General features: G+C 30.5%; 54 protein-coding genes and 1 pseudogene (1 of these 55 only partly in view). 43 read left to right on the plus strand and 12 right to left on the minus strand.

Annotated elements, in window-relative coordinates; all coding sequences use genetic code 11:
* The first annotated feature begins 111 nt into the window (after window positions 1–111).
* Entirely contained in the window at window positions 112–264 is a 153-nt protein-coding gene (locus EYR00_RS03345) for a hypothetical protein (protein ID WP_003538698.1), read from the plus strand.
* Window positions 265–488: 224 nt separating this feature from the next.
* Here EYR00_RS03345 and EYR00_RS03350 read toward each other — a convergent pair whose 3' ends face one another.
* From EYR00_RS03350 to EYR00_RS03360, 3 genes are all read right to left on the minus strand, one after another.
* Window positions 489–1,109: a hypothetical protein gene (locus EYR00_RS03350; protein WP_003538697.1), complete on the minus strand. Its 621-nt coding sequence runs from the start codon at window positions 1,107–1,109 to the stop codon at window positions 489–491.
* Window positions 1,097–1,609 carry a flavodoxin family protein gene (locus EYR00_RS03355; RefSeq protein ID WP_003538696.1) on the minus strand — a complete coding sequence of 171 codons (513 nt, stop codon included), beginning with the start codon at window positions 1,607–1,609 and terminating at the stop codon, window positions 1,097–1,099. The genes EYR00_RS03350 and EYR00_RS03355 overlap by 13 nt, the downstream gene beginning before the upstream one ends.
* 838 nt (window positions 1,610–2,447) lie before the next feature.
* On the minus strand, window positions 2,448–3,443 hold the full coding sequence (locus EYR00_RS03360; protein WP_008792154.1) for an NADH:flavin oxidoreductase: 996 nt from the start codon (window positions 3,441–3,443) through the stop codon (window positions 2,448–2,450).
* 285 nt (window positions 3,444–3,728) lie between these two features.
* On the opposite strand from EYR00_RS03360, the gene EYR00_RS15755 reads away from it, so the two are divergent.
* The 6 genes from EYR00_RS15755 (at window position 3,729) to EYR00_RS03390 (ending at window position 8,198) form a co-directional block, all read left to right on the plus strand.
* Window positions 3,729–3,794 (plus strand): hypothetical protein, encoded by a 66-nt coding sequence (locus tag EYR00_RS15755; protein WP_230328614.1) that lies wholly within the window; start codon window positions 3,729–3,731, stop codon window positions 3,792–3,794.
* 526 nt (window positions 3,795–4,320) lie between these two features.
* Complete coding sequence (locus EYR00_RS03370; RefSeq protein ID WP_003538694.1) at window positions 4,321–4,854, plus strand: GNAT family N-acetyltransferase; 534 nt, start codon at window positions 4,321–4,323, stop codon at window positions 4,852–4,854.
* A 141-nt stretch (window positions 4,855–4,995) separates the two neighbouring features.
* A complete protein-coding gene (locus EYR00_RS03375; RefSeq protein WP_003538693.1) occupies window positions 4,996–5,607 on the plus strand; it encodes a TetR/AcrR family transcriptional regulator in 612 nt (203 codons plus the stop codon).
* A complete protein-coding gene (locus EYR00_RS03380; protein WP_003538691.1) occupies window positions 5,604–6,497 on the plus strand; it encodes an ABC transporter ATP-binding protein in 894 nt (297 codons plus the stop codon). The genes EYR00_RS03375 and EYR00_RS03380 overlap by 4 nt, the downstream gene beginning before the upstream one ends.
* Window positions 6,487–7,287: an ABC transporter permease subunit gene (locus EYR00_RS03385; RefSeq protein WP_003538689.1), complete on the plus strand. Its 801-nt coding sequence runs from the start codon at window positions 6,487–6,489 to the stop codon at window positions 7,285–7,287. The genes EYR00_RS03380 and EYR00_RS03385 overlap by 11 nt, the downstream gene beginning before the upstream one ends.
* 101 nt (window positions 7,288–7,388) lie before the next feature.
* Window positions 7,389–8,198, plus strand: a complete 810-nt coding sequence (locus EYR00_RS03390; RefSeq protein WP_003538688.1) for a MurR/RpiR family transcriptional regulator — start codon at window positions 7,389–7,391, stop codon at window positions 8,196–8,198.
* A 53-nt stretch (window positions 8,199–8,251) separates the two neighbouring features.
* Here the strand turns inward: EYR00_RS03390 and EYR00_RS03395 are convergent, their stop codons facing one another.
* Complete coding sequence (locus tag EYR00_RS03395; protein ID WP_040434409.1) at window positions 8,252–9,703, minus strand: alpha/beta hydrolase; 1,452 nt, start codon at window positions 9,701–9,703, stop codon at window positions 8,252–8,254.
* A 211-nt stretch (window positions 9,704–9,914) separates the two neighbouring features.
* On the opposite strand from EYR00_RS03395, the gene EYR00_RS03400 reads away from it, so the two are divergent.
* From EYR00_RS03400 to EYR00_RS03480, 17 genes and pseudogenes are all read left to right on the plus strand, one after another.
* The gene (locus tag EYR00_RS03400) at window positions 9,915–11,753 is read left to right on the plus strand and encodes a putative bifunctional diguanylate cyclase/phosphodiesterase (protein ID WP_003538684.1); all 1,839 of its coding nucleotides are present in this window, start codon (window positions 9,915–9,917) and stop codon (window positions 11,751–11,753) included.
* Between the two features lie 190 nt (window positions 11,754–11,943).
* The gene (locus EYR00_RS03405) at window positions 11,944–13,278 is read left to right on the plus strand and encodes an FtsX-like permease family protein (RefSeq protein WP_003538681.1); all 1,335 of its coding nucleotides are present in this window, start codon (window positions 11,944–11,946) and stop codon (window positions 13,276–13,278) included.
* The gene (locus EYR00_RS03410) at window positions 13,250–14,632 is read left to right on the plus strand and encodes an ABC transporter ATP-binding protein (RefSeq protein WP_009299557.1); all 1,383 of its coding nucleotides are present in this window, start codon (window positions 13,250–13,252) and stop codon (window positions 14,630–14,632) included. Before EYR00_RS03405 ends, EYR00_RS03410 begins: the two co-directional genes overlap by 29 nt.
* Before the next feature lie 175 nt (window positions 14,633–14,807).
* Entirely contained in the window at window positions 14,808–15,188 is a 381-nt protein-coding gene (locus tag EYR00_RS03415) for a hypothetical protein (RefSeq protein ID WP_009008744.1), read from the plus strand.
* 131 nt (window positions 15,189–15,319) lie between these two features.
* A complete protein-coding gene (locus EYR00_RS03420) occupies window positions 15,320–16,738 on the plus strand; it encodes an amidophosphoribosyltransferase (protein WP_003538675.1) in 1,419 nt (472 codons plus the stop codon).
* 25 nt (window positions 16,739–16,763) lie between these two features.
* Window positions 16,764–17,549 (plus strand): AraC family transcriptional regulator, encoded by a 786-nt coding sequence (locus EYR00_RS03425; RefSeq protein ID WP_009299559.1) that lies wholly within the window; start codon window positions 16,764–16,766, stop codon window positions 17,547–17,549.
* A 77-nt stretch (window positions 17,550–17,626) separates the two neighbouring features.
* Window positions 17,627–19,270 carry a glycoside hydrolase family 13 protein gene (locus EYR00_RS03430; RefSeq protein WP_003538671.1) on the plus strand — a complete coding sequence of 548 codons (1,644 nt, stop codon included), beginning with the start codon at window positions 17,627–17,629 and terminating at the stop codon, window positions 19,268–19,270.
* Between the two features lie 67 nt (window positions 19,271–19,337).
* Window positions 19,338–19,706, plus strand: a complete 369-nt coding sequence (gene crcB / locus EYR00_RS03435) for a fluoride efflux transporter CrcB (protein ID WP_003538669.1) — start codon at window positions 19,338–19,340, stop codon at window positions 19,704–19,706.
* A gap of 27 nt (window positions 19,707–19,733) precedes the next feature.
* Entirely contained in the window at window positions 19,734–20,588 is an 855-nt protein-coding gene (locus EYR00_RS03440) for a MurR/RpiR family transcriptional regulator (protein ID WP_003538667.1), read from the plus strand.
* A gap of 149 nt (window positions 20,589–20,737) precedes the next feature.
* Window positions 20,738–21,520 (plus strand): MurR/RpiR family transcriptional regulator, encoded by a 783-nt coding sequence (locus EYR00_RS03445; RefSeq protein ID WP_003538664.1) that lies wholly within the window; start codon window positions 20,738–20,740, stop codon window positions 21,518–21,520.
* 331 nt (window positions 21,521–21,851) lie between these two features.
* Complete coding sequence (trpS, locus tag EYR00_RS03450) at window positions 21,852–22,925, plus strand: tryptophan--tRNA ligase (protein ID WP_003538662.1); 1,074 nt, start codon at window positions 21,852–21,854, stop codon at window positions 22,923–22,925.
* Window positions 22,926–23,019: 94 nt separating this feature from the next.
* Window positions 23,020–24,083: pseudogene (gene eutH, locus EYR00_RS03455) on the plus strand (ethanolamine utilization protein EutH).
* Window positions 24,067–24,693 carry an HD domain-containing protein gene (locus EYR00_RS03460; RefSeq protein ID WP_003538657.1) on the plus strand — a complete coding sequence of 209 codons (627 nt, stop codon included), beginning with the start codon at window positions 24,067–24,069 and terminating at the stop codon, window positions 24,691–24,693. The pseudogene eutH and the gene EYR00_RS03460 overlap by 17 nt, the downstream one beginning before the upstream one ends.
* Before the next feature lie 18 nt (window positions 24,694–24,711).
* Entirely contained in the window at window positions 24,712–25,401 is a 690-nt protein-coding gene (locus tag EYR00_RS03465) for an HD-GYP domain-containing protein (protein ID WP_003538655.1), read from the plus strand.
* A 100-nt stretch (window positions 25,402–25,501) separates the two neighbouring features.
* Window positions 25,502–26,137: a YczE/YyaS/YitT family protein gene (locus tag EYR00_RS03470; RefSeq protein ID WP_003538654.1), complete on the plus strand. Its 636-nt coding sequence runs from the start codon at window positions 25,502–25,504 to the stop codon at window positions 26,135–26,137.
* Between the two features lie 98 nt (window positions 26,138–26,235).
* Window positions 26,236–27,777, plus strand: a complete 1,542-nt coding sequence (locus EYR00_RS03475) for a plasmid pRiA4b ORF-3 family protein (protein ID WP_003538652.1) — start codon at window positions 26,236–26,238, stop codon at window positions 27,775–27,777.
* A gap of 103 nt (window positions 27,778–27,880) precedes the next feature.
* Window positions 27,881–29,077, plus strand: coding sequence for an FprA family A-type flavoprotein (locus EYR00_RS03480; protein ID WP_035110694.1), 1,197 nt, complete (start codon window positions 27,881–27,883; stop codon window positions 29,075–29,077).
* 78 nt (window positions 29,078–29,155) lie between these two features.
* Here the strand turns inward: EYR00_RS03480 and EYR00_RS03485 are convergent, their stop codons facing one another.
* Entirely contained in the window at window positions 29,156–29,713 is a 558-nt protein-coding gene (locus EYR00_RS03485) for a DUF3793 family protein (protein WP_003538648.1), read from the minus strand.
* A 248-nt stretch (window positions 29,714–29,961) separates the two neighbouring features.
* Between EYR00_RS03485 and pfkB the strand changes: the two genes are divergently transcribed.
* The 6 genes from pfkB to EYR00_RS03515 all read left to right on the plus strand — a co-directional run bounded on the left by pfkB (window position 29,962) and on the right by EYR00_RS03515 (window position 36,357).
* Window positions 29,962–30,873, plus strand: coding sequence for a 1-phosphofructokinase (gene pfkB, locus EYR00_RS03490; RefSeq protein WP_003538645.1), 912 nt, complete (start codon window positions 29,962–29,964; stop codon window positions 30,871–30,873).
* Window positions 30,873–32,759, plus strand: coding sequence for a PTS fructose transporter subunit IIABC (locus tag EYR00_RS03495; protein ID WP_003538643.1), 1,887 nt, complete (start codon window positions 30,873–30,875; stop codon window positions 32,757–32,759). The genes pfkB and EYR00_RS03495 overlap by 1 nt, the downstream gene beginning before the upstream one ends.
* A gap of 1 nt (window position 32,760) precedes the next feature.
* A complete protein-coding gene (locus EYR00_RS03500) occupies window positions 32,761–33,531 on the plus strand; it encodes an HAD-IIB family hydrolase (RefSeq protein ID WP_009008764.1) in 771 nt (256 codons plus the stop codon).
* A 464-nt stretch (window positions 33,532–33,995) separates the two neighbouring features.
* Window positions 33,996–34,784 carry a PHP domain-containing protein gene (locus EYR00_RS03505; protein ID WP_003538631.1) on the plus strand — a complete coding sequence of 263 codons (789 nt, stop codon included), beginning with the start codon at window positions 33,996–33,998 and terminating at the stop codon, window positions 34,782–34,784.
* A gap of 202 nt (window positions 34,785–34,986) precedes the next feature.
* Window positions 34,987–35,592 carry a recombinase family protein gene (locus tag EYR00_RS03510; protein WP_003538629.1) on the plus strand — a complete coding sequence of 202 codons (606 nt, stop codon included), beginning with the start codon at window positions 34,987–34,989 and terminating at the stop codon, window positions 35,590–35,592.
* Window positions 35,593–35,886: 294 nt separating this feature from the next.
* Window positions 35,887–36,357 carry a hypothetical protein gene (locus EYR00_RS03515; RefSeq protein ID WP_009299573.1) on the plus strand — a complete coding sequence of 157 codons (471 nt, stop codon included), beginning with the start codon at window positions 35,887–35,889 and terminating at the stop codon, window positions 36,355–36,357.
* 88 nt (window positions 36,358–36,445) lie between these two features.
* Here EYR00_RS03515 and EYR00_RS03520 read toward each other — a convergent pair whose 3' ends face one another.
* Window positions 36,446–38,074, minus strand: coding sequence for a VanW family protein (locus EYR00_RS03520; RefSeq protein WP_003538625.1), 1,629 nt, complete (start codon window positions 38,072–38,074; stop codon window positions 36,446–36,448).
* A 254-nt stretch (window positions 38,075–38,328) separates the two neighbouring features.
* Between EYR00_RS03520 and serC the strand changes: the two genes are divergently transcribed.
* The 7 genes from serC to EYR00_RS03550 all read left to right on the plus strand — a co-directional run bounded on the left by serC (window position 38,329) and on the right by EYR00_RS03550 (window position 46,538).
* Window positions 38,329–39,414, plus strand: coding sequence for a 3-phosphoserine/phosphohydroxythreonine transaminase (gene serC, locus EYR00_RS03525; RefSeq protein ID WP_040434408.1), 1,086 nt, complete (start codon window positions 38,329–38,331; stop codon window positions 39,412–39,414).
* Between the two features lie 10 nt (window positions 39,415–39,424).
* Window positions 39,425–40,588: a phosphoglycerate dehydrogenase gene (locus EYR00_RS03530; protein ID WP_003538622.1), complete on the plus strand. Its 1,164-nt coding sequence runs from the start codon at window positions 39,425–39,427 to the stop codon at window positions 40,586–40,588.
* A gap of 141 nt (window positions 40,589–40,729) precedes the next feature.
* Window positions 40,730–42,154, plus strand: coding sequence for a polysaccharide deacetylase family protein (locus tag EYR00_RS03535; RefSeq protein WP_003538620.1), 1,425 nt, complete (start codon window positions 40,730–40,732; stop codon window positions 42,152–42,154).
* 161 nt (window positions 42,155–42,315) lie between these two features.
* A complete protein-coding gene (locus tag EYR00_RS03540) occupies window positions 42,316–42,900 on the plus strand; it encodes a PRD domain-containing protein (RefSeq protein WP_232254038.1) in 585 nt (194 codons plus the stop codon).
* Between the two features lie 14 nt (window positions 42,901–42,914).
* Window positions 42,915–43,130: a PRD domain-containing protein gene (locus tag EYR00_RS15760; protein ID WP_232254037.1), complete on the plus strand. Its 216-nt coding sequence runs from the start codon at window positions 42,915–42,917 to the stop codon at window positions 43,128–43,130.
* A gap of 91 nt (window positions 43,131–43,221) precedes the next feature.
* Window positions 43,222–45,054, plus strand: a complete 1,833-nt coding sequence (locus EYR00_RS03545; RefSeq protein WP_003538613.1) for a beta-glucoside-specific PTS transporter subunit IIABC — start codon at window positions 43,222–43,224, stop codon at window positions 45,052–45,054.
* A 41-nt stretch (window positions 45,055–45,095) separates the two neighbouring features.
* Window positions 45,096–46,538: a glycoside hydrolase family 1 protein gene (locus EYR00_RS03550; protein ID WP_003538611.1), complete on the plus strand. Its 1,443-nt coding sequence runs from the start codon at window positions 45,096–45,098 to the stop codon at window positions 46,536–46,538.
* 41 nt (window positions 46,539–46,579) lie between these two features.
* Here the strand turns inward: EYR00_RS03550 and EYR00_RS03555 are convergent, their stop codons facing one another.
* Both EYR00_RS03555 and EYR00_RS03560 read right to left on the minus strand, forming a co-directional pair.
* On the minus strand, window positions 46,580–47,383 hold the full coding sequence (locus EYR00_RS03555) for a polysaccharide deacetylase family protein (protein ID WP_008792113.1): 804 nt from the start codon (window positions 47,381–47,383) through the stop codon (window positions 46,580–46,582).
* 107 nt (window positions 47,384–47,490) lie between these two features.
* Window positions 47,491–48,678, minus strand: coding sequence for an MFS transporter (locus EYR00_RS03560; RefSeq protein WP_003538607.1), 1,188 nt, complete (start codon window positions 48,676–48,678; stop codon window positions 47,491–47,493).
* A gap of 147 nt (window positions 48,679–48,825) precedes the next feature.
* Between EYR00_RS03560 and EYR00_RS03565 the strand changes: the two genes are divergently transcribed.
* Window positions 48,826–49,590, plus strand: coding sequence for a ChbG/HpnK family deacetylase (locus EYR00_RS03565; RefSeq protein ID WP_003538605.1), 765 nt, complete (start codon window positions 48,826–48,828; stop codon window positions 49,588–49,590).
* A gap of 363 nt (window positions 49,591–49,953) precedes the next feature.
* Window positions 49,954–51,336: an MATE family efflux transporter gene (locus EYR00_RS03570; protein WP_003538604.1), complete on the plus strand. Its 1,383-nt coding sequence runs from the start codon at window positions 49,954–49,956 to the stop codon at window positions 51,334–51,336.
* Between the two features lie 30 nt (window positions 51,337–51,366).
* Here the strand turns inward: EYR00_RS03570 and EYR00_RS03575 are convergent, their stop codons facing one another.
* The 3 genes from EYR00_RS03575 to EYR00_RS03585 are packed head-to-tail and all read right to left on the minus strand — an operon-like array spanning window position 51,367 to window position 54,460.
* A complete protein-coding gene (locus EYR00_RS03575; protein ID WP_008792111.1) occupies window positions 51,367–51,891 on the minus strand; it encodes a biotin transporter BioY in 525 nt (174 codons plus the stop codon).
* 40 nt (window positions 51,892–51,931) lie between these two features.
* The gene (locus EYR00_RS03580) at window positions 51,932–53,209 is read right to left on the minus strand and encodes a patatin-like phospholipase family protein (protein WP_003538600.1); all 1,278 of its coding nucleotides are present in this window, start codon (window positions 53,207–53,209) and stop codon (window positions 51,932–51,934) included.
* 60 nt (window positions 53,210–53,269) lie between these two features.
* Window positions 53,270–54,460, minus strand: a complete 1,191-nt coding sequence (locus tag EYR00_RS03585) for an aminotransferase-like domain-containing protein (protein WP_008792110.1) — start codon at window positions 54,458–54,460, stop codon at window positions 53,270–53,272.
* Window positions 54,461–54,618: 158 nt separating this feature from the next.
* Between EYR00_RS03585 and EYR00_RS03590 the strand changes: the two genes are divergently transcribed.
* The 4 genes from EYR00_RS03590 (at window position 54,619) to EYR00_RS03605 (ending at window position 57,527) form a co-directional block, all read left to right on the plus strand.
* A complete protein-coding gene (locus EYR00_RS03590; RefSeq protein WP_003538595.1) occupies window positions 54,619–54,993 on the plus strand; it encodes a RidA family protein in 375 nt (124 codons plus the stop codon).
* A 143-nt stretch (window positions 54,994–55,136) separates the two neighbouring features.
* A complete protein-coding gene (locus EYR00_RS03595; RefSeq protein ID WP_003538593.1) occupies window positions 55,137–55,808 on the plus strand; it encodes a response regulator transcription factor in 672 nt (223 codons plus the stop codon).
* Entirely contained in the window at window positions 55,796–56,989 is a 1,194-nt protein-coding gene (locus EYR00_RS03600) for a HAMP domain-containing sensor histidine kinase (RefSeq protein ID WP_003538591.1), read from the plus strand. Before EYR00_RS03595 ends, EYR00_RS03600 begins: the two co-directional genes overlap by 13 nt.
* A gap of 376 nt (window positions 56,990–57,365) precedes the next feature.
* A complete protein-coding gene (locus EYR00_RS03605; protein WP_003538588.1) occupies window positions 57,366–57,527 on the plus strand; it encodes a hypothetical protein in 162 nt (53 codons plus the stop codon).
* 34 nt (window positions 57,528–57,561) lie between these two features.
* Here the strand turns inward: EYR00_RS03605 and EYR00_RS03610 are convergent, their stop codons facing one another.
* Window positions 57,562–57,671, minus strand: the 3' portion of a protein-coding gene (locus EYR00_RS03610; protein ID WP_003538586.1) for an undecaprenyl-diphosphate phosphatase. It continues 733 nt past the right edge of the window; 110 of the gene's 843 nt are visible here — the last part of the coding sequence; its start codon lies off the right edge, out of view — the gene reads right to left on this strand; its stop codon occupies window positions 57,562–57,564.

Below are 57,671 nucleotides of genomic sequence, written 5' to 3' on the forward strand. Positions count from 1 at the left end.
ATTGTAGCAATATGAGTTTTGTAGGCATACATAATACAAAAAAACAATATAGAGGATTGTATAGGATTAATACTTACTGCAAATATAAGCTATATTGAGTTCTTTTCTTTAATGCATAAAGCTATTAAAAAGAATATTACTGAGTATAATGATGGAATATATAATTTTATTGTTGATTTAATAGATGAAAATAATGATTATTTTGTACAAAAAGTTCAAATAGATGCTAAGGATGATGCTCCGAGATTTTCAAATAAAGATTAGCTAATAGAAAATGGGACTAAAATTCTAAAACAGAAGATATTGAAATTAGTTGGGCTGTTTGGACTTGATGTAAAATATAATCTAGTTGAGCTCTCGATAAACACTCTAAACTTCTATCCAAAAACACAATATATGAATAATTGCTAGTATAAAAGAACATGGAGCGCAGCTTCATCAAAACTAACTACATTTAAAATCATAAGAGCTCCTTTTTGATATAGCTGTTAAACTAAGGTATTGTCATCCTCTATACTCATTGTATCCATTTGTTCTTTTGTGATACCATTTCTGTTTCCATATTTAATCCAATATTTTGTTGATGCTTTAATAAATAATTTTGGGGTGAGCGGCATTGTTATATGGAGTGTTTTATAGTTTTTTGATAGGATTGAATTTGCTAATTTCTTTACTTTTCTTGTTACAAATATTTTGAAAGGGGTTTTTAGGATTGCTTCTCCACTACCAATTTTTAAAACAGATCCAAACTCACAATTTGTTTTCTTACAAAACAGCTCTATCATTTTAACTGCTAAATCATTTTGTGTATATTCTAAAAATCCACAATTTATTATTACTGAAATTACTGGTTTTTTATCTGGTAAGTTGTTTTCAAGACTTTTAAGAAAATTTAAAAGTGTAGCAGGAATCCCGTCAGCATATAATGGAAAAACCAGTAACATATCGGAGAAATCATTCATTTTAGAACATAATTTATCATGATTTTGCTTTGTTATATTGTAATATTCAATGTCTTTATTATATTTTTTTGAAAAAATGTCTGCATAACATTTAGAATTTGATTTAGGTGCTCGCGGACTTCCGTTTAATATCACTATTCGCTCCATTTTATCATCTCCGTTTTCACAGTTTTTTCTAGGTTTTGTTCATTTGTAAATAATATTTTATAGTGTTTAAAATTCATGTTTTTAGCATTTCTTTCAACCAGAGCTTTAAATATCTCTTTTTCTTCAGTGTCTATTTCTCCATAGGCAATAATTGTAGCATTTTTCAATTCTACACTTCTTTGAACATGATGTGTTTCTCCGTTTAGTATTCTAATAAATGCCTTTTGAATCGGAATTGCACGTTCAAGCATTGTCTTCATAGGGGTATCATAACCACCATATAATATTTTACTGATATAAATTAAATTATCACTCTTGGCAATGTACGGATATACTTTTGTTGCATCGTCACGTATAACACATTTCCCCGGTGTCTTAGTCCAACAGCCAAAGCATCCAGTGCAGTTAGCTATATTTAATGATGATAGATCTATAAATTTTGTATTAGAATGATCTGATACGTCAAGATTTAGATATTTATCACTTAATATTAATTTCATTTTTACCTCCTTTTAAAAAATACTATAGCAATTGATAAAAATATATCCCATTATATTATTATGTCCCAAATATACTGAATAATTTTCCAAAATTAAAATAGTAAACTTACATTACAATTTAAACTTTTTCAGTACTTATTATAGCATGGTATTTATTTCTTGTCTTTTTTGATTATTTAGAAATTATATAGTGAAAATAATATCAAAAAATCGTAATTATAGCGATAGTGGTAACATTACTCTTTGAGATAATTATAGAAAAAATAACTACCTTACTCACAAAAGAAAAAGATAGTTATTATATTAATCCCAAAATCCAAGAAATAATTGTTTATCAGCTGTATCGCTATTCATATACACTGTAATCTATATTTTAAATAAGATTAAATATCAAAATATATACTTAAAAATACATTATTTTTATTATCTTATAAATCTTATGGCATGTGATTTCAAACAAGTAATCAATTCCCCATTATATTCAAAGCCCCATATAAAAGGTATGTATCTTCTCCTTTATAATTTTTCTAATATATTAATGAATAATGTTTTTCTTAGGTACATACAAATTTATCTGTTTTTAATTGTAATAAATTTTATAATTTCAAAATACATTTTAAATTAATAATAAATATGATATGGTAAAGAAGAATTACCATCTTAAAAATGGTTTTAAATATAAGTTTTAGGCAATTTTTCCTAACTTCTTGGAAACTTTTCTTACTTTCTTTTTAAATTTTTTAGAGGTCATTGCCGCATTTCCGGAGATAGTATTCATCTCCGAATTTATTGTATCGTAATTCAACAAATACTTGTATTATAGATACCAGTATTTGCATTATTTTTGTTCCATTGCATTTTTTGCCCAACTATCATCTTTTAGAATAGCTCTACCAACACCAATTAAATCTGCTTTGTTTAATTGCAGTAGTTTTTCAGCATCCATGGCATTAGTTATTCCACCTGTCAAAATAACTGGAATAGAAACTTTTTCCATAATATGCTCTGTCATATCTGAAAAATATCCTGGCTCTTTATTCCATGGAATCATATAGCGATTTATTCCACCAGTTATATCAAGGATATCTACACCATAACTTTCAAGCATTTGAGAGGCTTTAATGGAATCTTCAATTGTTGAGCCGCCAGCCATATAATCACACCCACCTAAGCGTAAAGCAATTGGGAAGTCTTCTCCAACTTCACTTCGAACTGCTTCAATAACTTCCTTATGAATTCTCAATCGACCTTCAAGTGTTGTACCAGTATATTCATCTGTTCTATGATTGGTTATTGGCGAATAGAACTGATTTAAAAGATATGCATGTGCAGAATGAATTTCTACCCCATCAAAACCTGCTAACTTTACGCGTCTGGCTGCATCAGCAAATCTTTTTACTATATATTGAATCTGTTCTTTACTCAATTCTTCTGGTATTTCGATATTGGATTCTTTCATTGTTATTGGTATTGTATTACTTGCACTAACAGTAGGTAATCCTGTTCCTCTTGCCATTGAACCGGCATGATTTATTTGAGCAAACGCCTTGCTTCCATTGTTATGAATTATATTTACCAATTGCTTTAATCCTTTTATATCGCTATCCTTTGCTACTGACATTTGTTTAGGATTGGCCATTCCTTGAATATCAATGTAACTGTGTTCAGTAATGACTAATCCAATATATCCACCTTTTGTTTTCTTATCATAATAATCAAGAATTCTTTGACTTACTTCACCATCATTAGCACTTGATGTTGCCATTGGGGGCATTACTAATCTGTTTTTTAACGTCAATCCGTTGATTGAAATTGATTTATCTAAATTTCTCATCATCATTACTCCTTTTTTCTTTTTATTAAGTGTAATATAGCACTACCTTAACAAAAATAACAGTATGCACTTTTAGGTAAGATACTATCTAAAAGGAGAGTTTAAAATGGAAGAAAAAATAAGTATAGATGTAAACAAATGGAGCAGTTAATTCAAAACCATCTTGAATATACAATGTCAATTATAGGTGGCAAATAGAAGATGAATATTTTATTTTAGCTTTGGAAAACTGAATTAATGCGATATAGTGAATTAAAACGTCCATTGGGGACTATATCACACAAAATGTTAAGTACACAATTAAAAGAACTCGAGGCTGATTATTTCATTATAAGAAAAGAATATCCTTAAATTTCTCCAAAAGTAGAATACTATCTTTCAAAGCGGGGGAGTCTTTAATGCCTGTTTTGCAGGAAATATGATATTGGGGTGATATGTATATAAATGATTTAATAAATAAGTATTTTAAATAGCTAAAAACTGGACTCTTTGTTAGAATACTTTTGAGGTAAATCTATATGATAGCTAGCAGTTCTATTAAGAAAGGAAAGTGATATGAGCTTTGTAGGCATGAAGGGCTGATTGCTTTTTTTCATTTAACTGGTACAGTTTTTATTCTAGTATCACATTTCTTGAAAACCAACATAGAAAGTATCGAAAAGAGAAATAATTATTTATAATAGTTAAAAATAAAGATATTTACATTACATTTATGAATATCCAAAAACAGTTGAAATAAAAAAGAGGTATAACCCCTCTAGAATAAATTTATTCTATTTAGTTACAGCCTATTTTTATATTATTAATAATATAAAAATAAGAATTAAGCAGCTTAAAGTAAAATAGATGGTATTATATAAGTAAAAGGGGTGAAAATATGGAAATAATTAAGTTAACATCTAATTTAACCTATTATCGTCAGCAGGCAGCTACATTATTGATTGAAGCATTTCCATATGCATATAAAGATTGTGCCGAGCTAGAAATAACAAAATGTTTATCGACAAATAGAATAATGCTGGGGGCAGTTGAAAATGATATATTGATGGGGTTGGTTGGGGCTATTCCCCAGTATGGAATCACTGCTTGGGAATTGCATCCTTTGGCGGTTTCTAAAAAGTGGCAAGGTCAAGGTATTGGTACAAAGCTTTGTACAGCATTAGAAAATGAGCTTAAGAATTGTGGCTGCTGTACCATTTATTTAGGCAGTGATGATGAATTTGATAAAACAACATTGGCTAATACTAATTTATTTGATGATCTATATTCAAAGATAAAAAATATTAGGAATCTTGAACGACATCCCTATGAGTTTTATCAAAAGATAGGATATCAAATAGTTGGGGTGATTCCTGATGCCAATGGTTTAGGAAAACCAGATATTTGGTTAGCTAAGAGTTTAGTAAGATAGGATGATGAAAAGATCAAAATATTTCATTTTGGTCTTTATTTTTTGGACTATTAAGATTGCATAAAGATTGATACGAGGGGTTGTTGAAACGAGTCAATTTGCTATAATTTAATTAATCAAGTCAGTCAAAGGGGTGATAAAATGAACCAAAAATTCTTTGAATTAAACGAAGAAAAAAGACTGGCCATTATTAATGCAGGGTTAGAAGTATTTAGTAAAAATGATTATAAACATGCATTAACCGATGATATTGCAGCCAAAGCGGGAATATCAAAGGGACTATTGTTTTATTATTTTCACAATAAACTAGAGTTGTATCAGTACTTAGCACAATATAGCGCTAGACTAGTGATGAAGTTATTTGAAAAAATGAATATTATAGATGGTAAAGATTTTTTTGATGCAATTAAATTAGCAGTGTTAGGCAAAATGGAAATGATGTCTAAATATCCATATATTTATGGCTTTTCACTGCGCTATTACCAAAATCGTAAGGAAATAGTAGGAAATAGTTATGAACAATTATATGCAGAGGTAATAGCATCATATAATTTAATTAAACGTGCTGATATTAGTAAGTTTAAAGCAGGAGTTGATCCTGAAGAAGTTTGGAACATAATTTATTGGATGTCGCAAGGATATATGGATAGATATCAGGATTTAGAAAATGTTAATATGAAAGAGATTCAAGATGAGTATTTTAGATATTTGGATATTATAAAAGAGAATTTCTATCGGGAGGAATTTATATGAGTGTTGTTGAGATTAATGGTTTAACAAAAGATTATGGTAATGATAAAGGAATATTTGATGTCTCTTTTAAAATCGAAAAAGGTGAAGTTTTTGGCTTTTTAGGACCTAATGGTGCTGGAAAAACTACAACAATTAGACATTTGTTAGGGTTTATTATTCCTAAAGAAGGAACCTGTTTAATTGAAGGGATGGATTGTAGTAAGAAAATTGCAGAGATTCAAAAGAAGATTGGTTATATTCCAGGAGAAATTAATTTAATGGAGGAGGTTACTGGAATTCAGTTTATTAAATTTATGGCTGAGTATCGGGGAATGAAGGATTTGGGGCGTGCTGAAGAAATAATTGAACGCTTTGATCTTGATCCTCATGTAAAAATCAAAAAGATGTCAAAAGGGATGAAACAAAAGATAGGTTTGGTAGTAGCTTTTATGCATGATCCAGCTGTTTTTATTTTAGATGAGCCAACTAGTGGACTTGATCCTTTAATGCAAAGTGAGTTTATTAATTTAATTATTGAAGAAAAGAAGCGTGGTAAGACTATTTTGATGTCCTCACATATGTTTGAAGAAGTAGAGAAAACATGTGATCGGGTAGGAATTATTCGTCAAGGACGAATGGTGAGTATTGAGGATATTGACACATTAAAGAAATCGAAACAAAAGATATATATAATAACATTTAAAAATCATCAAGATGCTTACAAATTTCAAAAAGAATCTTTTACAATTAGAAATGCTGATGATAATGTTGTTGAGGTTGTAATAAAGCATGAAATTAATGAATTGATCAGTTGTTTAAATAACTACGAATTAATGAATTTTGATATTGCACACCAAAGTTTAGAAGAAATTTTTATGCAATTTTATGGAGGAAATCAACATGTTCAATAAAGCGCTATTTAAATTAGAATGGAAATCTAATTATAAGATACTAGTTATTTTTTGTTTGATTTTGACAATGTATACAACGATCATGTTAGCAATGTATGATCCTAAGCTAGGAACAGCGCTAGAAACATTTGCTAAAAGTATGCCTGAAATAATGGCAATGGTAGGAATGAGTGGTACCCCGACAACACTGATTGATTTTCTCTCTACTTATTTATATGGTTTAATCATGATTGTTTTTCCTTTGATTTTTGGAATTTTACTAGCATTACGTTTAGTTGTTCGAAAAGTTGATAATGGTGTGATGAGTTATTTATTATGTAGTGGCGTTGAGAGTAGATCTGTGTGGTTTACACAAATGCTGGTTATCATAACAAACTTATTTGTTTTAATTGCTTTTTGTACAGGTTTAGGGCTTGGATGTAGTGCTTTGATGTTTCCTGGTGATTTGGATATTGGAGCTTATTTGGTTTTAAATTTAGGAGTTTTCATTTTACAGTTAACATTAACAGGAATTTGTTATATGTGTTCTTGTATTTTTAATGAGTACCGCTTAGCATCGTTATTTGGAGCGGGAATCCCGATAGTTTTTATTATGATTCAAATGCTTTCGAATATGCAAGGAAGTATGGAAGGACTTAAATTTGCAACATTATTAACTTTATTTGATCCTCAAAAATTGATTAACGGTAATAATGAAGGTTATTTAATGTTAGGAGGATTACTTGTAGTAATGATTGTTTGTTATGGGGGAGGTGGAATAATTTTTGACCGTAAAAGTATGTCTTTATAAAAATAACCGGTCCCGGTTATTTTTATGTGTCTAGACATTTAAAGAGAATTCCTTTTAATTAAGATATTTAATTGATATAATATAAAAAATGGAGGGAATTTATGAAGAGACACGAGCAGTTGGGATTTAATTTTTTTAGATATTGTAATGAAAATCTTTCTAATACTAATGAATACAATATTGCTAGAATTATCATTGAACATATTGGTGATATTAAAACCGTTTCATTAGAGCAGATTGCTCAAGAAGCAAATATTTCTATTGCTTCGGTTAGTCGCTTTGTTCAAAAGATAGGATACAGTTCTTTCCAGGATTTTAAAGATGGTTTAGACTATTTTATTCGTAATTTAAATATGGTAAGAACGGTATCTAATATGCAGCAGTTTATGCGTACATCATTGGATAATTTAGCTGATTCTTTATATGTTGAAGCTATCAGCAATCTTCGTCAGACAAAACTTAATTTGGACATGGAAAAACTTGTTGCTATAACCAAATTATTGCTTAATAGCCGTAGTGTTACATTTATTGGTGATACTCATGAAATGATTGACTTTTATACTGTGCAGTTAGATTTGGTGGCGAATGAAGTTCCTGCATATTTATTTGATTTACAGGAATTTCAAGATATTCATAGTGATTTTTTTAAAGATGGAGATACTTTGGTTTTGTTAAATGTGTCCAATGATTTTTATAGTGAAATTCAAAAACGAGTAGTAGAGAAAGCGAGTCAGAAGAATTTAAAACTTGTTGTTTTTGCTCAAGATGATTTAGCTGAGCAGAAAATATTTGATTATATTTATCAATATGGCATTCCTAAATCAATTAATGATGGCTATTATTCGTTATTTTATTTAAGTCAAATTATTTCTGAATTAATTTATAAAGTACGAGTAATAAAAAAATCGTAAGTTTGATATCTTTTTTGTTAAGAGATATCATGAACTTACGATTTTTATTGTATTTAGTAATGTTTTTTTATAACTACACCAGTTGTCACTGAGATGATGATAAATAATCCAGCAACAGCAAGATTTAAATCGTCACCTGTTTTAGGTGCAGTAGTAGTATTTGTTGATGAAGCAGGTGTTTCTGGTTTAATAACAGGAGTTTCACTAGGCGTTTCTATCTTAACATCTTTAGTCCACAAGTGATCTTTTACAAAGTTAGTGAACGATTCACGCCAAACGTACCAGTCATGAGCACCATTTAAAATTTCTAATTTGTAATTGGTTAGATTTAATGTATTTAGCTTATCTACGAATCCAGTTGTAGTACGATCGCTCGCAGTATTATAACTATCATTCATTAAGGCCATATCGATGCAGCCAGCAGTAATATATAAGTTTGGTTGATCAAGATGTGCAACTTTACTTACATCAACTGGAACATTAGCTCCTGAAAAGCAGCCAAAATATCCAAATTGATCAGGATGGGTCTGGTATAAAGTCGTAGTTGTCATAGATCCCATTGATAATCCACAAAATGCCCGATCGTTTACTTCTTTTGATACATTGTAATGTGTTTCGATATAAGGCAAAATATTATTAAATAGGTTATTAATAATACGATCATAGTCCCAATTGAAGTATGTATTATCCATTGTAACAACAATTGCTTCTTTAGTTAAACTATCAGCAATTAAATTATCCATGATATTTGGAACTGCACCAATAGTCATCCATTCTACCTCATTACCCCCGCCACCGTGAGAAACATAGATTGTTTTATATGTTTTATTAGCATCATAACCATTCGGTAGATAGATTCCTAAAGGTTGAGTAGTTCCATCTTCAGCTAAATAATTGACAAATGAGTAAGTACCTGTTTTACCATCGGTACGAGGGCTGATATATTCTTGTCCTTTAGTCTCACCATTACCTACATAAAATAGGCTCCATCCAGCATCTGAACCATCATTAGCAAGTGCGGGATTAGCAGGATCTTTGACATTAGTTTCACTACTGCCATCTGAATATTCAATATTGAAAGCATAAAAGTATTCATTTGCAGGTAAAGGGATCGTTACCTCAAAGATTTCATCTTCAATTTCAGTCATTGAATAATTTGCGGCATCACCATTAAGATTGTACCCTCCAGCGAACATTCCATCTTGATATTGATAAGCATTATAACATGGGATATTAGCCCCGTCACCAGTATTTGCAAATGACTGTACTTCTTCGGGTTTATAAAATTGGAAACCACCGCTTACGCTAACATTTGTTGCATCACGCGCATCTTTATCTTTGTAAATGAAGGTTGCTGTATAGTCTGCTTCCCATTTTGGATTAGTATTTTTCTCTACCGTCACACCGGGTGTGTATGTTTGTTGTGCTGATAAAGGGGTGGCAACTATTCCTAGCATCATTGTAAGTGCTAATGATGATGTTGCGATTAAGTTTCTTGTTTTCATGATATTCTCCATTCAATCATATTTTGCAACTAGTTGTTTTAAACATATATGTTAATTGTATTATAAAAGTAAAAATTTGATATTTAAATCTTTTCTTGTGTAAATCACTTGATAAAAATGTAAGCGTTTTACAAAAAATGTAAAAATGAGGGCATTTGCTTGTTTTATCCTAATGATTAGCATATCATTAAGGTGATAGGGTGTGATAGAGATGAGACTAAAGAGATTGGGGTTACCCGCTTTTTTATTAACATTAATACTATTATGCTCAATATCAGTTCACACTTTATATAAAATTCGTGATTATGGGACATTGATTAATTATGTTGGGATTGTTCGTGGTGCGAGCCAGCGTTTGGTCAAATTAGAATTAACTGATCAGCCAAATGACGAATTAAAAGATTATATTGATGAGATTCTTACAGAGTTAGATATGGGAGTTGGTAAATATAGTCTAATTAATCTTGATGATGAAGATTACCGGACAGATTTAAATAAATTAAAAAATATTTGGGAAGCAATCCAAATGGATATAGTTCTAGTACGCGAAGGAAATGGTCATGAGAAACTGCTTAGTGATAGTGAAGATTTATTTGAGATAGCAAACGATACTGTCTTTGCAGTTGACTATTATACTACGACACAAAGTAATTATCTATTAATGATGTTGATGATTTTATCAGGAATTTCATTAGTGACATGGTCTATAATAATTATTTTTTATTTACGAAGCATGATAACATTGCAACGCAAAAATAATACTTTGAGTATCGTAGCTTACCGTGATAACTTGACCGGGGTAAATAATCGACTTAAATTTGTTTTAGAGGCAAGAAATATTATTAAGAAAACAAAAGGTCAATTTGCTTTTTTGTATATTGATATAGAGCATTTTAAGTATATTAATGATGTCTTTGGATATCAATTTGGTGATAAAATATTAAAAAAGTATGCAGCTGTATTAGCAAATAGTATTGATAAAAATGAAACTTTTGCTCGAAATAATGCTGATAGTTTTATTATATTGCGTCATTATGAGAGTAAAGAAATGTTAAAACAAAAACAAATAGAAATTGATCAAATTTTGATTGATTATGTAAAGAAAGCAAAGAATGGTTATCAAATCAGGCTTTGTTGTGGTATTTGCTGTTATGAAGATGTTATTGAAAAACTTACTATCGATGAGTACATTGATCGTGCTATTTTTGCTCAAGATACTATAAAAAGAACTTCTGAAGAACACTATGCTTTTTATACTGAAGCAATTAGAAATAAATTGCATATGGAGAAAATGATTGAAAATAGGATGCAAACAGCTTTAGACAATCAAGAATTTCTTGTATATTTGCAACCTAAAGTCAATATTAAAACTGGTAAAATCGCATGTGCAGAAGCATTAGTTCGCTGGAAGAGTGAAGATAGATTGATTTATCCCGATCTGTTCATCCCTATTTTTGAAAAAAATATGCATATTAAGGAGATAGATAAATATGTATATCGTGAAGTTTGTAGCTGGATTAGAAAACGAATTGATGAAGAGTTACCATGTTATCCTGTTTCGGTTAATGTATCTAAAGTGCAGTTTTACAATTCTAAATTTGTGAATGAGTATTACCAAATAAAACAAGAATTTGGTATTCCCGATCGAATGATTGAGATAGAATTCACTGAAAGTGTTGCTTTTGAAAGAACAGATTTACTAATTAAAATTATTAATGATTTAAGAAATTATGGTTTTATTTGTTCTATGGATGATTTTGGAAAAGCGTATTCTTCATTAAATTTATTGAAAGATCTACCAATAGATGTTTTAAAGTTGGATAGTGCTTTTTTTGAAGATTCAGATAATCCGGATAAAGTTAAATTAATTATTAAAGATATTATTAAGATGGTCAATAATTTAGGAATTAAAACGGTTGCTGAAGGTGTAGAACAAGTTTCGCAGGTAGAATTTTTGCGTGAAGTAGGATGTGATTTGGTTCAGGGATATGTGTACTATAAACCAATGCCTATAAATGAATATGAAAAATTGATTGATAAAAATAGTTAGCCCATATGAATGATATGTATCATTTGTAGGGGCTGTTTTATTAAAAGATGAATTTAATTACTTTTTTTACATATGATTAATATAAATAATAGTTATTCACTTAAAAATAATTATAATAATATTTGTAATTTAAAAAATGTAAGCGTATACTTAAAGTAGATAAAGAATTTAGTGAAGGGAGGATTTGGAAATGATTACATTTATTAAAAAAATTATTTCCGGGCAGAAAAAACTGTATTTAGGGATATTAGCAGTTTTATCACTGTTATCATCATTCGAATTCATTTCGGTTGTGATGTATTCAACTAGTAATATTGAAGTGGATTTTGCAAATGGCTATATTCTGCAGTTAGTCACAGGAATTGTAATCATGATTGCATTTGCATTGACCTTGTTTGTGAATAATTACATTATTAATAATAAAAACGAGGAGTTTTCATTATTACTGCTTTGTGGTCGAAATATGAAGCAGATAATTCGCTATATTTTAATTCAATTTGGATTGCTATTTCTAATTTCCTATGCGCTTGGATTTTTAATTGGCTGGGGTTGGGTTTATATGTATAGTGCTATTTATGATGCTGTGATTACAGTTGACCTAACGAATATTTTAATTATTTATGGCGCTTTATTCTTAACAAAAATGATCTATGTGGTCGTTATTGATATGGGAAAATTTATGAGGATCAAAACTGATATTGCTGGCTATATGAATCATGTGCCACGAAAAACAACTAATTTTAATCCATTTAAATTAATGTCAAGTGGTTTAGCTTTAAAGGGGGAAAAGCCAAAAACTATTGATATGCTTCCAAAAGGAAAAATATTATCAACAATACTAGGAATATTACTAATATATATAGGTTTTACGCCAATGTTAAGATCAATTGAAAATAATAATTTACCTACTTATTTTGCTTTTTCATTATTAGGTGAGGTCCTCATCATTGATAATACATTTCCTTTATTATTTGACTTATTGCATAATAAAGTCTTACTAAAATCAAAGAACTGGATCATATCACTTAGTAATCTAAAAGATCTTACTGACGTAATGACAGCAATGATCAATATTTCAGCTGTTGTTGTACCAATAATTATTAGTTTCTTATTCTTGCAGTCAGTTTCGATTGACGTGCAAAATGCAATGATGATGAGTTTTTTTGCATTAATGGCGTCAATGTTCCTTTGTTTTATTATTCGCTTTATGATCTATTTGCCAACCCGAGCTTCAGTAATTGCAACAATGCGGGCTTTAGGTTACAACAAAAAAAGTATTTTTAAGATTCATTACCAAGAGATGATGCTGTTTATTATTTTAATTGTGATATTCCCAATTGTTATGTATGGATCCTTATTATATCAAAGTTATTTAGTTAATATGATTACTTACAATACTTTTATCACAATGATTGCAATTTATATTATTTTATATACATTTATGTCAATATATATGATCGTCAGTTATCGTAAATTAATCAAGGAGGTGTACGATGATGTCAGATATCTTAATCACGGCGAATAATATTAGTAAAATATATGATCAGGATATTTTATTAAAACGTGGCGCTAATTTTTATGCATTGCGAAATGTCGATTTCATCTTAGAGGAAGGGGATTTTATTAGTGTTATGGGGCCAAGTGGTTCCGGAAAATCAACATTATTAAATTGTTTATCAACATTAGATGAAGTAAGTAGTGGAGCAGTTAAAATATTTAATCGTTTTGTCGGTGAGATGAATGATGCTGAACTAAGTGACTATCGTAATCGATATTTGGGATTCATTTTTCAAAATCACAATTTAGTTCCATCATTATCTGTTTTTGACAATATTGCTACACCTTTGATTTTAAATGAAGTTTCTCCACAAGAAATTAAGGAACGCGTTAATGAGATTGGTGAACGCTTAAATATTAGCCATACTCTATATAAAAAGCCAAATGAATGTTCTGGTGGAGAACGGCAGCGTGTTGCTATTGCTAGAGCAATAGTAACGAAGCCAAAAATTGTTGTTTGTGATGAACCAACAGGGAATCTGGATTCTAAAAATTCACATGAAGTACTAGAAATCTTAAGAGAACTGAATCAACAAGGAACCTCAATTATCTTAGTAACTCATGATAATATGATTGCCAGTTATGCAAAGAAATTTCTTTATTTACGTGATGGACAAATTATTAATCGGATTGATTGTCAAAATGGCAGTCAAGTTGATTTTTTTAATGAGATTGTTAAGATAACAACACAGGATAGTTTATTAAAATTGTTTAATCCTCAAAATAATCTTAAAAAGGAATCTAAAAAAGAATTTCAAGAGAGGGAAATAAAAAATTCTGTTGGCGAAAAAACAGAAGATAGGAAGAATGAAAATACTACCAGTCAAGTAAAAGTTGAGACGTTTGAGCCCAAAAAATCTACTACTGCACGATTGATTGTTTATGCAATTTTTGATGGATTGGAATATGATGAAGCGTCTGCATTACGTAATCGTGTTTTAAATTTCGATAAGGATGCTGTCAGGTTCAATAATACTAATTATGAGGAGATTGAAATTCCTTACGGTGAAATTAAGAGTACAAAAATCTCAATGTGTTCAAGATCAATAATTTCATGGCCGATGCCAGAATTTAGATTTTATCTTGATTTAGATATAATTACTAAAGATAATAATATATGTCGCTTTGAAGTGTTAAATCAAAGAAATGCATTAAGTTTATTTGATACATTGGAGAATCATCAAATTGTAATGGAGGATCCTTATGGAATTGTAACATTGTATCGTAGTAAGCCGGATGATTTAGTACGTCATCGCTACCTTTTATATAATTTCAAAAAAATTGCTAAAGAATATAATCTTGATAACCCAAGAAATTTATAAAGGTAGTCAGCAGCTAATAAAATAAGATTAAAAAAATATTGAATTGATAGGATAGAAATATATTTGATACTAGGTATACTCTTATACCTAGTTTTTTTATGATTATTATCTAACTAATGGGGTATAATAAGATATAATTTTCATATAATTTAGTATTAGTGAAGGAGGAATTTAGTTGCCAGAACATAAGCTAATTTCTTTGTGCTTAGAAACCTCAGATAGAATAGTCGTGAATGTAACGTTGTTGAAAGAAGCGTCTCATTATAAAATGAGGACAGAGTATTTAAAAGAAGATGATAAAATCAAAGAAACTAATGATGAAGTAGCAAGAAATCTTGTTTATCAGCTTTTTGGTAATCTAGAAATAGCTGATTTTGAAGGGTTAAATGATCTAGAAACTAATTCTATTGGTAGTTTAAAAGTCTATTATGGTAGTCATGATTATTTGGAAAGACATTTTGACCAAGAAACTTTAAAGAAGTCAAATGAGTTAAAAGAAGTAATTATTTCTTTATTAGAATTTGTAGATAATAGTATTGATAAGCAAATGTTTTGATATTTTACCTGTTATTATAACAGGTTTTTCTTTATTTCCTGGGCAATATTTTAGCGAAAATAAGATTAAATATAGGAAATTTGTTACAAATAAGATACAATGGGTGTATAAAGTTTGGAGGATAGATATAAATGAGTGGATTTTTTGGTGTTGCATCAAAAGAAAGTTGCGTTTTAGATTTGTTTTTTGGGATTGATTATCATTCCCATTTAGGAACAAGACGAGGAGGAATGGCAGTTCATGGAAATAATGGTTTTCAAAGATCGATTCATAACATTCAAAACTCGCCGTTTCGAACTAAATTTGAAAAAGATATAGAAGAATTTGAAGGAAACTTAGGAATTGGTTGTATTTCTGATAATGAAGCACAACCGTTGTTGGTTAGATCCCACGTAGGATCTTTTGCCATTACAACAGTAGGTAGAATTAATAACTTGGAAGAGTTAAAAGATGATTGTTTTGCTAAAGGGGCAACTCATTTCTTGGAAATGAGTTCGGGTGAAGTCAATCCTACAGAATTAGTAGCGGCATTGATTAGTCAAAAGGATAGTATCGTAGAAGGAATTAAATATGTTCAAGACGTTGTTAAAGGCTCAATGAGTATTATGATATTAACATCTGAAGGAATTTATGCTTCACGTGATAAATTAGGAAGAACACCAGTGATTATTGGGGAAAAACCAGAAGGATATTGTGCGACATTTGAAAGTAGTGCATTTTTAAATTTAGGATATCATCATTATCGTGATCTTGGACCAGGGGAAATTGTTTTCATGACACCAAGTAAAATTGAAGTTAAACAAGGTCCTGGAGATAAAATGAAAATTTGTTCATTCTTATGGGTTTATTATGGATATCCAACATCAACTTATGAGGGAATCAATGTTGAATGTATGCGTAATCGTTGTGGTAATTTATTAGCAAAACGTGATGATGTACAGCCAGATAGCGTTGCTGGGGTACCGGATTCAGGAATTGCCCATGCAGTAGGTTATTCAAATGTTTCAGGTATTCCCTTTGCTCGTCCATTTATCAAATATACACCGACTTGGCCACGGTCATTTATGCCATCTAGTCAAAGTCAAAGAAATATGATTGCTAAGATGAAATTAATTCCGGTTAAAGAATTAATTAAAAATAAAAGTTTATTATTGATTGATGATTCAATTGTTCGGGGAACACAATTAGGTGAAACAACAGAATTTTTATATGAAAGTGGGGCTAAAGAAGTTCATGTTCGTCCTGCCTGTCCCCCAATCATGTTCGGGTGTAAATATTTAAATTTTTCACGCTCTAGTTCAGAATTAGATTTAGTGACTCGTCGTGTTATCCAAAAACTAGAAGGTGATAATGTTAGTGATGAGATTTTAAAAGAATACGCTGACCCAGATAGTGAAAGATATAAAAATATGTGTGAGGAAATTCGTCGCCGCTCTAAATTTACATCATTGCGTTATCATCGTTTAGATGACATGATCGAATCAATCGGTTTAGATAAATGTAAATTATGTACATATTGTTGGGATGGGAAAGAAGATGAGGATTGCTAAGCAATCCTTTTTGTGAGGCATGATAATGCAGCATTTATATGAAGTTGTTGAAACTAGCTTTAAATATCCTATTAAGATTTGGAATCATCAGTTTAATCGCAGTAAAGTAATGAAGCCGCATTGGCATGACGAAATAGAGTTAATTTATTGTAATCAAGGTTCTTTTGAACTATCAGTGAATGGGGAAAAGAAGTTTGTTAATACTAAGCAGTTAGTATTGATTAATAGTAATAGTATTCATAGATTAAGATTTTTAGAGGATCAAACGAAAATAATAACATTACTTTTATCAACTGAGTTATTTGATGAATTTAAACTGGTACAATGTGAATTTGATTTATCTTTAATAAAGGATCAAGAGCAATTAGAACAGCTAATTATTTATTTAGGTGATCATCTTGATCAAGAAACTTTAGTTATACATAATCGAATGATGCAAATATATGAGCTGCTGCTGGAAGAATGTAGTGTTTATAAGTTGGCAATCACAAAAAAGAAACTACCGATAATTAAACAAATCGTCACTTATATTGAACAGCATTATGATGATGAATTGAGTTTGACGATTTTAGCTAATCATTTTCATTTTAGTGAGGTTTATTTATCAAGAATGTTTAAGGAAAAGACGGGGATTACATTATTATCTTATATTAATAAAATTCGTTTAAATCATGCTTATAATGATTTGATGAATACTAGTCTCACAATTAATGAAATTGCATTAAATCATGGGTTTAAAAATGTGAAAGCATTTAATAAAATATTTAAAGAATATTATCACGATATTCCTTCAAAATATCGAAAAGGTTAAAATTTTGCCTATTATAGTATAAAAGGGCCAAGATTTTGACCTTTTGTTATGTTTAAATATAAAAGAGGTGAAGGATAATGCAAAAAAGTTGGTGGCAGGAGGCTGCTGTTTATCAGATTTATCCGCGGAGTTTTCAAGATAGTAATAACGATGGGATTGGAGACTTGCAGGGAATTATCAGTCGTTTAGATTATATTAAAAATTTAGGGGTTGATGTTATTTGGTTATGTCCAGTATATCAATCACCAAATTATGATAATGGTTATGATATTAGTGATTATCAGGATATTATGGCTGATTTTGGAACAATGGCTGATTTTGAAGAATTATTGAAACAAGCACATCAAAAAGGTTTAAAAATTATTATGGATCTAGTTGTAAATCATACTTCATTTAAGCATCGCTGGTTTGTTGAAAGCCGTAAATCTAAAGATAATGAGTATCGTGATTATTATATTTGGCGTGAGGGGAAAAATGATCAACCGCCTAATCTTCAGCAATCGGTTTTTGAGGGATCAGCCTGGCAATATGATGAAGATACAGAAATGTATTATTTACATTTATATACAAAGGAACAACCTGATTTGAATTGGGAAAATGAAAAAGTTAGAAATGAAGTATATAAAATGATGGAGTGGTGGCTAGACAAAGGTATCGATGGTTTTAGGATGGATGTTATTAACCAAATATCTAAAGATTTTGAAAAAATGGATAAAGCCATTATTAATGATCCGCATATGTATGAAATTATTTCTAATGGACCACGAGTACATGAATTTCTTCAAGAGATGCATGATCGTGTTTTAGCTAAATATGATACGATGACAGTGGGAGAAACAGCTGATGTTAGTGTAGAAGATGCTCTATTATATGTAGGGTTTGATCGTCGTGAATTGAAGATGATTTTTCAGTTTGAACATATGTCGTTAGATAAAGGACCAAATTTAACTTATCAGCGTCCTAAATTAGCAGATTTAAAAGTAGTTTTTGAACGGTGGCAAACAGGTTTGAATGGTAAAGCATGGAATGCTTTATATTGGGATAATCATGACCGCCCACGTGCAGTTTCTAAATATGGTGATGATTCAACCCCTTTTTATCTTGAAAAATCTGCGAAAATGCTAGCATTATTCATGTTTTGGATGCAAGGAACACCATATATTTATCAAGGTGAAGAAATTGGAATGACAAATGCATATTATCAATCAATGACACAGTATCGCGATGTTGATGCATTAAATAAGTATGAAGTTTTTAAACAGAATTATGATGAAGAAACGATCATTGCTTATTTTGGTAAACGTTCCCGTGATAATGCTCGGATGCCAATACCGTGGGATAACAGTAGGTTTGGAGGTTTTAGTATTGTTCAGCCGTGGCTCGCTCCAAGTCAAAAATATACAAATATTACAGTTGAAAACGCTTTAAAAGACCCTAACTCGGTATATTATTTTTATCGTGATCTACTGCGATTAAGAAAAGAATATGAGGTATTGATCTATGGTGACTATCAGCAGCTTTTAAAAGAACATCTCCAAGTTTATGCTTATCGAAGAACATTAAACGAACAACAGGTTATAGTTATTTGTAATTATAGTAAAGATGAAGTGGAAATAGATTTAGAATTTATTCAAGGAACTTTGCTGATTAGTAATTATGAAGATGATTTAAAACAAATATTAAGAAGCTATGAAGCAAAAGCTTATTTGGCAGGGAAGTAAACTTCCCTTTTTTACTTGCTTAAATTTTTGAATAATCATAAAATAAGATTATATAGAGGAGATAATTATGTTGGAATGTTTAGCAGTTGGAATTGGTGGCTTTATTGGTGCTGTATCAAGATATTTAATGGGATTAATTATAATTAAAGATACTACTTTTCCTTTTATGACTATGATGATCAATATCATTGGGGCATTTGTAATTGGATTAGTTGTAGCGTTAGCAAGTAAGTATAATCTTGAATCACGCTGGATTTTATTTTTGAAAACTGGGGTATGTGGCGGCTTTACAACATTTTCAACTTTTTCACTAGAAAGTATGAATCTGCTTAGTGATGGTAAGTTTTTGATGGCGGGAGGATATATTTTACTGAGTGTTAGCTTATGTTTATTATTTGTTTATTTAGGAAATTTATGTGTCAAAGTGTTATTATAATGATACGAGGATAAGGGGGCTGAGAAAATGAATATATTTAGTCGATTGGATAATTTAACAGATTTAACTACCAATGAACAGACTTTAGTTGATTATATGAAAAATAATCCAGAACGCTTTATTAATATGAGTGCTGATGAAATTAGTGCTGCTTGCTTTATTTCAATACCAACGATTTATCGTCTGTGTAAAAAACTAGAGCTTAATGGTTTAGCACAGCTTAAAGTAATGGTATCAACATCAATAAGAGATTATTTGAAAGAAAAGAAAACAATTGATTATAACTATCCATTTTCACAAAATGAGACGCAGTATCAGATTACAATGAAAATGAAAGAATTATACGAGCAGACTTTGATTGCCTCGAATAATCTAATTGACTTGGATCAATTACGACTGATTGCTTCAGCTCTAAAAAATGCTCAGTTCATCGATATGTACACTTCAGCTGGTAATCTTTACTTTGTTGAAAACTTTAAGTTTCAAATGTCAGAAATCGGTCGTTTTGTTAATGTTCCGGTTGAAGAATATCAACAGCTTTTAGCAGCTGCCTCAAGTGACAAGGAACATATTGCAATTGTTGTTAGCTTTGAAGGACGGGGAATGATTGTTGACAAAATTGTTAAATTGTTGAAAAAGAACAATACTCCAATCATATTAATTTCTTCAACGACGCTAAAGTCATTAGTTAGTCTTTGTGATTATAATCTTTACTTAAGTCCATATGAAAATCATTATAATAAGATTTCTTCATTTTCAACAAGGTTATCATTACTTTATTTGTTAGATTGCATTTATACATGTTATTTTAAATTAGACTATGATAAAAATGTTAAATATAAAACAGAAACATATTTGAAAATGACAAACCATGACGAATGAATGTAACGATTATAACAGGATTGTTTTAAATTAAAAAGAAACATTGAAAAAATATTTTCAATGTTTCTTTTTTAATATCGCCTGACAACAAAGATTGTTATAGTATAAGTGTAGAAAAGTAAATATTTGCTTGAAGGGAGAATTGTGTTATGGGTGATGTATTGTTATCAAGAATTATTAAGTATTTAAATGGCACTTTATTTTATGACGGTTACTATCAATTTTGTACTTTTGTAATTGCAAATTATCATCGAATGATTGAATATACATTTGCACAAGTTTGTAAAGAAAGTGATCTTGATCCACGAACGATCCTAGGATTTTTAAATTATCTTGGTTTTGATAACTATGAGGACTTTCATCGTAAGCTGGTAGCTGATGATATTTTACGTAATGACCAAATTCGAGCAAGATTATTAAGTATGAGTTATCGTGATTTATTCAGATTGATTGAAGTAAATGATTATGATATTTTTATGGATAATATTGTTTCTATATGCCATGATATATATGATGCTGATCGAGTAATTATTGTTGGAGGACTGTTTCCAACTAGTATTGCTGTTGAATTTCAAACTGATTTAATTACATTAGGTAAAAATGTGGTTCAATATCATGCTTATGATCCAAATATTAAATTTGATGAAAATGATTTTGTAGTATTCTTTTCATCTACTGGGCGTTCATTAAGAGATTTCTTAGCGAAAAAATCTTTAGGGCACTTAAGCAAGAGTAAGACATTATTGATTACCCAAAATCAACTACTTGAGAATGAGAACTTAAGTTGTATTAAGTATTTCTTTAGTTTACCGGGTAAGTTTGATGGAATTAGTTTTAATTATCAAATTATGGCAATCTTAGATTTAATTAGAATTATTTATTATCAAGAGTATTTTGTTGAATATACAGAAGAGGCATTGGAATCAAGATAGATTGTAGAAAAAAATAAAAATAATTGAAGATTATTAATAAACTATTGACATCATTTTATATCCGTTTTATGATTTTAAGTATAGTAAATTCGATAATCTAGGAAGAGTAAACAGCTAATCTTTATTTAAGAGACTTGGTGGCTGGTGAGAGCCAAGATAAAGATACTGATGAATGGGCCTGGTTAGAAGCAAAATGAAACTTAACTGGAGTAGTGGCGCCGTGCTTTTCGCGTTAAGAAAAACAGACATGATGGTGTCTTACAAGGTGGCATAATGGTTTTTATCCTTGAGGATAAAAGCCTTTTTTATTTAATCAAAGAAGGAGATTTATATGAAAAATATTATTTTAACAGGCGATCGTCCAACAGGAAGATTACATTTAGGACATTATGTTGGTTCCCTAAGACGACGAGTGGAATTACAAAACTCAGGAGAATTTGATGAAATTTTTATTATGATTGCTGATTCTCAGGCTTTAACAGATAATGCTGATAACCCTGAAAAAGTCCGACGAAATATTTTAGAGGTTGCTTTAGATTATTTATCAGTTGGTTTAGATCCTGAAAAAACCACAATGTTTATTCAATCTCAAGTACCAGCATTATTTGAGTTTACGGCTTATTATATGAATTTAGTTACAGTTTCAAGATTACAACGTAATCCAACGATCAAGGAGGAAATAAAACAGCGTGGATTCGAAACAAGTATTCCAGTTGGTTTTTTAAATTATCCGGTTTCTCAAGCTGCCGATATCACAGCTTTTGATGCCACTTGTGTTCCTGTTGGTGAAGATCAAATGCCGTTAATTGAGCAGACTAAAGAAATTGTTCACAGTTTTAATCGGATTTATGGTGATGTTTTGGTAGATCCAAAAATTATGTTGGCTGAAAATGAAGTTTGTCAAAGATTGCCGGGAACAGATGGCAAAGCAAAAATGTCAAAGTCAATTGGAAATTGTATTTATCTTGCGGATACTAGTGAAGATGTTCGGAAAAAGGTAATGAGTATGTATACAGATCCAAATCATTTAAAAGTTGAAGATCCGGGAACCGTTGAGGGAAATACAGTGTTTACTTATTTGGATTGTTTTTGCAAAGATGAATATTTTGAAAAATATTTACCTGATTATAAAAATCTTGATGAATTAAAAGAGCATTATCGTCGTGGTGGTTTAGGTGATGTTAAAATAAAAAAATTTTTATTTAATGTTTTAGAAGAAACATTAAATCCAATTAGAGAAAGAAGAGCTGTTTTACAAGCTGATATTGCTGCTGTTATGAAAGTGTTAGAAGATGGTTGTGTTAAAGCTAATGAAAAAGCGAATGCAACACTTAAACGTGCTAAAGATGCAATGAAGATCAATTATTTTGATGATAAGGATAATATTACTGAATATTTTAAATAAAAGCCGAATAGGCTTTTTTGTTTGAGGTTTGTTTGGTAAAATATTGGAAGAATATGGAAATTGAGGTACGATAATGAATTTTTTTATATTAATAATGCTTATTTTGTGCTTGATTGGCTTGATTGACAAGATCTTGAATAATAAGTTGGGACTAGTAGCTGCTTTTGATAAAGGGATGGATTCGATGGGTGGAATTGCCATGAGTATGATTGGGTTTTATTGTATCGCAATTACATTGATTCAAAATAATGTAGATGTGATTACTAAAATAAGTGCCGATTCATCATTAGATCCATCAATTGTTATTGGGAGTATTCTTGCACCTGATATGGGTGGGTTTTCAATTGTTTCGGGACTTGGTAATAGTACTTTTTTGATTTTTTCAGGGGTTATTTTGACTGCAACATTAGGACAAACAATTAGTTTTCAATTACCAATTTTTTTAGCATCTTTAAAAAGGAAGATTTAAATCCATTTATTAGTGGATTAGTTTATGGGATTTTAAGTTTACCAATAATTCTAGTGGCAGTTGCCTGGTATTTACAAATTCCTAATTTATTAATTAACTTATTACCAATAATTATACTTTGTGTTATCTTGGTAATTGCTCTATATGTTTCTTATGATAAAACCATTTTTGTTTTAACATTATTTGGTTATTTGATTAGAATTATTAGTATCTTGTTGTTTGGAATGGTTGTTTTACAGCTGTTTTTTGATACATTGCCTTTTACTACAACTGCTTTAATTAGTGATGCAATGGTAATTGTTTTACGGATGTGCATTGTTGTGTGCGGATCAATGATTTTAAGCGATTTGATTATTAAACGTTTTTCACGAATGATTTTCATGATTGGTCAAAAGTTGGGTGTCAATAGTGCTAGTGTGATAGGACTACTATTAAGCCTTGGGACAAGCATTGCAATGATTCCATTGTTTTCACAAATGGATCGTAAAGGGAAGATGATGAATGCCGCTTTTAGTGTAAGTGGAGCTTATGTTTTAGGGGGACAGCTAGGATTCATTTCTAGTGTAGTCGATGGTAATGGCGTCATAATCTATATGATTAGTAAGATAATCGCAGGTTTACTGGCAATTGTTTTTGTATTGATATTTTATCGAGAGGAAAAAGTGTCAGTGGATGCGATGGAAAAATAAGTTGAATAATATTGCAGGAGTAAATAATGAAGGTTTTATTGAAATTATAAGTAATTGTTTGAATTATGTTGATTCGCGATTGATTGATCATGGTTTACGAGTAGCTAATATGACATATCGTATGCTTGAGGCTCAAAATAGTCATGAACAAAAGTACTTGCAAGATGTTTTTATGTTAGCAATGCTACATGATATTGGAGCATATAAGACAGAAAAAATTGATCAAATGTTTATTTTTGAGACAAAAAATATATGGCAACATGCTATTTATGGTTATTTGTTCATAAAGAACTTTTCACCACTAGATAAATTGGCACCTGCTATTCTTTATCATCATCTTGATTATCAAAAAATGATTTATATTGATGACGAAATTAAAAATATCTCTCAGATTATTAATTTGTGTGATCGAATTGATGTATTTTTACAAACTTCAAATGATTATAGCATGCTTAAAGATTACTTAGATAAGGAGTCAGGAACTAGATTTGTAGAAAATTTGGTTACTACTCTTTATTGGCAGGTTGATCAAGTCTATCAATTTACAACTAATCCATTTTCAAAATGGCAAAAAGTAACTAGTTTAAATATTTCGCTTTCATTAGAATAGTTGGATAGTTATTTAAATATGTTAGTTTCTCTAATTGATTTTCGTAGTTATTTTACAGTTACACATACTATTACCACATGCACGATATCTTTAGAGTTAGCAAGATTATTAAGCTTAAGTTCTGAACAGACAAAAAAGATCTATTATGGTGCAATGATGCACGATCTTGGTAAAATTGGAATTCCAATTGAAATATTAGAATATCCGGGTCAACTGACTCAAGAGCAAATGATAATAATGCGTAGTCATGTTCTTAAAACAAGAGAATTATTAGAAGAAAAAATAGATCAAGAAATTTTAGAAATTGCGTGTCGGCATCATGAAAAACTGAATGGTTCAGGTTATCCGCATAGTTTATGGGAAAACCAGTTGACTCAAGAGCAGCGGATTGTAGCAATAAGTGATATTGTAAGTGCACTATGTGGAAAGCGCAGTTATAAAACTTCTTTTAGTAAAGAAAAGACTTGTGAAATTTTAAATCAAATGGCACAAGCAGGAGAAATAGACTCAATGATCGTTGCTCAAGTAATTGATAACTACGATTTAATCGAGGGAAAAATCTGGAAAGAGGCTGCGGCAGTTTTAGAAAAGTATAATACTATTATTAGTGATCTATTGAACAGAAAACAAGAGTTGATTGAAGCAAAATGGCTATATTTAGTTTTTCGATATTCAAAAACTGGAATTGTCAATTTAAAAATTGATTGATGAAGTATTCTTCTTTTGGAAGGATATTTTTTCTTTTGTTGAAAAAGAACTGATAATATCAAGTAATATTGTAAAATAAAGAAAAATAAGGAGGGTGTTTATGGCAAAAAGGTTAGGATTATATTTTTTAGGGATATTGATTTTAGGATTTGGAATTGTCTTAAATACAAAAACTGGTTTAGGGGTTGCAGCAATTAATTCAGTTCCATTTGGAATTAGTGAAATGACTAATTTATCATTAGGGATGGCAACAACTATTTTATATATTATTTTTGTTGGAGTGCAATTATTGATTTATCAGAAATTAGATTTTAAAGTTTTATTACAAATTCCATTTTCTTATTTTATGGGATATGTTTTAGATTTTTATAATAACTTATTAAATTTTACAGTTACTTCATTACCTGTTGCATTAGTTCTATTAGCGATTGCTATTTTAGCTACTGCTTTAGGAGCATATGTTGTTGTAATGTTAGATTTAATTCCTAATCCTGCTGATGGTATGGTCAAAGCATTAAGCCAGGTGATTGACAAAGAGTTTGGTAAGACAAAATTATTATTTGATTGTGGAATGATGCTTGTCACAATTATTACTACATACTGTTTGGCGGGGAAAATTATTGGAATTGGGATAGGAACAATATTATCTGCTGGATTTATTGGCCAAATTATTGTGATTTATAATCGTTATTTCACAAAACATTTAACATTGATTGTTGAAAATAGTCGAGCGTGATAATTATTTATAAATCCCTTTTATCTTCTCAATATAAAGGCGTTACTTCAATAATATAATTTGTTATAATAGTTTATATAGAACTGAGGAGATAAAAGATGAATGGATATCAATTGAGGATAGATGTGGAGGGGTGTGCGGATCCTATATGGCGGCGTATTAAAATACCTGCAATAATTAGTTTTGAAGATCTGCATCAGTTAATCCAAACTTTATTTGGTTTTGAAGATTATCATCTATATGAATTTAGGATCAAGGAATTAGGGATCTGGATTCCTGGTGGTGAAACAGATATTGAAAATCAGATAAATGATGACGTTGAGATAGTTGATAATCTTGAACGGATTGCGGATTATTTAAAAAAAGAAATGGTAATTTACTACCATTATGACTTTGGTGATGATTGGCAACTTTTAATTACGGTTGAACAAGAGTTAGAGGGCGTTGAGCACTATCCTGTTGTAGTTGAATTTTGTGGTAATAATTTGATAGAGGATTGTGGGGGAATTGAACGTTATCAAGAAATTATATTAAGTCGAGATGATCTGGATATTAATTTTGATCTAGAAGATATTAATAGTTGTTTATCATTGTTAGGGGTTGATGAAATATTAAATAATAGCCCGTTAAAAAATGAGTTTATTGAAATTTTAGAGCAGTTAAAAGAATTAGTGAAGAAACGTGAGTTTACTGATAATCAAGTGATTAAACTAGTATCTAACCAAACTACATATTGGGTTATTTTAAAAACATTAGAAGGTTATGTGATTGAATTATTTGAAACTTATAATGATCTTTTAGAGGGTTTTTATAATCTTGCTAATGAAGGAATAAATAATGCATTTTGCAACTGCTGGACTATTTTATTATCTGAACAGGAACTTGATTTTGATGTGGCATTAGATGAGGATAACTATTTGGCTGCTTTTCGTAATGAAGCGGGATATATTCCATGCTTATTAGAAGTTGAGGAAGCAAGGGTAATTTTAGAATTATTAAAAGAATTTGCAAATGGGATTAAAGAAGATCAAAATCGTAGTGAGTCTGATGAAATTATTGAAATATATGTTGAAGATGGTAAATTTAAGGAGAGTGCTATTTTTGTTCATGAACCACAAATTGACTTAAATCGCTATGATTTTGGCTATTTAGGTGAACATGAGCTTGAAACTAAGCGTGAAAATACAGAACGTTTATGTGTTGATGTTGTCTGTTTACCAATGACTAATACAGATAAAACCAATGAGTTAAATGTTTATGCCGTAATTGCCGGAGAAAGCGATTATTTAATTAAAGAAGTTGATTTTCCTAGTTTACAAATTATTGGTGAAGCTTTAATTGATGGATTGCTTGAATATGCTAATCGTTATGGTAAACCACAACGAATCGTAGTAAATAATTTAAATGTTCTTTTCTTAGTCTTGAATTTTATTAGTCAATATGATATTGATTATTTTGAAGATGAGATAACGCTAGAAATTGAAGGGGCGATAATGGATGCTTTTGGCCTTGAAACTGCTGATGAGGCATTTAATGATCCTTTTATTCAAGAATTGTTGGAGCAGTTAGATGGTAAAAGTGAAGAAGAAATTGAAGAAAAAATAAATGAGATATTAGCTAATATGGAGCTGCTAAACTAATCTTTGAGGGATAATAGTTTAGGGTTTGGAAATAATATAAGCATCATATTAGTAAAATTAGAATATTAGGTTTATACTAAAAGTGATTTAGGAGGCTGTGATGATGAATTGTATTAGAGAAGTAAATGAGAATGTTTATTGGATTGGCGGGAATGATCGTCGCTTAAGTTTATTTGAAAATATTTTTCCAATTCCAAGGGGAATTTCATATAATGCTTATGTTGTGTTAGATGAAAAGACCATTTTATTAGATACGGTTGATTGGTCGATTGGACACTTATTTTTTGATAATCTTGAAACAGCATTGCAAGGAAGATCATTGGATTATATTGTTATTAATCATATGGAGCCTGATCATTGTGCATGTTTAAAAGAAGTGATAAATCGTTATCCTGAAGTCGTGATTGTAGGAAATGCTAAAACATTTACAATGATTGATCAATTTTTTGGGATTGAGATCAATAAGTTAGTAGTTAAAGAGAATGATACTTTAACTACAGGAAAACACACTTTTACTTTTGTGATGGCACCACTCGTACATTGGCCAGAAGTAATGGTGACATACGATAGTTATGATAAAACATTATATAGTGCTGATGCTTTTGGAACATTTGGAGCATTAGACGGAGCTTTATTTAATGATGAAGTTGATTTTGAACATGAATGGCTTGATGATGCTAGGAGATATTATGCTAATATCGTTGGAAAATATGGACCACAAGTTCAAATGTTATTAAAAAAAGCTAGTAGTTTAGAAATTGCCACAATTTGTCCGCTTCATGGACCTGTATGGCGTAATAATATTGATTACATAGTTAGCAAATATGATTGTTGGTCTAAATATGAACCAGAAGAAAAAGGTGTTGTTTTAGCTTATGGTTCGATCTATGGTAATACTGAAAATGTAATGGAAATAATTGCTTCAAAATTGAAGCAAGCCGGGGTAAAAAATGTTAGAATGTATGACGTATCTAAAGTGCATGTTTCTAATTTAATTAGTGAAGTGTTCCATTATAGTCATTTGATTTTAGCAGCGCCAACATATAATAGTGGAATTTTTCCACCAATGGAAAACTTCCTTAGTGATATGATTGCTTTATCATTAAAGAAAAGAAGTGTAGCGTTATTAGAAAATGGAACATGGGGAGCATTATGCGCAAAACACATGCGTACTAAATTAGAGACGATGAAGGATATGGAAATCATCAACGAACCAATCACAATTAAGTCAACTTTGAAAACTGAGCAAGTGGATGATATTGATAATTTAGTTACTACAATAGTTGCTTCAATTGGATAATAGAAAGCCGGTGATCATTATGATCAGGCTTTTTTATTATGAGACAAAAAGGCACGTGCTATTGAAATGGTTATGATTTTAAACATGGGCTAATAATTGTTCAATTCGTTCTCCTTGACAAAAACGTCTTTTTAATTCTTGTGTGCATTTTTTATATCGGTCAAAAGTACAGAGGGTTTGGGGAACATGGCTATATACTTTCCAATATCCAATATATTTATAATCAGCACCGTTGATAAACCCTTTAACATCAGTCAAAGGGTACCCCAAAAACAAACCGATTTCATGAGGAAATTCACTACTATTCATTCTAATCTTTAGCCAATTTATTAGACTGTCGATATCTTGATAAGGGTAATGATAATTATTTAGAACAGCTCTAAATTTATGGTTATTAAAAAGGTTATTTAATTTTTCTTTTTGATAAACATAAATCATTTTTGAATTATTATTTTCATGAATAATCGAAATGTATATTCCTCTTTGATTGCATAGTTGGTTGTAATAATTTAAACACTCTTCTAATTCATTGAACTCATTGCTAATATTAAAAATATTTCCAGCTTTCATTTTTAATAAAGTAGGACTACAAAAAGTAACAAGTTTAGATTCAAATAATAATGCAGTTGATGGCATATAATCACTCCTTTTATATGGTTAGCTATGACTAACTATATAAAAGATATCATAAATATAAGGTGATTTCAATTGTTTTTGTAAGAAGCTTGTTAATGGAGTTAAAATTATTATTAAGTTTAAATAATTAAAATTATAAGATTAAATTTCTTTATTTGAAAATAAATATTGACTCATTAATTTGACGGAGAATACACCTAAGTATATACTAAGAGTGGATTAAAAATTAACTTAAGGAGAAAATTAAGATGATATATACAGTAACGTTAAACCCAGCAATTGATTATGTAATTAAAGTAGATAATTTTGAAACCGGAATTGTCAATAGAACAAAACAAGAAAACATGTTTTTTGGTGGTAAAGGAATTAATGTTTCTAACGTTTTAAAAACTTTAGGTGAAAAAAGTACGGCGTTAGGATTTATCGCAGGATTTACTGGCAAAGCAATCAAAGAGGGATTAGAAGCTAAAGGATTAAAAACTGATTTTGTTGAAGTTGCCGGATTATCAAGAATCAACGTGAAGATGAAATCTGATAATGAAACTGAAATTAATGGGATGGGACCACAAATTAAAGATGCACAAGTTCAAGCATTATTAGGTAAGTTAGATAATTTAAAAGATGGTGATATTCTAGTTTTATCTGGAAGTATTCCAGGCAGTATGCCGGATGATATATATGAAAAAATTATGGAATATGTAAAATCAAAAAATGTTTTGATCGTAGTCGATGCAACTAATAATTTATTGATGAACTGTCTAAAGCATCATCCATTTTTGATTAAGCCAAATAATCATGAATTAGCTGAAATTTTTAATGTTGAAATTAAAAATAAAGAAGATGTCGTTGTTTATGCTAAGAAATTACAAACAATGGGAGCTAAAAATGTGTTAGTTTCGATGGCTGGAGATGGAGCAGTATTAGTCGATCAAAATAATGATGTACATATAACATCTGCTCCTAAAGGTGAGGTTAAAAATTCAGTTGGAGCGGGTGATAGTATGGTCGCTGGATTTATTTACGGTTATATTAAGACAAATGATTTCAAAACGGCTTTAAAACAGGCTACAGCTACTGGTAGTGCAACTGCATTCAGTGAAGATTTGGCATCAAAAGAAAAAATAGATGAATTATTAAAAACAATAAGTGAGGATGAATAATGAAAATTACAGATTTATTATGTCTGCAGGGAATTGATATGAATGGGGAAGTTGCTAATAAAGAAGAAGCGATCGATCACTTAGTTGATTTAATGGTGGGTACTGGAAATATTAGTGATAAACTAGCCTTTAAAAAAGGTATTTTAGCTCGCGAAGCTCAAAGTACAACGGGAATTGGAGAAGGAATTGCAATCCCGCATGCCCAAGTAGCAGCAGTAAAAAAACCTGGACTAGCAGTAATGATAGTTAAAGATGGTGTGGATTATCAATCATTAGATAGTCAACCAGCACGGTTGTTTTTTATGATTGCAGCACCAGTTGATGGTGGTAACATTCATTTGGAAACATTAGCAAGATTATCCGGGATGTTAATGGATAATGATTTTAAAGAAAACTTAATTAATGCTAGTGATGCAGTGGAATTTTTAAGATTAATTGATGATAAAGAAAATGAAATAGTGAAAGTAAAAGAAGAAACTGACGGTACTAATTATGAAGTTTTAGCAGTTACCGCATGTCCTACTGGAATTGCTCATACTTTTATGGCAGCAGAAAGTTTAGAAGCAAAAGCTAAAGAAATGAACATATTATTTAAAGTAGAGACAAATGGGGCAACAGGGCCTAAAAATGTTCTTACGGCTGAAGAAATCAGTAAGGCACGATGTATTATTGTGGCAGCAGATAAACAAGTGGAGATGTCACGTTTTGATGGTCGGCCTGTAATTATAACTAAAGTAGCTGATGGAATTAATAAAGCAGAGGAGTTATTGTCGCAAGCAATAAATGGTAATGTAGAAATTTATCATCATCAAGGAGATAAAGTGGTTAGTAGTTCTGCCAATGAGGGAATTTGGCGAAAATTATATACCCAATTGACAGATGCTTTAAGTAAAATATTGCCAATCATTATTGGATCGGGTGCATTGATTTCAATTGCTTCATTAGCAGCAAGTTATAATTTATTTGGAATCAAACAAATTTATGATAGTATTTGGCTAAGTAACAGTTATATTCTGGGGATAACCGTTAATGGGATGATCGTTGCTTTATTTGCTGGCTTTATTGGTCAGGCAATTGCAAGTCAGCAGGGATTTGCAGTAGCTCTTGCTGGCGGGGCTGCAATGTTATTAAATAATATGTATCTACAAAATATGCCTAGTCCTGGTATTTTAGGTGCAATCATAGCGGGCTTTATTGGTGGATATGTTGTAATTTTATTACAAAAAATTTGTCGTAAATTGCCAGAATGTTTAGATGGTATAAAGCCAACAGTAATATATCCGATTTTTGGGGTCATGATTACGGGTGTTTTATCATATTTGATTAGTCCTTATGTTGGAAGTCTAAATCAGACTATTAGTGTATTTATTGGTAGTATGGATATTGTTTATAAACTAATTTTAGGAGTTATTGTTGGGGGAATGATGTCTGTTGACATGGGTGGCCCAGTTAATAAAATTGCTTATCTTTTTGGAATAGCTCAAATTGTTGAAGGTAACTTTGATGTTATGGCTGCTGTAATGGCCGGCGGAATGGTACCGCCATTAGCAATTGCAATTAGTACAACTTTCTTTAGAAATAAATTTACATTAACTGAACGTAAACTAGGTTGTCAAAATTACTTAAAAGGCTTAATGTTTATTTCTGAAGGGACAATTCCTTTTGTTCAAAAAGACCCCCGCTTAGTAACATTAGCTTGCATTGTTGCTTCAGCAGTAGCTGGTGGTTTTTCAATGCTTTATAATTGTGGAATTAGAATTCCTCATGGTGGAATCTTTGTATTACCATTAATAGCGCATCCCTTTAGATATATTGTTGCTTTATTAGCAGGAAGTCTTTGTGGAGCTGTTATTTATGGATTCTTTAAAGAAATTGGAGAAGAATGATATGAAATATATATTTTTTGATATCGATGGAACTTTGACGGATAATACAACTGGAAAAATTGTTCCAAGTGCCCAAGAAGCCCTAGATAAATTACAAGAAAATGGTAATTTTGTAGCTATTGCAACGGGACGCGCTTATTATAAAGCTAAAAACTTTCTTAAAGAAGTTGGTTTAAATAATATGGTTTGTAATGGTGGTAATGGTCTTGTCATAAATCATCAGTTAGTAAAAAATGCACCATTGGATCGGCAAAAAGCATTGGCTGTTATTGATGAAGCAGAAAATTTAGGCTATGGAATCCTAATAGCTCCATTTGATAGTATTGATGTATACAGTAAAAATACGTTATTTTTAAAACAAGCAGGTTATCGAAAAGAACCAACACGTTATACAATTGATAGTGAAATAAATTATCATAATTTAGAAAATATTTATAAAATTTATATTTCTATTCCAGCTAGTGAAGAAACACGATTAACATTAAAAGATACGTTAGGTTCATTACGTTTTGAACAAGAATATTTAATGTTTCAGCCAGATGATAAAAAGCAGGGAATAGTTGATATGATTGCGATGATAAAAGGAAATATTGATGATGTTGTAGTATTTGGAGATGATTATAATGATCTTGTTATGTTTGATGAACGTTTCTATCGAATTGCGATGGGTAATGCCTGTGATGAATTAAAAGCTAAAGCGGATTATATAACTGATCGCAATACTAGTGATGGAATTTATAATGCTTGTAGGGTGCATGGTTGGATCAAATAATCGAAGGATAAAATTTCTAATTATTTGTTTTAGATTAGTTCACATTTAATTCATAGAGTGATGCTAGGATAATAGTGTCGAAAGACAAACCATAATAATATGTAAAATATATTAATCCCCTCATATATGTTTTACAACCTGAATGATGGATGATTCCCTCTCCCAAAAACTCATCCATCCTATAAGGAGTCTCCCCTGGCTCCTTTTTTATTTTAAAAAATTATACGGTTCACATTTAATTCATAGAGCGGTGCTAGGATAATAGTGTCGAAAGACAAACCATAATAATATGTAAAATATATTAATCCCCTCATATATATTTTACAACTTAAATGATGGATGATTCCCTCTCCCAAAAACTCATCCATCCTATAAGGAGTCTCCCCTGGCTCCTTTTTTTATTTTATTACTGTACTTTTTTTTAAGAATTGCATATAATCATAAAAAAAGAAGGGGTGATAAAGATGATTGACGGACATATGCATTTAGAATATGGGGATCTAAATAAAGAATATGTATTAAAGTTTGTTGATGCAGCTGTTAAAAAAGGTTTGACAAAGATTCAAATTTTAGATCACACACATCGTTTTAAAGAGTTTGAAGAGATTTATACAGAATTAAAAGAAGAGCCATTGCAAAAAAAATGGCTAGAGAATAAAGCAATGAAATTTAAGGATACTTTAGATGATTATGATAAATTAATTGAGGAAGTTAAAGCATTAGATTTGCCGATTGAAGTTACATTTGGTTTAGAAGTATGCTACGTGCCTAAACATGAAAAGAAGATTGGAGAAGTATTAGCTAACCATAATTATGATTTTGTTGTTGGGGCAATACACTCAATTAATGGCAGATTATATGACATGAATTTCTCTAAAGATATTTTATGGAATAAATTTGATGTTGATGATATTTATCGTGATTATTATGAATTGATTTTTTCATTGGTTAAGTCTGATTTATTTACGCAATTAGCACATCCAGATACAATAAAAATGTTTAATTATTATCCAACCTATGATTTAACACCAACTTATCATCAGTTAGCTGATTTGTTGGTTGAACATAATGTAAAAGCTGAAAATAATACAGGATGTTATTATCGTTATAATCATAAAGATATGGGATTAAGCGAAGAATTGTTAAAGATATTAAAAGAACATGGAGTATCGATGATTACAGCAAGTGATGCTCATCAACCAGATCATGTTGGAACTAACATTGCTGATATTTATGAAAAGACGATGTTATAATTATAAATTAAATTTTATTAGTTAAACAGAAGCGATAGTTTGTTGATTATTGTTTCTGTTTTAATTTTATCGTATTACGATTATAAAAATGGATTTATCACTGCTGACGATGTAAGATGCAAAGAATCCCTAAATAATTAGCCATTTATAGCATTCTAACTTTCCCTATGCCATAATTTTTACTCGAGGAGGAAAATATAGAATGGAATATAACAAATATGGATATATACGGGTATCAAGTAAAGACCAAAATGTTGATAGGCAGATTACAGCTTTAAAAGAGGTTGGACTTACAGGGAGCCAGCTTTATATTGATTATCAGTCCGGTAAAGATTTTAATCGTCCTCATTATCAAAAACTTCTTCAGGTTTTAAAACAGGGAGATATTTTATACATTAAATCAATTGATCGTCTTGGACGTGATTATGATGAAATCATTGAACAGTGGCGTTATATTGTCAAGAAAATCGGAGTAGATATTGTGGTAATTGATTTTCCTTTATTAGATACACGTGAAAAGCATGATGGAATTACGGGTAAATTTATTGCAGACTTAGTATTGCAAGTGCTTTCTTATGTTGCTCAAATAGAACGCGAAAATACACGTCAAAGACAAGCCGAGGGAATTCGTGAAGCTAAACGTAGAGGCGTACGATTTGGAAGACCAAAATTAACGATTCCCGACGATTTTGAAGAAATTTATTATTTATGGCGAAAAAATGTAATCAGCAAAGCTGAAGCTTCGCGTCGTTTAAGTACAAATAATCATACCTTTACTAGATGGGTAAAGGATTATGAATCAATATAAATAAAGTTATTTAAGTAAAAACAGGAAAAAATGTAGACCTTTTTTCCTGTTTTTTTCAATCATAATATTTGTGAAAATTAAGAAAATATCTTATTTAAGTTTGTTTATTTAATTATATATTCTATGTGAGAAAAAGTCTACTTTGCTTCCTAAAAAGAAATACTTTATATTACAAAACACTTGAATACAAACCCTGATATTTGTATTCGTAAACAATATTTAATTATTTTCAAGTTTACAGAAAATAAAGTATGTTTTAATGTAATGACTTGAATGGTGGAAAGGATAAAAGAAGTGGAAAGAATTATTATTAGAAAAGATATGATTTTAACAACTATTCTTATTTTATCCATAATTCCATTTTCATTAATTATGATAAGCATTCCAATAGTAGCTTCAGGATTTATTTCGAATGTATCATCAGCTATAATGATATTTTGTTTATTTATATTTGGGGTGCTAGAGTTCTTTTCTTTGGTAATTGTAATAGTTGGAACTATTGAATTATTAGAATTGATATTTTTTGGAATGAAAAAGTTTGTAATTGATAAAGATGGTATCACTTCTTATAGGCTATGGAAAAAAGTGATTTTATGGCAGAAGGTTGCGGAAATTCAGCTGCACCATGAGCCTTTTTATTTTCTGATAATTCTTGAAAAGAATGGTAAGAATATGGAAATAAATCTAGCTAGTGCTTCGTTAATGATTTCAGAACAAGAGATATATCAGTATTGTTTAAAAAAGTGGAAGATTGCACAAAAATAAAATAATTAAAAAGATTATTATTTTATGTAATAATCTTTTTAATTATAGAAAAAGGTGGAAAAATTCCACCAGTATTTAATTTAAGATTCTACGATGTTTCATTATTGGGAATGGTAGGCGTTTCTGGTTGTGCTGGAGTTGTAGGTTCAGTTGGTGCAGGCGTAGCTGGTTCAGTTATTTTCATAGTACCTCTTAAAATAATTTCCTCATGTCCTTTATATACACTATATGCTTCTTCATTTGATGAAATTAAATTGCCATTAGCATCATAAACATAACGCCATGATTTTGCTTTACTACCTGGAGTTCCTTTTTGTTTTACTTTTGTCTGTCCTTCGGGTAATGTAGGATCGTCTTCATATTTAGTATTATAATTAGTTGAAGCAAGTTTTTGACTTTTTAGCTCAACACGAATATTATTAACATTAGTACCTAAAATTTTAGTTGTTAGACGACTATTTTCATAAGAAGCGATGATCTTAATAGGATAAGCCTGGTCATTTTTAAATTTAAAATCAGGGCCACCCCAAGATACTGTAGCATCACGACCGATTGGAACATAGCCAGAAACAAAAGTATGATTAGTCCGCTCAGTAATCTTTAGATTAGCGTACAATACAGCATTATACAAAGTTGATGATGTCTGACAGATTCCACCTCCAACTTCTTGCACAGTCTCTCCATTTAAATAGGCTGCAGCTTCACCGAAACCATTTTCTTTCGTTCTTTTGCCAACAACATTATTATAAGAGAATTCCTCACCTGGCAATAAAATAACTCCATTGCATTTATCACCAGAAAGTTTAACATTATTTTTACGAACTGAAGTACCGCTGACGTTAGTCGCATATTCACCTAAAACATCTTTAAATAAATTTTGTTCTAACATTTCTTTGGTTATTTCAGGTTTAATGATCGTAGCATTTAGGGTAAACTGTTTACCTTCAGTAGTTTTATTGTATTTAGCAACAGCATCTTCTAAATCAAATTTAGCACCTACTTGGCTATCGATGATTTCATAATTGTTATTTTTATCTAGAGTAGCATTTTTAGCTTCCTTTGATAAATTTTCATGAATTAGTTTTATTTCTTCATCATTAAGTTTATGTTCTACTGGAGAATATTTAATTTTCCCTTTAAAATCATAATTATTTAATGCCTTATTAATTGTATTGAAAACTGATTCTAATTCTGCTGTTTTACCGGATTTTCCTTTAGTGAAAATAATTTTATCATCTTTAAGTTCATAGTTAGTAGGAGTCAAAGTACTATAATTTAGAATTTGACTATTAGTAATTTTTTCATTTAAAAGATCTTTATTTTTTATTTTTACCCCAACTGTATAATCATGATTAAACAAATAGTTATATCCTCGTCTGAAGAATGAACTATTAGACTGTTTAGAAATTTTATCTACAGCTTTTTTACTATCGAATGTAAGATTATCAGTTAAATCAACTGGGTATTCTTGTTGATCGAGTAATAAAGTTAAAGTAGGGGGATTTAAATCATTTTGATATTGTTGTTCTATAGCCTTACGTGCTTCTTCTTTATTCATATTACCAACTTTAATACCATTGATAGTTGTATTTGAAACAAAATTGTCTCCCCCTGTTACTAAACATAAAATAAGGTATAGTATAAGGGCAGCTAGGATGACGAGGCCACCAATAACAAAGTAAGCTTGTTTTTTCAATTTTAGTTTTTTTCTTTTCATTTTTTCTCTCCTATATGTACCTTTTCATCATATCTTAGAAATGTATTTAATTCAATTTATTTTATCGTAAATGTAGTTAAAATATCGTGAATTTATCAAATGTTCCAGCATATAATGAAACTGATAATTACTAAGAAAAATAGCTTTTTTATGAAACGATGTATAATTGTATACAATTTTTTACAAAATCCCTTTACAAATTAGATTGTATACAATATAATAGACTTCACATACAAGAAAGGAAAGGTATATATATGACTGAAAAGAGAGTACTGAATTTTTCTGCAGGTCCTTCAATGTTGCCTGAGCCAGTTTTAGAAAAAGCTGCTAAACAAATGTTGAACTATGAAAATAGTGGGATGAGTGTTATGGAGATGAGTCATAGATCCTCTTCCTACTTAGACATTTTTGAAAAAACAAAAGGGTTATTAAAGAAAGTAATGAATATCCCTGATGATTACAAAATTGTGTTTATCCAAGGGGGAGCAACACAACAATTTTCAATGGTTCCATTAAACTTATTAAAAAATGGTAAAGCTGATTATGTTGTAACTGGAGCTTTTAGTAAAAAAGCTGCAGCCGAAGCAAAAAAATTTGGGGAAATTAATATTGCTTATGACGGAAGTGAAAACAATTTTAAACATATTCCAACTCAAGACGAATTGAAATTAGATCCTGAAGCATCTTATGTTCATTTATGTGCAAATAATACAATTTACGGAACTGAATGGAAATATATTCCAGAAACTAATGGTGTTCCTGTAATTGCGGATATGTCATCAAATATTTTATCAAAACCAGTGGATGTTTCAAAGTTTGGAATGATTTATGCAGGTGCACAAAAAAATATGGGGATCGCTGGATTAGGAGTAGCAATTATTAAAGAAGATTTATTACAAAAAGTTGCTGCGACAACACCAGTATTATTAGATTATAAATTGATGATTGAAAATGATTCAATGTATAATACTCCGCCGGCTTATGCGATTTATGTATTAGGACTAGTTTTGGAATGGATCGATAGTATGGGTGGACTTGAAGTTATGCAAGAAAGAAATATTAAAAAAGCTAATCTTCTTTATGATTATCTTGATAGTAGTGATTTCTATATCGCACATAGTGATAAAGATAATCGTTCTTTAATGAATGTTACTTTTACTACACCAAACAAAGATCTTGATGCTAAGTTTGTTAAGGAAAGTATTGCCGCGGGTATGACTAATTTAAAAGGTCACCGTTCAGTTGGGGGAATTAGAGCATCTATCTATAATGCTATGTCATTAGAAGGTGTTGAAAAATTAGTTGCTTTCATGAGAGATTTTGAAGCAGCGAACAAATAGGAGAATAATTATGTATAACATAAAATTATTAAATAAAATATCTAAAGTAGGATTAGATGGATTTGACGAAAATTATGCTTATAGCGAAGAAATGACTAATGAAGATGCTATTTTGGTTAGATCAGCTTCTTTACATGAATATGATTTTGGGGAAAATCTAAAAGCTATTGCAAGAGCAGGAGCAGGAGTAAATAATATTCCACTTGATGATTGTAGTGAAAAAGGAATTGTTGTATTTAATACACCGGGAGCAAATGCTAACGCTGTTAAAGAACTTGTATTATGTGGATTATTTCTCTCTTCAAGAAAAATTGTTGAAAGTATTCGTTGGATTGATGGTCTAAAAGACGATCAGGATATTGCTAAAACAGCAGAAAAAGGTAAAAGTAATTTTGTTGGACCAGAAATTGAAGGAAAAACTTTAGGGGTAATTGGCTTAGGTGCTATTGGAGTAAATGTTGCCAATGCAGCTATTAAATTAGGAATGAAAGTAAAAGGTTATGATCCGTATATTGGCGTAAATGCGGCCTGGGCTTTATCTAAGCATGCTCGTCATGCAGCTTCTTTAGAAGAAATTTATCAAGAATGTGACTATATTACAATCCATGTACCTAGTACTAAAGAAACAAAAGGTTTCATGAACAAAGAAGCATTTGCACAGATGAAAACCGGTGTCAGAATTTTAAATTTTGCTCGTGGTGATTTAGTTAATAATGAAGATTTATTAGCTAATGTTGCAAGCGGTAAAATTAATAAATATATTAGTGATTTCGCTGCACCAGAATTAATTGGACAAGAAAATATTATTATTCTTCCACATTTGGGTGCAAGTACACCAGAATCAGAAGATAATTGTGCAAAGATGGCGGTTGAAGAAGTTTGTGAATATTTAGAAAACGGAAATATCATTAATTCAGTAAACTTCCCAGGAGTCAATCAAGCAAGAATGTCTAAAACAAGATTATGTATTATTAATAAAAATGTTCCTAATATTTTAGCAAATATTTCTAAATTATTTGCTGATCATAATTTGAATATTGAAAATATGGTTAATCGCTCTCGTGGTGAATATGCATATACACTAATTGATACAAATGATGAAGTTCGACCTGATATTATTGAGCGGATTGAGTCGGCAAATGGAATTATTAATGTCCGTGCTATAATTGATTAATAATGATTAAATACTTATCTGATTATAGATAAGTATTTTTTATTTAGTTGATTTTTATAAATAGTTTTATTGACAAAGATTGTAAAATACTGAGGTTTGACATATACTAAAAGTATATAAATTAGTTAAGGGAAAGATATAATGAAAAAAATTAAAAATTTAACTATAGGAAATAAGATTGTAATTGTATCAGTATTACTAGTCATAATAGTTGGTGGAGTAGCAACATATTTTTTAACCCGCTCACCGATAGTCTTTAAAGCGGATATTATCAAAGTCGAGATTAATGATAGTTATGATGTGATGAAAAATATCGCAAGCGTACGCAATGGAAATATTAAAGATGTAAAGGCTGATATTTCTAAAATAGATTATAATAAGTTGGGAAGATATCCAGTAATCTATATATATAAAGATAAAAAATATGAAGCAACGATCGAGATAGTTGATACTAAAAAACCACAGTTTGATGTTGTTGATCTTGATATTGATTTAGGAATGAAAGTTGATCCTGCAAGTATGGCAACAAATATTAATGATGCAACAAAAACTGAAGTTTCTTTTAAAGAAGATTATGATTTTAGTAAAGAGGGAACTGTTGAAGTAATTATTCAGGTTAAGGATAAAGGAAATAATGTAACTGAAAAGAAGGGAAAAGTCAAGGTTACTAAAGATAGTGAGCCACCCCAAATTACAGGGTTAGAGCCTTTGACGATCGTGATAGGGGCAAAAACAGATTATAATAGTGGTGTCAGCATTAGTGATAACCGTGATCCCGAACCAAAATTAACGGTTGATTCTAGTAATGTGAATATTCAAAAAGAGGGGACTTATACACTTATTTATATAGGGATAGATCGTTCTGGAAACAAAATAGAAAAGCAGCGTGAAATTAAAGTAGTTGAAAAGAAAGCAATTGGAAGCAATAATCAAACAAGTGATAAAATCGTTTATTTAACTTTTGATGATGGTCCATCAGCTAATACCCAAAAGATTTTAGATATTTTAGATGTTTATGGAGCAAAGGCGACATTCTTTGTTACTGGGAATAATAAACCTTATAATCATTTAATTAAAACTGCTCATGATAAAGGACATACAATAGCGTTGCATACATATAGTCATGACTATAAAACTGTTTATGCTTCACCAGAAGCTTATTTTGACGATTTAACAAAAGTCGGTAATATGGTGAAGGATATAATTGGGTTTGTACCCAAATATGTACGCTTTCCTGGAGGTTCTTCAAATACGGTATCACGTAAATATTGTCCAGGTATTATGACTGTATTGTCAAGGGAATTAATCAATCGCGGTTATCAATATTATGATTGGAATGGCGATTCTACAGATGCTTCAGGAAATAATGTAGCAGTCAGCAAGTTAATTGCTAATGCTACTGCAAGTAAAGCTAATAATATTAATATTCTATTTCATGATACAGCTGCCAAATCAACAACTGTTCAGGCTTTACCGGCAATAATTGAAAATTATAAAGCACGTGGTTATCGCTTTGAGGCAATTACAGATAGTTCGTTTGTGCCGCATCAAGGAATTAACAACTAATTTTTGATATATATGATTGGTAATTGACAATTAATTTTGGAAGTGCTATCATAAAATTACAAAGATTGTTACTATTCAATTAGGCTAAACTTTGATGGATATATATTTCTTATATATATTATTTGAGTTTGGCTTTTTCTATGCAAAAAAGGAGGTGTCTTATGATAATTCATAAAATTATTAATAATAATATTGTAAGCTCACTTGACGAAAATCATAATGAAATTATTCTTATGGGAAGAGGTATTGCATATCAAAAATCACGGGGAGAAGTTGTTCTAGATGAAATGATTGAAAAACAATTTTATTTAAAAAATGATAAACAAAACAATCGCTTCCTTGAATTGATTAAGGATATTCCAGTCAATGTTCTTAATGTTACTGATGAAATTATTGATTTTGCACGGAAAGGATTGGATAAAGAGTTAAATGATGGAATATATATAACTCTTACTGATCATATAAACTATGCTATAGAGAGATATTTACAAGGAATTAATGTTCAAAATCCGCTTTTATGGGAGATTAGGCAATTTTATCAAGAGGAATATAAGATCGCAGCAGAAGCTTTGAAAATAATTAACCAAAAATTAATGGTTAATTTATCAGAAGATGAAGTTGGTTTTATTGCTCTACATTTTGTCAATGCTGAACTTAATAGTGAAATGGAAGAAGTAACTCAAATTACCAAAATTATTCAAGAAATACTTAATATTGTGAGATATCATTTGATGAGGATTCTCTAGACTATCATCGTTTTGTGACACATTTAAAGTTTTTTGCAAAGCGGCTGATGTTTGGTGAAAAAGAAGCTAAAAGAGATGATATATTATTTGACATCGTTATTGAAAGATATCCAGAAGCATTTGAATGTGTAAAAAATATAGAAAAACATGTTCAAAAAATTTATAAAAAAGATTTAAGTCAGGCGGAAAAATTGTATTTAACTTTGCATATTGCAAGATTAAAATATTAGGATTGTTATTGCTTTGGCAAGCTAAACCTAGAATAAAAACATGATTGAATACATGTTTTATTCTAGGTTATTTTATTAGGAGGAGAAAAAAATGAAATATGAAAAATTAGCAAGATTTATTATAAAAAATGTTGGTGGCGAAAAAAATATAAATATAGTACAGCATTGTGCTACTAGGTTAAGATTTGAATTAAAAGATGAGGAGAAAGTAAATAAAGTAAACTTAGAAAATAGTTCAGAAATTCTTCAAGTGTTATTTTCGGGTGGACAGTGTCAAGTGGTTATTGGTACCCATGTTGCTGATGTATATAAAGCAATCTTGGCAACAGCTAAAATAAGTACTGTAAAGGAACAGTCAAATAAAAATAAGAAATTATTGGATAAGATATTTGCATTATTTTCAGGCATATTTACACCATTTGTTCCTGTTATGGCAGGAGCAGGTGTATTGAGAGGATTGTTAACCATATTTACTAGTATGGGAATATTAACAACTGAAAGTGGAACATATATGATTTTATATGCTGCCGCAGATGCAATCTTGTATTTTATGCCGTTCTATTTAGCGATTAGTGCATCACGGTACTTTAAAATAGATGAATTTATAGGAGTCACTTTAGCTGGAACAATGTTATATCCAACCTTATTGACAGCTTTTAGTGAAGGTGCAAAGTTATCTTTCTTAGGACTTGATGTGATTTTAATTAAATATGCATCTTCTGTAGTACCGATTATTGTTGCAGTATATGCTGCATCATTATTGGATAGGCTGATTCGTGATAGACTGCCTTCAATAATTAGAAGTTTTGTTACTCCATTGATTGATTTAATTATTATGGCTCCATTATCATTATTAGCAATTGGACCAGTAGTGACATTTTTAACAAATGTTTTTACAGATGGATTATTAGCAGTTTATAGTTTCAATCCAATTATTTTTGGATTTATATTTTGTGCATGTTGGCAGCCATTAGTTATTTTTGGTTTACATCGTGGATTTATTCCTGTCAATTTAAATAATCTTGCAACAACTGGTAGAGATGCATTGTTAGCAATGACGATGCCATCAGCATTTGCACAAACTGGTGCTGCATTAGGGATTGCTTTTAAATCAAAAAATAAAAATTTTAAATCGGTTGCAGCAGCAAATGTAATTCCCTCAGTTTTAGGAATTACAGAACCACTGATTTATGGAACTACTTTGAAGGCTAAAAAAGCTTTTTTCATGGCATGTCTAATGAGTGGTTTCGGGGGTGCAGTTGTTGGTGGGGCTGGATGCTATACGACGGGGTTGCCAGCAGGTGGAATTTTATCATTACCATTGTTTGCTGAACATGGGTTTGTATGGTATATTGCCGGTTTATTAATTTCATTTATTGGAACTTTAGTATTAGTATTATTATTTTGGAAAGATGAATTTGTTGAAAAAAATGATGATGTAATCAAGGAAACTGATCAACTGCTTGAGGTTGATACCGAGATATTAGGTGCTGTAGGGACTGGTAAAGTATTGCCGTTAGAAATAGTAAATGACAGTACTTTTAGTTCGTTAGCATTAGGAAATGGGGTTGCTATTATTCCTGATGAAGGGAAATTATATGCTCCCTGTGATGCTAAGATCGTTGCTGTATTTCCGACTAATCATGCAATTGGGTTAAGGTCAATATTAGGAGCAGAAATATTATTACATGTAGGAATTGATACAGTTAAAATGGAGGGAAAAGGTTTTTATGCTTTTGTAAAAGAAGGTGATATGGTCAAGAAAGGACAATTATTACTAGATTTTAACATTGATGAAATCAACCATGCGGGATATGATCCAACTATTATTGTTATTGTAACAAATACTAATCATTATAATAAAGTCGAGCTGTTAAATATGAATACAGTAGTAAATAATGATGATATTTTGCGATTGGAGTAAGAGATCATAAATCAATAATAGAGAAAGGAAAGGTGTTCGGTATGTGTGAATTAGATAAAGATTTTCTGTGGGGTGGTGCAAGTGCTGCCAATCAAATGGAAGGTGGATATGACCTTGATGGGCGTGGAATGTCAATAGCCGATGTTTTTATGTTTTATGAAAAGAAGGAACGTCATTTAGCTAAAAAGGAATTAACCATTGAAGAAATTAAAAAACTTAAAGAAAATAAAAGTAATAATTTTCCCAAAAGAAGGGGGAATGATTTTTATCATCATTATCAAGAGGATATTGCTTTACTGGCTAAAATGGGAATTAAAGCTTTTAGAATGTCATTTAGCTGGTCGAGAATTTTCCCACGAGGGGACGAGAAAGAACCCAATAAAGCAGGACTGAAATTTTATGACAATATTATTAATGAATTACTTAAATATAAAATTGAACCAATTATAACTTTATCTCACTTTGAAACACCACTAGTTATTGCGACTGAATATGGTGGCTGGTGTAATAAAGAAGTCATTAAATTTTTTCAAACATATTGTTATACAGTTTTTACACATTTTAAAGGACGAATAAAATATTGGATGTCATTTAACGAGATCAATGCGGCATTAGAAATACCATTTAAAGGTTCAGCAGTTCCCTTTAGTCAAGATCAATTATATGAAACACGAGTGCATCAGGGACTGTATAACCAGTTTTTAGCAAGTGCATTAGTAACTAGAGAGCTAAAAAGAATTGATAAAACTGCTAAAATGGGTTGTATGATCGCTTCATTTACAACTTATCCAGCAAGCTGTGATCCGCATGATATTCTTAAAGCAATGAGAGCAAATCAAGAATATTATTTATACGCAGATGTTCAGGCTAATGGGAATTATCCTAACTGGTATTTAAAAAATTTAGAAAAAAGAGATATTCATTTAAATTTCTCAAAAGAAGAATTAGACATAATCAAAAATAATACAGTTGATTACATATCTTTTAGTTATTATTTATCATTAGTAGCATCTCATGACCCTGCTAGAAAAGTAGGGGAAGGTAATTTAAAAGGTGGTGTTGAAAATCCATATTTGGAAAAATCAGATTGGGGTTGGGCTATTGATCCAATTGGTTTAAGAATTACAATGAATGAGATATACTACCGTTATAATTTACCTATTTTGATTAGTGAAAATGGTTTTGGTGCTAATGATATTTTGACTGTAGACAATCAGATTCATGATGAATATCGAATTAAGTATCTTCAAAAACATATTAATGAGTTAAAGAAGGCAATTGAGTTGGATGGAGTCATATGCTTAGGATATTTGAGCTGGTCACCAATTGATATGATAAGTGCAGGTACTTCAGAGATGAATAAGCGATATGGTTACATTTATGTTGACTACGATGATTATGGAAATGGAAGTGGAAAGAGATATTTAAAAGATAGTTTTTATTGGTATCAAAAGGTTATTGCTAGTAATGGAAAAGTCTTATAATAATTATAAAAATGACAAGAACAAACAGTCCTTGTCATTTTTTATTCAACGATCCATTTAAAATAGAACATTGGCATTTTACTAAACATTAGATATCGTGGTAACAAGTACTTATCATCATGATAGGTCATCGTTCTATTTTGGTTATAACCAAAAGCTAATGAAACATTAGCTTTTATCAATGCTTCATTAGCATTGTCACATGTTCGACCATATGGAAAGGCAAAGTATTTACTAGAAACAATATTTTCATTTTGTTTAAAATCATTGATTATTTCTTGTGTGGATAATGTTTCAATTAGTTTGGTATTAGGATATTTAGTGTTATGATGAAGATTATAAGAATGTGAATAGTATTCAACATATTCGTCATTTACTAAATCACTTTTTCTTAAGTATTGATGCTTATAAGGGTTTTGGCTATTTTTTACTGTAGTTTTATAGCCAATAACAAAACAAGTAGCTTTAAAATTATATTTTTCTAAAATAGGTTTAACAACTGTTTTAAAGTTTAATAAGCCATCATCAAAGGTAAGAGCAACACTTTTTTTGGGTAGTGGTGTATGATTTTGATAATAATCGTTGATTTCATCCATTGTTAAGGTATGATAATTATTTTGATTTAAATACTTCATCTGAGCTTCAAATTCACTCAATGACATACAGTATGGATAATTAGCAAAGTATTTTTCTTTATCTTTATCTTCGAGGACACCATGATAACCTAGGATTGGTAAACCATCAATATTTTGATAATGAATGATAACATCTTTTCCAATCCAAAGGGAACCTAAGACTAAGTAGAACGATAATATAAATAAAAACATTTTTGTGATATTCTTCATAAACTTCTCCATGAATATCATTATAATATAAATTATATTATTTAAAAGAAAATATTTTAATTTAATCTAAAAATGGATAGATAGCATATAACTATCTATCCATAAACTTATGCAATATGACCTTTATGTTTATCGATTTCATCAAAACAATGAGAACGAGAAATCATTAAGAAAGCAATGACAAAAGGAATCAAACAAATTCCGAACATTATAAAACTTCCCCAAATTTCATAAACTACTCCAAAAATGTAACCATAAATGGCTTTACCAATTGATAGTGTCGCATTAAGTAATGTAATAGCGGTTCCTAAAACTGCGGGATCAACGGAATTTCGAATATAGGTTAAACTTGCTACAGTTGCGATGGCAACGCCGATGCAATGTACGATGCTTATTGCTAAAAAAGCATATTGATTGGGAATAAAAGCATATACCCCAAAGCGAAGCATCATTGATACACAGGCAATCAAATAGAATTTTTTAAAGCCGGTTTTATTAAGAACTTTGATTGCAATCATCAAGAATGCAACTTCGGGTAAAACTGTTGCAAAAGTCATCCAGCTTATTGCTGAGGCACCACTATTTAAAGTAACAGTTAAGTGATTTCCGCCATATGTCATAGCAGAATCGACAACTGTTGACATTAATAGTTGTAAAAATAGAATAAATAAGAAGTTTTTATTAGTTAGAAGTTCTTTAAAACTCCCTTTTTTTACTTTAACTTCTTCACCATCTTCTTTCTTTCCATCATCTTTAGGAAAGCCGAAGGAAATCGAGAAAGCCAAGATTAATAAAACGGCATATGTTGCAAACATTGCTCCATCAAGACCAAAAAGATCAGCTAAAAATCCTACAGCCATTCCTGCCAGCATATACCCTAATGAGCCCATTCCTCTAATAGAACCATAGTTACCACCAGTTTTATGGCAGTAATTAGTTGCCAGCGTGTCGGCCATCGGCATTGTTCCTAGTCGTGATACTTCAAGTGCGATTGCACAAACTACGATAGCAGGATAAACAGCGGCTTTATAATAGAAGTAAAGTACTACTAGTGCAGCCATAATTGATAACTTTAATAGTGCACTATATTTTCTGGTCTTATCACCAACGACCCCCCAAATAGGAATCACGCATACCCCTAAAACAAGACTGATGGCTGTAATTAAGCCAATTTGTGAACCGCTTAAGCCGGCATTTTTTTCTAAATAAGTATTAATGTAGGGAATAAAAGAGCCAATCGCGCCCAAATAGATTAAATAAAAAGCTTTAAATGATAAACTAAAACGATCTTTCATATAGTGTGTTGTCCTCCCTTAGTTATCTTTTATTATACCGCAAATATAAGCACTATCATAAATGTTTCATGAATATGAAAAAATAAATTGTATAGACTATTTATTTGGTATAGTATAATTATATAAAATATAGAAAAGAGGATAATTATGGTAAAGCAGTTATTGATACGTGGTGATGATTTAGGATATAGCGAAGCAGTGACATTGGGGATGATTTCAGCACATCGAAAGGGATTGGTAAATAGTGTTGCTTTGATGGTTAATATGCCGTATGCAAAAGAAGCAATTAAATTAGCAAAGCAGTGTCCAAATCTGTGTTTAGGATTACATGTTAATGTAACTAATGGATATGCATTAGCACCAAAAGAGATGATTCCTAGTCTAGTTGATGAACACGGGATATTTTTATCGAGTACGATTCGTCGAGCACAAATAAAAAATAATGAACCATTATTTAGTGAGGAAGATGCTTACATCGAAGCTAAGTATCAAATTGAAAAATATATTGAATTAGTTGGCCAATTGCCTGAGTACATTGATTTACACGTTTTAGAAGTAGAACCATTGATTAATGCAGTGGTAAGAATTTATCATGAATATAATGTTCCAGTATGTTATTACGGAATGGACTTGGAGCAGGGGATTATTGATCAGACAATGAAACAATATGATTATTATGAAGAACATGATCATGACTTTGAAAATATGTTCATTGATGGTTATTATCAAATTAAAGAAGGTTTGAATATTTTAGTAACACATCCTGGTTTTATTGATTATGATGTGGCGACTACTTCTTCGATGTTAAAAGAAAGATTATATGATTATTCACTCGTAACAAGTGAAAAGTTAAAACAGTGGCTTCGTGATAATGAAATAGAAGTAATCTCATTTAGAGATGTAAAGAAATAAGAACCATTACCCCATGGTTCTTATTTTTTATCATCTTTTTATTGAAACAAAATTATGAATAAGATTTATAATGTTTAGCAAATTTCATAAATCAATGATTTCTTATAAATTATAAGTATGATTTTTTGTTGATTAAGCCAAAATAGCTTAATTCAACAAGTTATACAAATATTATTATTATCAAAGAGAATATGAATAAAAAAGAAATGATAATTCTGCCAAGTTTTTTAATAATTGAAAAAAATATATATCAATGTGTTGATATATGAATGAGTATTTAAAATGATGTAAATTAGATAATCTTTTAAAGAATTGAATTATCTTTGAAATTTGTTATAATTACTCATTGGATATTTAAAATAGATGAAGGGAGTAATTAAAGTGAAAAAGAAAAAAGAGGCTGATTTAGGTAAAGATAGCTTAGGTCCATTATTATTAAAATTAGCTTTACCCGCTATTTTAGCACAAATAATAAATGTGTTATATAATATGGTTGACCGCATGTATATTGGACATATCCCCAAAGTAGGGCCTAGTGCATTAACGGGGGTTGGAGTAACAATGCCTGTTATTATGGCTATTTCAGCATTTGCCGCTTTAGTTAGTATGGGAGGTGCTCCCCGAGCATCAATCATGTTAGGCCGTGGTGAACACCCAAAAGCTGAAAAGATTCTTGGTAACTGTACTGTGATGTTAGTAATTATGGCAATTATCTTGACAGCTGTTTTTTTAATCTGGGGTGAACCGATTTTAATGGTCTTTGGAGCTAGTGAAGCAACTATTGGTTATGCGCTTGATTATATGAGAATTTATGCCTTAGGTACAATTTTTGTTCAATTGGCTTTGGGGTTAAATGCGTTTATTAATGCTCAAGGGTATGCTAAGATTGGGATGATTACAGTTGCAATTGGAGCTTTATGCAATATTGTGCTTGATCCAATTTTTATTTTTAGTATGTCAATGGGGGTAAAGGGTGCTGCTTTAGCAACTATTATTTCTCAAGCGATATCTTCTATCTTTGTTGTTTATTTTTTAACAAGTAAGCGTAGCGGCTTAAGAATAAAATTAGATAATTTAAAATTAGATTTTCAAGTCATCTTACCATGTTTAGCATTAGGGCTATCACCGTTTATTATGCAGTTTACAGAAAGTGTCATCTCAGTATGTTTTAATACTTCATTATTAAAATATGGTGGAGATATCGCGGTAGGTTCAATGACTATTTTGACTAGCGTGATGCAGTTTTCAATGTTACCGTTACAAGGGCTTACTCAAGGAGCTCAGCCAATTATTAGTTTTAATTATGGTGCTGAAAATATTGATCGAGTAAAGCGCGCTTTTAAACTTTTATTAAAAATCTCATTATCTTATTCAATGCTCTTATGGGCAGTAGCGATGTTTATACCAGATACTTTTATTTATATTTTCACAAGTCATGGAGAACTGGCGACGTATACACGTTGGGCGATTCGTATTTATATGGCCGCTTCAGGAATTTTTGGAATTCAGATTGCTTGTCAACAAACTTTCATTGCTATTGGAAATGCTAAAACATCAGTATTTTTAGCCGTTCTAAGAAAGGTTTTAGTTTTAATACCATTGATTTTTATTTTACCAATGTTTATAGAAAATCAAGCATTTGCAGTATTTTTAGCAGAGCCAATCGCTGATACGATTGCAGTTAGTGTTACAGCCACATTATTTTATCAAACGTATAAACGTTTAGGAAAAGAAACAAAAGCATAAAATGAAAAAAAGATTAGGAAAGCAAATTCCCTAATCTTTTATTATATTCTTAAATTTATTTGTTAAGGCTGCTGCAATAAAGATTTTAAGTACATCACCAGGTAAAAAAGGCAGGACGCAAATAATTAATGAAGCACTAAAACTCATCTTCATTATATACATAAACCATAAAGTTCCAATTAAATAACAAATTATTGTTCCGAGTATTAAAGCGCCAAACTTAAAAATAGTGGTACTTCGATAATGGACAAGGTAACTGATTATTAAAGCTGTAATTGGAAAACTAAATATATAGCCACCAGTTGGTCCTAATATAGTACTTAAACCGGCACTAAAGCCGCTATAGACAGGCAGGCCGATGGCTCCCATTAAAATATATATCAAGGAACTAATGAAAGCTATTTTAGGTTTTAACACCAGACCAATTAAATAAATCCCGAGTGTTTGTAAAGTGATTGGGACTAGACTTGGTAAGGTAAATCGAATTTGTGCCAAGATTGCAGTGATACATGCAAACATTGAACAATATATCATGTTTTTTACTTTGAGATTCAAACTAATTCCTCCTAGGAGGATTCTAGCAAACTTTAGTTAATTATACAAGCGTATATAGTAGTAAAGCGATTAAATATTCTTCTAAAAAAATATTACTAATTAAAGTTGTTTCGATTTCTTCGTTATTATTTAATGAGTGATAAAAAGCACAAATAGCATCTTTACTGCTTAATTTTTTTATTTTGGAGAAGAGTTCTTTAATAGGTATGTCGACAAACCGTTTTTCTAAAATATCATAGCGTTCCTGATATTCTTCTTTAAAAGTGTTAAATATTTCGTGACACACTTCATTTAGATCATAAAGAAGATCACTTTGATAGTGATAATGATCCATAGTGATTTCAACCGCTCGAACAAAGTAATCTTCGGTTGTTAGTTCCTTTAAATAAGTATTATTCTTTAGCAGATCACTCAAGGGAGTTGAACTGCTGGTAATTGTTTTACTAACAACATTTTTATTTATGCTATCTTCATAGTTTAAAATTAAACGATAGAATTTATGGGCTAATTCGTGATTGATTTCAAAATTTTTAAAGTTATAACGATAGCCTTTTAGCTGGTTAAATTTTTTTAAAGTATCGTGATAGCCAAGTTTAATCCGCCAATCAAGAATTTCGCGACCAAAATCAAGAAATCCGCCAAGATCATAGCTAGGACGAATAAATATGATATCAGGACGATCGAGGAAATAATCATGAGTAGCATCTTGATTTAATTCAATTGCAATAATTTTATCAGCACCCATTTTTAACGCTAGCGAAATAGGAAGATTATCATAATAACCACCATCGATATAACCTTGTTTATCAATATGATGCACTGGAAAAGCGGGAAAACATGAAGCTGAAGCAATTGCATATTCAATGGCTGGTACAGGCTTCATTTCTTCTTTAGTTATTTCGATAGGAGTCAATTTAGGATATTTTACAGCTACAACACCATAATCTATTTTATTATTAAAGGCTTTTTCTTCATTATAAAGAGCATGGAGAATGTTTTTTAAAGGAGTGATATCAGCACCTTTTTCATTGATATATGATTTAAAAAAAGGTTTGATTAAATTGGTTTGTGAAAGCATTGAGTCAATTGAAAAATTAAAATTGACAGGATCCTCTAAAACTTCACTAATTGTGATTTCATCCCATAATCGATAAAGAGTGTTATAATCTTCTTGAACGACTAATAGGCCATTGAGAGCTCCAATCGAAGTTCCGGTTACTAGATCAAAATCATAGCCCAATTCTTTTAATGCTTTAATACAGCCGGCTTGATAAGCTCCCTTAGAACCTCCGCCTGCTAAAACTAATCCACGTTTCATTTTTAGTCACCTCATTTCAATTATACGCGCGAACAAATAAAAATCCACCAATCAGTGGATTTATTTACATAATTCATATGTTAGTTTACCTAACTTAGCAATACCTGTTTCTATTTGCTCCATTGTTGCACTAGTAAAAGATAATCTAAAACCATTCATTTTATCACGTCTGTTAACGGCAAAAGTTTCCTCATTTACAATTGCGATATGCATAGTGGTAGCTCTATTCAAAAAAGTCCTAGCATCAGCATATTTTGGAAGTTCAAACCATACGAACATACCACCTTCTGGGGTAGTGAATTTTACATCAGGATGAAAAGTTTTTTTCATCATTTCAACCATAAATGTACTTTTCTTGCCATATACAGATTGTAAATGAGCAAGATGCTTATCCATATCAACTGTTTCTAAAAAGCGTGCAATTACATGTTGTGACCAATTAGTTACGGCTCCAGCACTAGCCCCTTTAAGAATATTAAATTTATCAATAATTTCTTTATTCGCAATTATTGTTCCAAGCCGGATACCCGGAGAAATGATTTTTGATAGGCTTGCACAGTAAACAACGATTCCTTCAGTATCGATTGATTTTAAAGTCGGGATGGTTTTACCTTTAAAACGCAATGTGCCATATGGATTATCTTCAAGAATGATGATATTATACTTTAAACATAAGTCATATATAGCTCTTCTTTTTTCTAGTGAAGTAGTGATACAGGTAGGATTTTGGAAAGTAGGAATAATATATAGTAGTTTGGGGGCAGGAGTGCTTTGCATTGCTTCTTCTAATAATCCTAAATTCATTCCATCACTTTCAACAGGCACACCAAGCAGTTTAGCATCATTGCTAATAAATCCATTCAGCGCTCCGACAAATGTAGGATCTTCGACAATGATACTTTCTCCTGGGTTTAAAAATACTTTGGCAGCCATTTCCAGTCCTTCTCCTGAGCCGGAAGTAACCATTAGATCATCATTTTCTGTAAAAATTTTTTCTTGACGATTAAAGAAAGCTTTTAATGCCTTTTTTAATGGTGGATAAGTGGTACCTCTGGAATATTGCAAGATAGTATAAATATCTTCCTTAAGAACATCTTGTGAAATCTTTTGAATATCATTAGCTGGAAAAGCATCGTTATCAGGAAAGCCCGGTGAGAAGTTGATCATATCGGGTCCCGCTGCTTTTTCTAGTACAGCGCGAATACCACTTGGAGTAATGTTATTAAATCTAGCTGCAAATGTATATTTCATAGTCGTGCTATCCTCCTTTTGTATTGTCAACATTATAGCAAAGAATTGTAATAAGTCAATAATAAATTATCACAGTGATAAAAATAGCAATATTTTAATTAATAAAACTTTAAAAATAGTGATTATTTGTTTATAATGATTTAAGGAGGATATTAAAGATGAAAAATGTAGTAAAAACAGATAAAGCACCTGGAGCTATCGGACCATATAGCCAGGGAATTAATGTTGGTGATATGTATTTCTTTTCAGGACAAATTCCATTAGTACCAGAAACAGGGGAAATGCCTGAAGGAATTGAAGCACAAGCTCATCAATCATTAAAGAATGTTCAAGGATTATTAGAAAGCCAAGGTTTAACATTTGCAAATGTTATTAAAACAACTGTATTTTTAGATAATATGGATGATTTTGTTACTGTAAATGACATTTATGCTCAATATTTTGTTGAACCATTCCCAGCTCGTAGTGCTGTAGAAGTAGCTAAATTACCTAAAGGGGCTTTAATTGAAGTAGAAGTTATTGCAACTAAATAATTATAAAAGAGCTTAAGTTATTGTATTGAACCTTAAAAATCTAACGATTGCAGGTTGATGCATAATACTTAAGTTTTTTTATGAAGTTGACCAAAAATTGACAAACTTAAGTATAATAAAAATAACTATAGGGGGAAAAAACAATGTATAAGATTCTTATGATTGATGATGAAAGAGACATTTTAGAAATGCTGGCATTACAATTTCAATCTGAAGGATATTTAGTTTATTTAGCTAATGATGCTAATGAAGCTTTAAAACAATTATCAGTTTTACCTGACCTTATTTTATTAGATATCAATATGCCGGAGATGAATGGTTTAGAATTATGTACGATGATTCGGGAACATGTGAATTGCCCGATTATATTTTTAACAGCACGAATTTCTAGTCGGGATATGATCAATGGTTTAATGCTGGGAGGCGATGATTATATTACAAAACCATTTTCGATGGATGAACTTTTCGCAAGAGTTCAAGCTCATTTACGTCGTGAAAAACGCAGCTCCCATAAATCACGAGGACATTTTACTAGGGAACTGATTATTGATTATAGTCAAAGAACCGTAATTATTAAAAATAAAAAAATTGATTTTTCTAATAAGGAGTTTGAAATTATTAAATTATTATCTATGAATGCTGGTCAAATATTTGATCGTGAAAAAATTTATGAAGTAGTATGGGGCTTTGAAGCTAATGGTGATAGTGCTGTAATTAAAGAACATATTCGTAAAATCCGAATGAAATTATCCCGGTATAGTGAAAATGAATACTTAGAAACAGTGTGGGGCGTAGGGTATCGATGGAAAAAATAAAACAGCAATTTTATAACATGTCTTTAAAAAAATCATTATTATTAATATTAAGTGTAGCTTTATTTTTAATTATTATTTTGTCTTCTACAACAGTTTTGTTGACTTCATCATTACGACAAATGATTCTTGATAATCGGACTATTCATATTGCAGTAGATACCGCTATTATTAGTGAAAATATTACAGGTACGTATGAAATCTCGCCCTCAAATGATGAGTATCAGTATAGTGAATTGGCTAATCAAGATAAATTTATTTATCTTAGTGCGACAGTAGCGATGATCGCATTACCAACATTATATCTTGTTTTAGGGACAATCTTTATTGTAAAGATATACTATCGTTTAAAACTGGCGTTGCCGATTGAACAATTAAATATAGGAATCGCTAATTTAACCAATAATAATCTTGATTTTCAAATAACTTATAATTCTAATGATGAATTAGGTCGGTTATGTAGTACTTTAGAGGTAATGCGTAATGAACTGATTGAAAATAACCAAAAAGTATGGGAACTTTTAGATCAGCGAAAAGCTTTAACGGCATCAGTATCACATGATTTAAGAACCCCGATTACAGTATTGAAGGGATACCTTGATTATTTATTAAAAAATCTTCCAGAAAAGAGAGTATCTGATGATGTTTTATTAACGACCTTAAAAAGTATGGCTCATTCATCAGCTCGTTTAGAGCGATATGTTGAATGTATTCAAGATATCCAAAAAATAGAAGATATTGAAATTAGTAAGACAATGGTTGTCGGCAAAGATTTTCTAGAAGAAATTAATAATGATTTTATGATTATCGCTAAGAATAATCATAAAGATTTAGTATTAGAAGCAAAAATAGTGTCTAAACAATTATATCTTGATAAACAGATTATTTTTAAAATATTAGAAAATTTGTTAAATAACGCTTTCCGCTTTGCTAATAATGGGGTTAAGTTAACGATTATGGAAACTGTGGGTTATCTTGAATTTGTTATTCAGGATGATGGGCCGGGTTTTAGTAAAAAGGATTTAGAAAATGCAACTACATTATTTTATTCATCACAGACTAATAAAGGAAGTTTTGGAATTGGATTATCGATTAGTAAGATCCTTTGTGAAAAACATGGCGGTATTCTAAAATTATTAAATAACGAAAATGGAGCTTGTGCAATTGTTCAAATTAAAAAGTGAGAGATGGAATTCTTACTTAATAATAGTTTTTAGTAAAAATAACTTTGCCAATTATCTTTATTGGTAATTCTAGGATTTGGTGAGGATCAAAGTATTTATCAATAACCATCGAATTACTTGTGATTAAAGTAAATCAATGGTATTTTTTTATTGTAACTTCATCATCAGCTATTAACTGGTTTTTAGCATGTTGGAAAGAGAATAGTTCAATGTGATGAAAAGGCCGAACGTGTAAAATAATTTTATCTTATGATCCACTAAAAGGATTTAAAGAATTGTTCAGGGCTAAATTGTGGGTCATTATCGAACGAAAAAGCTTGCTCTTGATGCAATAGAAGAGTTGGACTGGAAGATTAGGTAGCTTAGAAGTGAATAAATGATCGAAACTGCTTATTATGCTCAAGATAATTATGCAATTCTCAAGGATATACTTACAGCCTTTGATCTATACAAAAAAATAATCAAAATTGATGGTAAAGAAATGAATATTACAGATATAATTAAAATTAATAGTAAAAAAAACAGTTTTTTGAAATGAACTTTAATGGAGAGACATTTCATTTTAAACTGTTTTACAAAAATAATACGGCTAAAATACCAACTACTAAACAATATAAAGAAAAGACATTTAATTTCTTTTTATCTAGTAATTTAAATAATAAGTGTAGAGCCAAATATGTAA

It is taken from the genome of Thomasclavelia ramosa DSM 1402, assembly GCF_014131695.1.
Classification (GTDB): Bacteria; Bacillota_I; Bacilli_A; order Erysipelotrichales; family Coprobacillaceae; genus Thomasclavelia; species Thomasclavelia ramosa.

Excerpts from the sequence above, each read along its gene's own strand:
- EYR00_RS03550 (WP_003538611.1), top strand. The coding sequence starts at position 45,096 with ATGTGTGAATTAGATAAAGATTTTCTGTGGGGTGGTGCAAGTGCTGCC.
- EYR00_RS03590 (WP_003538595.1), top strand. The coding sequence starts at position 54,619 with ATGAAAAATGTAGTAAAAACAGATAAAGCACCTGGAGCTATCGGACCA.
- EYR00_RS03605 (WP_003538588.1), top strand. The coding sequence starts at position 57,366 with ATGATCGAAACTGCTTATTATGCTCAAGATAATTATGCAATTCTCAAG.
- EYR00_RS03390 (WP_003538688.1), top strand. The coding sequence starts at position 7,389 with ATGAAGAGACACGAGCAGTTGGGATTTAATTTTTTTAGATATTGTAAT.
- EYR00_RS03440 (WP_003538667.1), top strand. The coding sequence starts at position 19,734 with ATGAATATATTTAGTCGATTGGATAATTTAACAGATTTAACTACCAAT.
- EYR00_RS03540 (WP_232254038.1), top strand. The coding sequence starts at position 42,316 with ATGATAATTCATAAAATTATTAATAATAATATTGTAAGCTCACTTGAC.
- crcB (WP_003538669.1), top strand. The coding sequence starts at position 19,338 with ATGTTGGAATGTTTAGCAGTTGGAATTGGTGGCTTTATTGGTGCTGTA.
- EYR00_RS03385 (WP_003538689.1), top strand. The coding sequence starts at position 6,487 with ATGTTCAATAAAGCGCTATTTAAATTAGAATGGAAATCTAATTATAAG.
- EYR00_RS03400 (WP_003538684.1), top strand. The coding sequence starts at position 9,915 with ATGAGACTAAAGAGATTGGGGTTACCCGCTTTTTTATTAACATTAATA.
- EYR00_RS03510 (WP_003538629.1), top strand. The coding sequence starts at position 34,987 with ATGGAATATAACAAATATGGATATATACGGGTATCAAGTAAAGACCAA.
- EYR00_RS03395 (WP_040434409.1), bottom strand. The coding sequence starts at position 9,703 with ATGAAAACAAGAAACTTAATCGCAACATCATCATTAGCACTTACAATG.
- EYR00_RS03600 (WP_003538591.1), top strand. The coding sequence starts at position 55,796 with ATGGAAAAAATAAAACAGCAATTTTATAACATGTCTTTAAAAAAATCA.
- EYR00_RS03545 (WP_003538613.1), top strand. The coding sequence starts at position 43,222 with ATGAAATATGAAAAATTAGCAAGATTTATTATAAAAAATGTTGGTGGC.
- EYR00_RS03405 (WP_003538681.1), top strand. The coding sequence starts at position 11,944 with ATGATTACATTTATTAAAAAAATTATTTCCGGGCAGAAAAAACTGTAT.
- EYR00_RS03500 (WP_009008764.1), top strand. The coding sequence starts at position 32,761 with ATGAAATATATATTTTTTGATATCGATGGAACTTTGACGGATAATACA.
- EYR00_RS03355 (WP_003538696.1), bottom strand. The coding sequence starts at position 1,609 with ATGAAATTAATATTAAGTGATAAATATCTAAATCTTGACGTATCAGAT.
- EYR00_RS03410 (WP_009299557.1), top strand. The coding sequence starts at position 13,250 with ATGTCAGATATCTTAATCACGGCGAATAATATTAGTAAAATATATGAT.
- EYR00_RS03430 (WP_003538671.1), top strand. The coding sequence starts at position 17,627 with ATGCAAAAAAGTTGGTGGCAGGAGGCTGCTGTTTATCAGATTTATCCG.
- EYR00_RS03560 (WP_003538607.1), bottom strand. The coding sequence starts at position 48,678 with ATGAAAGATCGTTTTAGTTTATCATTTAAAGCTTTTTATTTAATCTAT.
- EYR00_RS03475 (WP_003538652.1), top strand. The coding sequence starts at position 26,236 with ATGAATGGATATCAATTGAGGATAGATGTGGAGGGGTGTGCGGATCCT.
- EYR00_RS03380 (WP_003538691.1), top strand. The coding sequence starts at position 5,604 with ATGAGTGTTGTTGAGATTAATGGTTTAACAAAAGATTATGGTAATGAT.
- EYR00_RS03345 (WP_003538698.1), top strand. The coding sequence starts at position 112 with ATGCATAAAGCTATTAAAAAGAATATTACTGAGTATAATGATGGAATA.
- EYR00_RS03445 (WP_003538664.1), top strand. The coding sequence starts at position 20,738 with ATGGGTGATGTATTGTTATCAAGAATTATTAAGTATTTAAATGGCACT.
- EYR00_RS03520 (WP_003538625.1), bottom strand. The coding sequence starts at position 38,074 with ATGAAAAGAAAAAAACTAAAATTGAAAAAACAAGCTTACTTTGTTATT.
- EYR00_RS03470 (WP_003538654.1), top strand. The coding sequence starts at position 25,502 with ATGGCAAAAAGGTTAGGATTATATTTTTTAGGGATATTGATTTTAGGA.
- EYR00_RS03580 (WP_003538600.1), bottom strand. The coding sequence starts at position 53,209 with ATGAAACGTGGATTAGTTTTAGCAGGCGGAGGTTCTAAGGGAGCTTAT.
- EYR00_RS03370 (WP_003538694.1), top strand. The coding sequence starts at position 4,321 with ATGGAAATAATTAAGTTAACATCTAATTTAACCTATTATCGTCAGCAG.
- EYR00_RS03360 (WP_008792154.1), bottom strand. The coding sequence starts at position 3,443 with ATGAGAAATTTAGATAAATCAATTTCAATCAACGGATTGACGTTAAAA.
- EYR00_RS03565 (WP_003538605.1), top strand. The coding sequence starts at position 48,826 with ATGGTAAAGCAGTTATTGATACGTGGTGATGATTTAGGATATAGCGAA.
- EYR00_RS03485 (WP_003538648.1), bottom strand. The coding sequence starts at position 29,713 with ATGCCATCAACTGCATTATTATTTGAATCTAAACTTGTTACTTTTTGT.
- EYR00_RS03465 (WP_003538655.1), top strand. The coding sequence starts at position 24,712 with ATGTTAGTTTCTCTAATTGATTTTCGTAGTTATTTTACAGTTACACAT.
- EYR00_RS03535 (WP_003538620.1), top strand. The coding sequence starts at position 40,730 with ATGAAAAAAATTAAAAATTTAACTATAGGAAATAAGATTGTAATTGTA.
- EYR00_RS03530 (WP_003538622.1), top strand. The coding sequence starts at position 39,425 with ATGTATAACATAAAATTATTAAATAAAATATCTAAAGTAGGATTAGAT.
- EYR00_RS03570 (WP_003538604.1), top strand. The coding sequence starts at position 49,954 with ATGAAGGGAGTAATTAAAGTGAAAAAGAAAAAAGAGGCTGATTTAGGT.
- EYR00_RS03495 (WP_003538643.1), top strand. The coding sequence starts at position 30,873 with ATGAAAATTACAGATTTATTATGTCTGCAGGGAATTGATATGAATGGG.
- EYR00_RS03350 (WP_003538697.1), bottom strand. The coding sequence starts at position 1,109 with ATGGAGCGAATAGTGATATTAAACGGAAGTCCGCGAGCACCTAAATCA.
- trpS (WP_003538662.1), top strand. The coding sequence starts at position 21,852 with ATGAAAAATATTATTTTAACAGGCGATCGTCCAACAGGAAGATTACAT.
- EYR00_RS03585 (WP_008792110.1), bottom strand. The coding sequence starts at position 54,460 with ATGAAATATACATTTGCAGCTAGATTTAATAACATTACTCCAAGTGGT.
- EYR00_RS03595 (WP_003538593.1), top strand. The coding sequence starts at position 55,137 with ATGTATAAGATTCTTATGATTGATGATGAAAGAGACATTTTAGAAATG.
- serC (WP_040434408.1), top strand. The coding sequence starts at position 38,329 with ATGACTGAAAAGAGAGTACTGAATTTTTCTGCAGGTCCTTCAATGTTG.
- EYR00_RS03375 (WP_003538693.1), top strand. The coding sequence starts at position 4,996 with ATGAACCAAAAATTCTTTGAATTAAACGAAGAAAAAAGACTGGCCATT.
- pfkB (WP_003538645.1), top strand. The coding sequence starts at position 29,962 with ATGATATATACAGTAACGTTAAACCCAGCAATTGATTATGTAATTAAA.
- EYR00_RS03480 (WP_035110694.1), top strand. The coding sequence starts at position 27,881 with ATGAATTGTATTAGAGAAGTAAATGAGAATGTTTATTGGATTGGCGGG.
- EYR00_RS03505 (WP_003538631.1), top strand. The coding sequence starts at position 33,996 with ATGATTGACGGACATATGCATTTAGAATATGGGGATCTAAATAAAGAA.
- EYR00_RS03420 (WP_003538675.1), top strand. The coding sequence starts at position 15,320 with ATGAGTGGATTTTTTGGTGTTGCATCAAAAGAAAGTTGCGTTTTAGAT.
- EYR00_RS03460 (WP_003538657.1), top strand. The coding sequence starts at position 24,067 with ATGCGATGGAAAAATAAGTTGAATAATATTGCAGGAGTAAATAATGAA.
- EYR00_RS03555 (WP_008792113.1), bottom strand. The coding sequence starts at position 47,383 with ATGAAGAATATCACAAAAATGTTTTTATTTATATTATCGTTCTACTTA.
- EYR00_RS03425 (WP_009299559.1), top strand. The coding sequence starts at position 16,764 with ATGCAGCATTTATATGAAGTTGTTGAAACTAGCTTTAAATATCCTATT.